Source organism: Rhodococcus sp. NPDC006774, assembly GCF_040636045.1.
Taxonomy (GTDB): domain Bacteria; phylum Actinomycetota; class Actinomycetes; order Mycobacteriales; family Mycobacteriaceae; genus Rhodococcoides.
Map to the genome: position 1 here is coordinate 1 of NZ_JBEYIW010000020.1, position 56,535 is coordinate 56,535.

Sequence of the window (56,535 nt, forward strand, 5' to 3'; positions counted from 1 at the left end):
CTGATCCTCGGTAAGTGAACTCCGTACACGCATACACACGCTCCCCAGTAGTCGGAACTGAATTCCTCAGTCCAACTTCTGGGGAGCGGTGCACACACGTCTCGGCGGTGCAATGGACCATTCACGCGTTCAGGGGTCCGGCAGGCGAACGGGTAACTAGTCCTTGACCTTCGCCATGGCGAGGACGTCCAGGCGCTTGTCCAGTTCGGCCTCGCTGAGTTTGTCGCCGATCAGTCCACGGTCGATGACCGTCTGACGGATCGTCTTCTTCTCCTTGAGTGCCTGCTTGGCGACGGCGGCAGCTTCCTCGTAGCCGATCGCGGAATTCAACGGCGTCACGATCGACGGCGAGGACTCGGCGAGGGTCTTGAGGTGCTCGACGTTGGCTTCGAGGCCGACGACGCACTTGTCGGCGAACAGTACCGAGACGTTGGCGAGCAGCTTGAACGATTCGAGCACGTTGCGCGCCATCATCGGGATGTAGACGTTGAGCTCGAATGCGCCCGATGCGCCGCCGAATGCGACTGCGGCGTCGTTGCCGATGACCTGGGCCGCGACCTGCGTAGCAGCCTCGGGCAGAACAGGATTGACCTTGCCGGGCATGATGGAGCTGCCGGGCTGCAGGTCAGGAAGGGCGATCTCGCCGAGTCCGGTGAGCGGTCCCGATCCCATCCAGCGAATGTCGTTGGCAATCTTGGTCAGCGAGACCGCGATGGTGCGCAGTGCGCCCGATGCCTCGACGAGTCCGTCGCGGGCAGCCTGCGCCTCGAACGAATCCTTGGCTGCGGTGAGTGCGTCGATGCCGGTCGACTTGACCAGTTCTGCAACGACTTTCGGGCCGAAGCCGTCGGGTGCGTTGAGGCCGGTGCCGACGGCGGTGCCGCCGATGGGCAGTTCACCGAGGCGCGGCAGGGTGGCCTCGACGCGCTCGATGCCGGCCTCGATCTGACGGGCGTAGCCGCCGAATTCCTGACCGAGGGTGACCGGAACGGCATCCATCAGGTGGGTGCGGCCGGACTTCACGACGTGCTTCCACTCGGTGGCCTTGACGACAAGTGCCTCGTGCAGGTGACGCAGCGCGGGCACGAGCGACGTGACGGCTGCCTCGGTGGCGGCGACATGAGTAGCCGTCGGGAACGTGTCGTTGGAGGACTGCGACATGTTGACGTGATCGTTGGGGTGCACCTCGACGCCGTTCGCTCTCGCGATCGACGCGATGACCTCGTTGGCGTTCATGTTCGAGCTGGTGCCCGAGCCGGTCTGGAAGACGTCGATCGGGAACTGGTCGTCGTGCTTGCCGTCGGCGATCTCGGTGGCTGCGGCGACGATCGCGTCGGCCAGTGCGCCGTCGAGCAGACCGAGATCCTTGTTGACCTGTGCGCAGGCCGCCTTGAGCAGGCCCATCGCGCGGATCTGGGTGCGCTCGAGCGGGCGGCCCGAGATGGGGAAGTTCTCCACTGCACGCTGCGTCTGGGCACGCCAGAGCGCATCGATGGGAACGCGAACCTCTCCCATGGTGTCGTGCTCGATCCGGAACTGCTGTTCGTTCTCTGTCATTGACCTCTTGCCTCGGTAGGGGAGCGGAAACTTCGTCGAGCGGACGGTCAGAAGGACGGGATGGCGCCGGAGGTGTCGCCGTCGAAGTCGATGGTCGAGTACTCCTTGAGCTTGTTGAGCTGGTGGTACGCGTCGATCATGCGAACGGTGCCGGACTTCGAGCGCATCACGATGGACTGCGTGTGTGCGCCTCCGCCCGAGTAGCGGACGCCCTGGAGCAGGTCTCCGTCGGTGACGCCGGTCGCGGTGAAGAAGACGTTCTCGCCCGAGACCAGGTCTTCGGTGGACAGGACGCGATCGAGATCGTGCCCGGCGTCGATGGCCTTCTGGCGTTCGTCGTCGTCGGTCGGAGCCAGCATGCCCTGGTGCGCGCCACCCATGCAGCGCATGGCGGCCGCCGCGATGATGCCCTCGGGAGTTCCGCCGGTACCCATCAGGATGTCGATGGGTGAGGTGGGCCGAGCGGCGGCGATGGCACCGGCGACGTCGCCGTCGGAGATCAGTCGAATGCGAGCGCCGGTATCGCGCACCTGCTGGATCAGCTCGGCGTGCCGGGGCCGGTCGAGGATGCACACCGTGACGTCGGAGGTCGATCCCTTCTTGATCTTGGCGACGCGGGCGATGTTCTCCGCGACCGGTGCGGTGATGTCGATGACGTCTGCGAAGTCGGGTCCGACGGCGATCTTCCTCATGTAGAAGACGGCGGACGGGTCGAACATCGCGCCGCGCTCGGCGACGGCGAGAACCGAGATGGCGTTGGGCATGCCCTTGGCCATCAGCGTGGTGCCGTCGACGGGATCGACGGCGAAGTCGACCTCGGGGCCGTTGCCGTTGCCGACCTGCTCGCCGTTGTAGAGCATCGGCGCTTCGTCCTTCTCGCCCTCGCCGATGACGACGACGCCACGCATCGAGACCGAGCTGACCAACTGACGCATGGCGTCGACCGCAGCACCGTCGCCACCTTCCTTGTCGCCGCGACCGACCCAGCGACCCGAGGCGAGCGCACCGGCCTCGGTGACGCGTACGAGTTCGAGTGCGAGGTTGCGATCTGGCGCCATGGCGCGAGTGGACTCGGTGCTGGCCGTCATCGGTTTGTAGCCTCCTGGTTGGTGGGGTGTTACCCAGGCGCGATTATCTCACTTCTGTGATGCCCGCGGTGGGGTCGGGTCGGGTGTGAGGCACGCGCCGACCGAGCACTGCCGCGCACAGGGGATACTGGTGAGGTGGCAAACAGCAAACCTCGGATTCTCAACAACAGCCGCGACATGGTCTGGTCGCTCATTCCGCTGGTCATCGCATGTTTGCTGATTGCGGGTATCGCCAGTCAGTGCTCACTGAGCCCCGGCGGGCCCAAGCAGGGGCCCATTCCGAACTTCGACATCGACACCGCGTTGCAGTACGACGCATCGCAGATCGGCTTTCCGGTGCGCAACCCGGTCGTTCCCGAGGACTGGACGCCGAATTCGGGCAGTAGCGCAACGATCTCGGGCGACAACGGCGGACCGGTGTCGACTGTCGGATACATCACCGGATCGGGTGCGTATCTCCAACTGACCCAGACCAGCGCCGTCGAGGACGTGTTGGTTCCCTTCGTGGCAGGCGACGAGACGGTGTACGCGTCGGGTGCGCAGAACGTGTCGGGCCGAGATTGGGTGGTCTACGGCGAAGAGGGTTCGCGGACCTACTGGGTCTCGGACTTCGGCGACGTGCGAATCCTGCTGGGCGGTACCGCCACCACAGAGGAATTCACCACGCTCGCACAGGCACTCGAGGTCACCGAACCGCTCGCGCCCTAGCTGTCCTTCTCGGTGCTCGCGAGCGCGGTCTCGATACGTTTGCGGGCACCGGCGAGTTGCTCCTCGCAGCGAGTGGCCAGCTGCTCTCCCCGCTCCCACAGGGCCAGGGAGGCGTCGAGATCGAGTCCGCCCTGCTCGAGGATCTTCACCACGCCCACGAGTTCGTCGCGGGCCTCTTCGTAGCCCAATTCCGATACCGGCTTGTCGTTCTCGCTCATCCGTACTCCTTCTGTCATCTGACCCGTCCCATGACTGCGGCGGTGACGGCACCGTCGGCCACCCGCACTCTGATCTGTGTACCCGGTGGCGCGTCCTCGACCGAACGCAGTACCTCGGGATCCGAACCCGCAACCACCCGCTGTACGACGGCATAGCCCCGAGCCAGTGTGGCAGCCGGTCCCAACGTCGACAGCCGCGCCCGAAGATGTTCGACGAGTGTGTCCTGGGTGGTGAGTTCGCGTTGCACGTCGCGTCGGGCGGCGTCGAGGAGGCGTCGAACCTCCTCGCGACGTTGCTCGAGCGAGGCCAGTGGATCTGCCAGCACCGGCCGGTGTCGGAGCATGTCCAATCCGCGCGCCTCGCGCTCGACCCAATTACGCAGCGCTGCAGCGCTTCTCGACCTCAGTTCCGAGACGAGGGCTTGTTCGGCGACGGCGTCGGGCACCACGAGTTTGGCGGCATCGGTAGGGGTTGCGGCCCGCAGATCCGCGACGTGATCGCTGAGCGGGCTGTCGGGCTCGTGGCCGATGGCACTGACGATCGGCGTGGTCGCCCGAGAGATGGCGCGACACAGAGCCTCATCCGAGAACGGCAGCAGGTCCTCGACGCTACCGCCGCCGCGGGCGAGGATGATGACGTCGACGCCGGGGTCGTCGTTCAGATCCTTCAGTGCGTCCAGAATCGCCGGCACCGACTGCGGGCCCTGGACCGGAGTGTTGCGAACCTCGAATCGGACCGCAGGCCAACGCCTCTGGGCGACGGTGAGTACGTCCTTCTCGGCCGCGCTGGCGCGAGCGGTGATCAAGCCGATGGTGCCCGGCAGGAACGGCAGCGGACGCTTGAGGCGTGGGTCGAACAAGCCCTCGGCGGCGAGCAGGGCTCTGAGCCGCTCGATGCGGGCGAGGAGTTCGCCGACCCCCACCGCACGAATATCCGTGGCGCGCAGCGAGATCGTTCCCCTACCGGTGAAGAACGACAGCTTTCCGTAGAGGATGACGCGCGCACCCTCGGTCAGCGGAACGGGTGAACGCTCGAGCAACTGCGGCGAACACGTGACCGACAGCGACATGTCGGCCGACGGATCACGCAGCGTCAGAAAGGCAGTCCTGGTGCCGGGGCGAGCATTGATCTGGGTGAGCTGCCCTTCCACCCAGATGGAGCCGAGCTTGTCGATCCAGCCGGCAACCTTCATGGCGACGGTACGCACCGGCCATGGCTGTTCGGCGGTGCTCGCGCCTGGCTGGGTGGGACCGGACTGGGGTGGGGGAGTGCTCACTTGGCCTTGGCGGTGGTGATGCGGTTGGCGAGCATCGTCTGGAAGGGCGCGCGGGAGAGCGTGTCGTTCTCGTAGTCGAGCAGGGTTTCGAGGTCCTCGATCGAGAGCGTGCGCAGTCGGGCGCGCAGCTGTGCAAGGGCAAGGGTGTCGAAGTCGATCATCTCGACGATCTCGGGCTTGTCGGCGGATCGAGCGCGCTTGGCCGAGGTGTCCTGGACCGGCTCGTCCAGCGGAGGCGTCGAGTACAGAGCGAAGCGACCGTTCGCCGCGACCGGCTCGGCCACGGGGGCGTCGGGGACATCGACGTCGTCGGTGATCACGGGGGCGAGGAAGGTGTTCTCGTCTTCGTCCTCGTCGAAGCTGGCCCAGGAGGGCTGCTCCTCGGTCGGGGTGCCGATGACCGGCAGGCTCGCGATGACCAGATCGCCCTTGATGGCCAACGCCGTCACCTGCTGCTGGAATCGCATGCTGCGCGCCAGTGCCTCGCTGACGACCGTCATCGGCAGCATCAGGGCGGAACCGGGAAGCTTGCGAGCCTCTTCCACGACGGTCACGGCGACGCCTGCAGCCACACGCGCTGCAAAGGGGACTCGAGTCATGTGCACCAGACTGCCCGAAACGGTGAACTTTGGGTAGCCGACAGGCTGTACGCCCCTCTTCAGCCGGGGCTGAGGGACGTGGAAAAGAGGCGGGCGAGCTCGGTGCACGTATCCTGGGAAGTATGTCTTCGGCTGTTCCACTGAATCTTGGTATTGCACAGTCCGCCGGTGCGGGTAAGTCCGCCTACGCCGGGGGTAAGCGAGTGCTGCTCGCGGAGCCGCGGGGCTATTGCGCGGGCGTCGATCGCGCGGTCGAGACCGTCGAGAAAGCGCTGGAACAGCACGGTGCGCCGGTGTACGTGCGCAAGGAGATCGTGCACAACCGGCATGTGGTCGAGACTCTGTCCGATCGCGGCGCGGTGTTCGTCGAGGAGACCGACGAGGTTCCCGAGGGATCGCTGCTGGTGTTCTCCGCGCACGGCGTCTCACCCGCCGTGCACACCTCCGCGGCCGAGCGAAACCTGCGCACCATCGACGCCACCTGCCCGTTGGTGACCAAGGTGCACCAGGAAGCCAAGCGCTTCGCCCGAGACGACTACGACATCCTGCTCATCGGTCACGAGGGCCACGAGGAGGTCGAGGGCACCGCAGGCGAGGCTCCCGAACACATTCAGCTGGTGGACGGCCCGGATTCGGTCGACAGCGTCACCGTCCGAGACGAGAACAAGGTCATCTGGCTGTCCCAGACCACGCTGAGCGTCGACGAGACGATGACGACGGTCGCCAAACTGCGTGAGCGCTTCCCGACGCTTCAGGACCCGCCGAGCGACGACATCTGCTACGCCACGCAGAACCGTCAGGTCGCGGTGAAGGCGATGGCCCCGGAATGCGATCTGGTGATCGTCGTCGGGTCCAAGAACTCCTCGAACTCGGTGCGGTTGGTCGAGGTCGCACTGGGCGCGGGTGCACGGGCGAGCTACCTCGTCGACTACGCCAAGGAAATCGACCTGGCCTGGCTCGACGGAGTCGAGACGATCGGCATCACCTCGGGTGCATCCGTACCGGAGATCCTGGTGCAGGGCGTCATCGAACTGTTCGCCGAGCACGGCTACGCAGACGTACAGCCGGTCACGACCGCAAACGAGACTCTGGTGTTCTCCTTGCCCCGCGAGCTGCGCCCAGCTCGCTAGCAGCGAGGTCGGCAACGAATTAAGCCCCGTACCGGGATTCCTGCGCAGGAGCAGGAATACCGATACGGGGCGTTTCTCGTGTTCGGGCTAGTCGCTGTGACGGTCGCGGTAGCGAACCTTCGGCACCGGATGCGGGGGAATGTCGTCCCGGTGCGGGGTGGGTAGCGAATGACTGCCCTGGCCGCTACCGGCGGTGGAGTCGGCGGCAGTGGAACCGCTCGCGGGGGCGCTCGTCCGAGGAGTCACGACGGGCCTGGCTCCGGTGTTGTACGGATCGGCGACCTCGCGAGGAGCGTGTACCCGGTCCGATCGCTCGCGACGAGGTTCGGTCGAGTACCGGGACTGTGCTTCTCGCGGCACCTGCCGAGACTGTGCCTGCGGATACTGCGTTCGCGAGTAGTCGGGCTTCTGGTACTCGGGCTTGTAATCGTGCCGGGGGGAGTCGGTGGCGGCGTATCGAGTCTGTGGTGCCGGTGCCGACGCAGCCGATCGCCGGGGGCTCGCGGTGGGATCCGCTGCAGTACGCGAGCCGGGGCGAGGGGTCGAACTCGCGCGAGGGTCGGTATCGGGACGCGGACGAGAATCGGTGCTTCGGCGACCGACGTACGGCCCGGGCACGATGTCGGTGGCCTCGGCCGCAGAGTCGGTGCTGCGATCGACTGCGGCTGCCCGCCTGCGGGATCGTTCGGGGCGCTCTGCCTGTGCCCGACGCTGTGCTCTGGTGGGCTTGTCGTCGCTGGGCTTCGGACTGCGTCGAACAGCAGGGGCATGCGTGTTCTGCCGTTTGAGCACGATGCGCAGTACTCCGAGTCCGACGGCGACCAGGGTGCCGAGCAACATCAGCGGAAAGCGGTTGACCAGCGGAATGGCAACGTTGAGGATGATGTCCTTGAGGCTGGTGCCGGCGTTGTCGGTGAAGTACTGGTACGACAGCGGCACGGCCACGAACAGGATCAGAGGGGCTTGCACCATCGCCGTGAACAGTCCGCGGAAGCGGACGAGCAGGACGCCGGCGATGCAGCCGAGGACGTACATGAACGCGAACGCACCGGTCAGCTCGGTACCGCGTGCGGCATCGATCAGAAATCCGAGAAAAGTCAGTCCCGCGGCGATCGCGACGGCACCCCATGCAGGAACGCCGGGCAGGGTCGCGAGTATGGATCGGTGATCCAGCGGTACCCCGGAGCGGGCACGTTGGGAGGTAGACACCCCCCGAGGTTAGCCGTTGTTCAGCCCACTGCATCGCTGACATGACCGAAGTCGTGCCGGTAGCGGGACGAATCGGACAGTTTGGGCCGCTCGTCCACTCGGGCGATGTCCACCGGCTCGGCGTCGAACAGCTCGAGCTCGTGCAGCTTTCTCGCCGTCACGCTCACCCTGGTGTCGACGGACCCGACGGTGGAATTGAACGACTCCACGGCCTTGCCGAGGTGGGCCCCGAGCTTGTCCAGGTGCGTCGAGACGACACCGATTCGCGTGTACAGCTCGCGTCCCAGTTGCTGGATGCGCGCAGCGTCCTCGGCCAGCGACTCCTGCTTCCACGTGTAGGCGACGGTCCGTAGCAACGCGACCAGGGTGGTCGGGGTGGCCAGGATCACGTTCCGACCGAAGGCGTACTCGAGCAGCCCTGTGTCCGACGTCAGAGCCGCGTCGAGAAACGGGTCGCCGGGAACGAACAGCACGACGAATTCCGGTGTCGGCTCGAATGCCTGCCAGTACGCCTTGTCGGCCAACTGGTCGATGTGGGTCCGCAGTTGCTTGGCGTGGCGTCGCAGATTCTTCTCCCGCGCGCCGAGATCCTCGTCCTGAGCGGCATCGAGGTACGCCGCGAACGGCACCTTGGCATCGACCACTATCTGCCGACCGCCGGCGAGACGGACGATCATGTCGGGTCTGATGCCGTCCTTGCTGACCTGCGTGTCGAAATCGCAGTGCTTGACCATGCCCGCCAGCTCGACGACACGTTCGAGCTGGATCTCACCCCACCGGCCGCGGATCTGCGGTGCGCGCAGTGCCGTCACCAGCTGACCGGTCTGGGTGGACAGATGCATCGACGCTCGATGCATACCGGTGACCTGCTCGGACAGTCCCGCATACGCCCGGATGCGATTGTGCTCGACCTGCCGCACGTGCTCGGAGAGAGCGTCGACGGCATCGTGCAACGGCTCGACCAGGTGCGAGACCTGCTGGCCGATCACGGTCGAATTGCGCCGCGCGGAATCCTCGTTCACCGCACTCAGTGACTGCCGAAGCATGCCCTCGTGCTCGCGCATCGCGGCCAGTTGGGCTTCGGCTCGGACCGCACGATCGCCCATCCGCGAGGCGTGCAACAACCAGCCGACGACCGCGCCGATACCGAGAGCGACGAGCAGGCCGAACGCGGTGAGAATGTTCATGGAGCAGATGATGCAGGACGGTACCGACAACTTCGGTTCGCGACGGGTGTGGACCGAGCTCACGTCCGACAGGCCGAGGCACCTCGGGGAGTTTGTCGGTGGTTCCCGATAGCGTCGAACGCATGAGAATCCTGCACACCTCGGACTGGCACATCGGTCGCACCTTTCACGGTGTCGACCTGTTGGCCGATCAGGGCGCTGTGCTGGGGTCGATCGCGGAACTGGTTGCGGCACAATCGATCGATGTGGTGGTGGTGCCGGGCGACATCTACGACCGCGCTGTCCCCAGTGCCGATGCCGTCCTGGTCTGCAACCGCGGACTGGAGGCGATCAGAGCGGCCGGTGCGGTGATCGTCGCGACGTCGGGAAACCACGATTCACCCGCGCGGCTGGGCGCAGGCGCTGCTTTCGCCTCGGCAGGAGGGCTGCATCTGATGACGCGGGTGGGCGACGTCGCCACTCCGGTCGTCATCGAGGACGAGCACGGCTCCGTTGCGTTCTACGGCATTCCGTACCTCGAGCCCGAAACCACTCGCCTCGAACTCGACGTTCCCACTGCGCGTACCCATGCCGAGGTGCTCGGTGCCGCGATGGATCGGGTACGCGGCGACCTCGAGACGAGAAGCGAAGCAGGGCAACATGTTCGCTCGGTCGTGCTCGCCCACGCTTTCATCGTCGGCGGTGAGGCGACCGGATCGGAGCGATCGATTTCCTCCGGCGGCATCGAAACTGCACCGGCGTCGGCGTTCGACGGTGTCGACTACGTGGCGCTCGGACATCTGCATTCGCCCCAGATCCTCACCGACCGGGTGCGGTACTCCGGTTCCCCCCTGCCGTATTCGTTCGGTGAGCGGTCGCATCGCAAGGCGGTATGGATTCTCGATCTCGACGCGGACGGGCTCGGCAGTGTCGAGCGCGTCGATCTGCCGGTGGTACGCGGACTCGCCCGCATCGAAGGCACGGTAGAGGAATTGACAACGGACACAGCGTATTGCGAGTTCGAGGATCATTACGTCTCCGCCGTGCTCACCGACGAGGTACGTCCGGTGGACGCAATGCGCGCGCTGCAGCAGCGTTTCCCGCACGCGATCCATCTGGAATGGCGTCGCCCCGAGGGATCCGGCGAGCTGCGCTACCGCGACCGTGTGCGCGGCCGTAGCGATCTCGACATCGCCACCTCGTTCGTGACGGACATGCGCAGCGTGCCGACGGCAGCGGAGTCCGCGCTCCTGGCTCGCGCTCTGGCCACCGTGCAACGCGAGACCGAGGCCACCCGCGGGACGGCCACCACAGCCGACCGCGGTGCTGCATGAGGCTGCATTCGCTCGAGATCACCGCCTTCGGCCCCTTCGCGGGCACCGAGACGGTGGACTTCGACGCACTGGGGGCCGACGGGCTCTTCCTGTTGCACGGTCAGACCGGAGCAGGCAAGACGACGGTGCTCGACGCCGTGGCGTTTGCGCTGTACGGAACTGTGCCCGGAGCTCGTCGGGAGGGCAAGCGCCTGCTGTCCGATCACGCAGCCAAGGGTGCGGTGCCACAGGTCACGTTGGAGGCGACACTCGGTGGGCGACGCATCAGAATAGTGCGCAGTCCGGAGTTCCTGCGGCCCAAGCTCCGCAGCACGGGCACCACCAAGCAACACGCCAAGGCCAGTCTCACCTGGCTCGACGGCCGAGGACAGAACCTCACCCGGCTCAGCGAGATCGGCGACGCCGTCAACGCGCTGCTCGGGATGAGTGCCGATCAGTTTTTCCAGGTGGTGCTGTTGCCGCAGGGTGAGTTCGCGCGATTCCTCCGAGCCGACAGCGACGAACGCGGCAATCTGCTCGAAAGGCTCTTCGACACAGGCCGATTCGGTGATGTCGAAGAGTGGTTCGCACAGCGCCGTCGGGAGCTCGCCGCCGAGCTCGCCGACGCCCACCACGCCATCGACATCATGCTCGGCCGGGTGTCGCAGGCGTCGGGAGTGCCCGAGCCCGAGGGCGAGGACAGCGAGCAGCCGGACCCGCTCGAATGGGCGGCCGACGTCCTCGACGATGCCCGGCAGAATCGGACCCTCGCACAAGGTCGGGCGGTACTGATCGACGCGGCAGCTCGGCGTGCGTCGGCAGCTCTGGCGAAGGCCACCACCGTTCTCGATCTGCAGCGACGACGTACTCTCGCCGAGGGTCAGCTCGCGCAGTACCGGGAAGGCGAGACGGCACGAGCAGCACGCCGAAGCGAGCTCGCCGATTCCGCGGCCGCAGGGCCGATCGCGGCCACTGCCGCAGACCTCCGCCTCGCACGCCTGGCCACCGACGCCGCAACCTCCGCACTCGCGGCGGCGGAACATGCGCTACCGACGACGGCGGAGGGACAACGCTTCCACGCCGCGCTGCACTGGCCACCCGCGCCGGCGGATCCGTCGGCCGAGCGCACGGTCGTTGCACAGTTCGTGCGTGACTGGACCACCGATGTCGCGCGGTTGCAATCCCTGCTCGGTCTCGCCCGTGAAGCCGACCGACTCGACGGCACCCTCGCCGATTATCGTGCGCAGCAGCGCACTACCGCAGCGGCGATCGAACGCACCGTGCAATTGCAGGCCTCGATGCCCGAGCAGATCGCCGCGGTCGAATCACGGATGGCACGAGCCGCCTCGGCTGCGGCAGAGTTGCCCGGCCTCGAGGAGCGCTGCAGTCGCGCCCGCGTGGCAGCCGAGTCTGCACTCGAACTGGTACGCAAGCGAGCGACTCTGGCCGAGGACGAACGTGCCCGAGACACCGCTGGAGCAGCCCACAACACGGCCCGGTCGCACCTGCTCGACCTCCGTGAGCGACGCATCGACGGGATGGCTGCCGAGTTGGCGGCGCGTCTGGAAGCGGGCGAGCCCTGTGTCGTGTGCGGATCGGAGGTGCACCCGCATCCCGCTGCACCGTCGACGTCGACGGTGACCAGGGCACAGGAAGACAAGGCCGCCGCTGCAGAACGCAAGGCCGCCGCTGCGCTCGATCACGCGGTCGCGGTTGTCGCTCGAGCGCAACGGGACGTGGATCTGCTGCACGACCGCACCGGTGGGGCCTCCGCTGCGGAGTTGACCCAGATGCTCGATGCCGCGACCGCCGCACTGCAGGACGCCCGCGCGCGTGCCGCCGATGTCGAACCGGCAACCGCGGAACTCGATCGCCTGCGGAGCGAGTCGGACGCACTGACGGTCACGCTCCACGACCTGGTCGCCTCGCGTGGTGCCGTGGACGAGCGCATCTCGGCCACCGAGGAATCGCTGGCGAAGATGCGTGCGTCGGTGGCCGAGGAAGTGAACGAGGGCGCGTCGCTGGCAGACCGAATCTCGGAGCGGGAGGCCCTGATCGACGGTGCCCGGCGAATTCAGGAGGCGCGCATCGCCTGGCTCGACGCCACTGCGCGGGCCGATGCACTGGCAGCCGAACTGGACCGACGGGTGGAGGCGTCGAGCTTCGAGTCCGTCGATGCTGCGGCCGGGGCAGTGTTGGCCGCCGACCGCGTCGAGCAGATCGAGACCGAGCTGCGCACCGCCGAGGAGGCGCGTGCGCATGCGGAGCACGTGTTGCGCGAGCCCGCCATCGTCGACGTGGCCGGTCGGCCGCCGGTGGATCTGGGTCCGTTGGAGCAGGCGTGCGCCGAGCTGGAGGACGCGGTCCGGGCGGCCGCCGCGGGGGTGGCGGAATGTCGAAGGCGCGCAGACGATCTGGAACGGCTGATCGCCGAACTGTTCACCGCTGCCCAGGCCATCGCGCCACAACGTGCCGAATTCGACGAGCTCGCCAACCTCGCGGACGTGGTGGCAGGGCGGGGGCAGAATGCTCGCAAGATGTCGTTGCGCTCGTACGTCCTCGCGTCGCGCCTCGAGGATGTCGCCGAGTCCGCCTCCGCGCGGCTGCGTCGAATGTCCTCGGGGCGCTACGAATTCGTGCACTCCGACGAGGCCGGCGTCCGCGGCAAGCGGGGCGGTCTTGGACTGGACATTCGGGACGACTACACCGGCGTCGTGCGCTCGGCCAAGACCCTGTCGGGCGGTGAGGCGTTCCTCGCGTCGCTCTCGCTCGCGTTGGGCCTCGCCGATGTCGTCGCCGCCGAATCCGGCGGTGTCGTCCTCGACACCATGTTCATCGACGAAGGATTCGGCACGCTCGACGCCGACACCCTCGAATCGGTGATGGCGGTTCTCGACGAACTACGTGCAGGCGGACGCGTCGTCGGCGTCGTCAGTCACGTCGACGAGATGCGCCAACGCATTCCCAGCCGCCTCCACGTCAAGCGGGAGCGCACCGGTTCGACGCTTCAGGTCGTTGCGTCCTGACCTGACGCCGGCTTGTCCGACTTCGACTCGTCCTCGTCGTCGAGGCCGGCCTGTTCGTCGGTCAGTCCCTCGGGCGGCGGGATTTCGTCTTCGAGTTCGTCCTGATCCGGTTCGTTCGAGCGCGCGTCGATCTGCTCGGACAGGTACCTGATCAGCACGGCGGCAACCGCGGCAGCCGGGACGGCGAGGAACGCGCCGATGATGCCGAACAGCGAGCTGCCGGCCGTCACGGCGAGCAGCACGATCGCCGGATGCAGGTTCATGCTGCGACTCTGCAGAATGGGCTGCAGCACATTGCCTTCCAACTGCTGCACCGCGACGATGATGGCGAGCACGATCAGCGCCGTGGTGAGCCCGTTCGCGACCAGGGCCACGAGGACGGCGAGTGCGCCCGCGACGAACGCACCGACGATCGGAATGAAGCCACCGATGAACGTCAGGGTCGCCAGCACCAGGGCCAGCGGAACGCCGAGAATGACCAGTCCGAGACCGATGAAGAATGCATCGATGAAACTGACGATGGCCTGAGTTCGGATGAATCCGCCGAGGGTCCCCCACATCCGCGAGAGCACCTCGCCCAGATGGGTTCCGGCGCGGCCGCCGGAGAACCCGTGCAGCCACGGCAGGAACTTCGGTCCGTCCTTGACGAAGAAGAACGTCAGCACCAACACCAGCGCCAGGGTGACCAGCAGCGAGCCTGCGGCGGATACGCCGGTGAACACGCCGGTGGCGATGACCTCGCCGCTGTCCTGTAGACGCGACACGATCGCCGACACGGCCGAGTCGATCTGGTCGTCGCCGATGTTCAGCGGCGGCCCCTTCAACCAGTCCTGCACCTGCGCGATACCGCCCGATGCCTGGTCGACCAACTCCGGTGCCTGCTCGGCGACCGACGGAACGATCAAGGTGATGATGCCGCCGATGACGACGAAGAACACCACGAGCGATACCGACGCGGCCAGGGCGGGCGGAGATCCCAGACGCATCATCAGCTTCGCCGGCGGCCACAGCACCGTCGCGACGATCACGGCGAGCAGGACCGGCAGCAGGATCACCCAGAGGTGCCCGATCAGCCAGCCCAACACCCACGCCCCGGCTGCGATCGAGATGAGGATCAGTGACCACTTGGCCAGCCACAGGCCGCCGACCCCGATGAGGTCACCACGATCACTGCCGGACGTCTTGGACTTCGACGTACTACCGGGCACTGCCGATTCGGTCACTGTGGCTTCCTCACATTCGGCGGATGGCGGATCGTGAAGAACCATAACGTCTCGGCCTGCCCAGCTGTGTGCCACCGCCGTCCAAGGCGAGGCCGGTCAGGCCGCCTCGTGTGCCAACAGCCATTCCTTGACGGGCAGTCCCCAGCGGAAACCGCCGAGAGCCCCGCCGATTCGAACCACCCGGTGGCACGGCACGAACAGCGCGGCAGCGTTGCGAGCGCATGCCGACGCAGCACCACGGATTGCTGCCGGTCTGCCGGACAGTTCTGCGAACTGGGAGTAGGTCACCGGCGCACCGGGTTCGACGGTGCGCAGGACGCCCCAGGCATGCATGAGGAATTCGCCGGATCGTTGCGCGACGGCAACGGAGTCGATGACGGTCAGCTCACCGCGGTGATAGTTCTCGACGGCGCGCGTCACATCGCCGAGATCGGCCGCGGTGCGCACGCTGTCGGGTCGCATCGTCGGGTGGATCAGGACGCGGAGTTCTTCGACGTCGGCGGTCCAGCCGGACGCGAGCACGCGCTGATCGGCGTCGACGATGGTGCTGAACGGCCCGATCGGGGTGTCTTGGGTGGCGGCGGTGGCTGTCATGGCTGTCTTCTTTCCAGTGCGGTGACCCACAGGTGCATCGAGACGTACGAACGCCACGGAGCCCAGCGGGCGGAATCGTTCAACGAGATGCCGAGTGCCTGAGCACCTTGGCGGACGACGAGATCGGTATCGAGCAGAACATCGGGATCACCGAGCAGTCGCATCACGACGTACCGGGCGGTCCAGGGTCCGATTCCTTTGAGTGCGAGCAGTTCTCGCTCCAGTTCAGGCCCTTCTCGCGCGGGATGCAGCACGACGGTTCCCGACGCGATGGCGTCGGCGACGCGGATGACGGTCTGCACACGGGCGGCCGGTCCGGTGAGTACCTCGTGGCCCCGTTCGGCGATGACGGCCGGTTCGGGAAACAATCTGGTGACGGTGTCGTTGCCGAGATCGACCGGTGCACCGAGAGCGTCGACGAGCCGGGCGGTATGGGTGGCCGCAGCCTTCAGCGAGATCTGCTGCCCGATCACGGTGCGCAGCAACATCTCTGCGCCGTCGACCACTCCGAGGGCGCGGATGCCCGGGTGGGCGTCGACGCTCGGTGCCAACTGCGGGTCCGAGCGCAGTGCGTCGTCGACGGCGAGTGGGTCGGCATCGAGATCGAGCAGGTGGCGGATTCGGGCGACGGCAGGGGCCAGGTCTCGCATGTCCTGCAATGTCACTGCCGCGCTGACGAATCCGTCCATCACCCGTAGAGCGACGAGCCCGGCTGCGTGCGGCAGTCGCAGGGAACGTACGTATTCTCCGTCCTCGGCGAAGAACTCGATGCCCTCGACCACGTGGCCTCGAAGGAACCACTCGATCCAGCCGCGGTCCAGCGGTGGTCGGTACGGCAATCGCAGAGTGACGGTTCCGCCCGCGGTCGGCACGGCGGTGCGGTGTGCTTCTCGACGCAATGTCGACGGGTCGACTGCGAAGACTTCCTTGATGGTGTCGTTGAATTGCCGGACGCTGGAGAAGCCGGCCGCAAAGGCGATGTCGGCCATCGACATGTCGGTGGTCTGAATCAGCGTGCGGGCGGTGTGAGCGCGGTGCGCGCGGGCCAGGGCGAGCGGTCCTGCACCGACCTCGGCCGTGAGCACGCGGGTCAGCTGCCGGGTCGAGTAGCCGAGGGTGCTGGCGAGGCCGTCGACGCCACCGCGTTCGACGGCTCCGTCAGAGATCAGCCGCATGGCGCGAGAACTGAGGTCCGAGTGGATGTTCCAGCGTGGGGAACCGGGGGTGGCGTCGGGCTGGCAGCGGCGGCAGGCGCGGTAGCCGGATTGTTGGGCCGCCGCTGCGGTGGCCAGAAACGAGACGTTGCCCGGCTTGGGGGTGCGGGCCGGGCAGGAGGGTCGGCAGTAGATGCCGGTGGTGGAGACGGCGGTGAAGAACTGGCCGTCGAACCGTGCGTCACGCGAGGAGACCGCGCGATAACACCGATCGAAGTCCAGTTCTTGCACCTGCCGTTCACTGCTCATGCACCTACTGTGTCAGCGCGGACGCGTCGGTGCTAGCGGAAATCGGACATCACCGTGTCAGCAGCACCGAGCCCCCGGGTTTCGGTCCGCCTCCGCGTGCCGGTCCTTCCAGTACTGCCGCACGGTCGGTGGTTCCTGGCCCGGGTGGTGGCGGGCCAGATGGGCGACGTAGCGGTCGTAATCGTGGTCGCCCATCACCGAGGTGATCCACCACCACAGGCCCCGCATCTAGTGCGCCGATCCGGGGCGACGGACGGTGCCCGCGTCGATCAGCTCGTCCCATTCGGCCTGAATCTTCTTCTCGGCCGGGGTGAGGACAAAACCGGTGGGGCCGAATATCTTCGACGGCACCTCGGGCTCCTCGTTGTCGGGCAAGGTGTCTCCTCGAACTGCCTTGATGCACACCCACACTCCGGCGAACACGACGACCAGGACGAGCACCGCGAAGATGATCGACAGCGTGCCCTGAATGAAGGTGTTGCGGATGACGGCGTCGATGGCCTCGGGGGTCTTGGCGCTGCCGAATTCGGTGAGCCCCTGCGCCTTGGCGTCGCGGAACTGCGAGTGCTGAGTCCAGTAGCCGATGGCCGGGACGGAGGAGAAGATCTTCTGGTACGACGCCGTCATGGTGACGATGAGGTCCCACGCCAGCGGAACCCCGGGAATCCAGGCCCACTTGTAGAGGCCACGCTTGACGACGATGACCATCACCACCGTCAACGCGATGGCGGCGAGAAGCTGGTTGGCGATACCGAACAGCGGGAACAGGGTGTTGATGCCGCCCAGCGGGTCGGTGACGCCCATGAGAAGGATTGCGCCCCAGGCTGCGACCACGATCAGCGAGCAGATCCAGGCGCCGGGACGCCACGACGGATCCTTGAACTTCTTGGCCGAGGCTCCGGGCAGGTTGCCGATGCTGTCGGAGAGCATGAAGCGCGCGACGCGGGTACCGGCATCGACCGTGGTGAGGATGAACAGTGCCTCGAACATGATCGCGAAGTGGTACCAGAACGACTTGAGCGATTCGCCGCCGAACACCTGGTGCAGTACCTCGGACATGCCGAACGCGAGTGTCGGTGCGCCGCCGGTGCGGGAGATGATCGACTCCTCACCCACATCGGTTGCGGCCTGGCTCAGTTCGGCGGGGGTGATGTCGCCGCCGCTCAGTCCCAGTCCGTTGACGTAGGTCGCTGCGGTCTCGGGAGTGCCGCCGGTCAGGGTGGCCGGAGCATTCAGTGCGAAGTAGATGTGCTGATCGAGGACACATGCGGTGATCAGAGCCATGATGGCGACGAACGACTCGGTGAGCATGCCGCCATAGCCGATCATGCGCATCTGCTTTTCCTTCTCGAGCAACTTCGGCGTGGTGCCGGAGGAGATCAGAGCGTGGAAGCCGGACAGTGCACCGCAGGCGATGGTGATGAACAGGAACGGGAACAGCGATCCCGCGAACGCCGGTCCGTTGCCCTCGGTGGCGAAGCTCGTCATTGCGGGCATCTGGATCTCGGGACGCGCGATGAGGATGCCGACGGCCAGCAAGGCGATGGTGCCGACCTTCATGAACGTCGACAGGTAGTCGCGCGGGGCGAGCAGCAACCACACCGGCAGGATGCAGGCGAGCAGGCCGTAGCCGATCAGCAGCCAGGCGACGGTCACCTTGGAGAGGGTGAACCAGTCGGTGCCCCAGTCGGTCTCGGCAACCCAACCGCCGGCGACGATGGCGAGCAGCAGCAGGACGACGCCGATGAGTGAGACTTCGGTGACGTTGCCCGGCCGCAGGAAGCGCAGGTAGACGCCCATGAACAGTGCGATCGGAATGGTCAGTGCGATGGAGAAGACGCCCCACGGGCTTTCGGCGAGCGCGTTGACGACGACCAGTGCGAGCACCGCGATGAGGATGATCATGATGACGAACACTGCAATCAGCGCGGCGGTACCGCCGACGACTCCGAGTTCGTCGCGGGCCATCTGGCCGAGGCTGCGGCCGTGGCGACGCGTCGAGATCCACAGCACCAGGAAATCCTGTACGGCACCGGCGAACACGACGCCGATGATGATCCACATGGTGCCGGGCAGGTAGCCCATCTGCGCGGCGAGGACGGGGCCGACGAGCGGGCCTGCTCCGGCGATCGCGGCGAAGTGGTGGCCGAACAGCACCCGACGGTCCGTCGGCATGTAGTCCTTGCCGTTCTCCAGAATCTCGGCGGGGGTGGCGCGGTCGTCGCGTGGGAAGACGATCTTGCGTTCGATCAGCCTGGCGTAGAAGCGAAAGGCGAAGATGTAGGTACACACCGCGGCGATGACGAACCAGACGGCGTTGGGATTCTCTCCGCGGACGATCGCGATGATCGTCCACGCAACACCGCCGAGAAGGCCGATGGCGACGAGCATGAGGCGCTTGATCGGGGTCATCGGATGTGACTCGACGACGCCGACGGGCGGCAGATCGGGATCTGTCTTCAGCAATTCGACGTGTGGTTCGTCGGCCGCTTTCAGTGACATGTGTGGGGTCTCCAGGCTCGCAGGTGTGACTGCGATCACCCTATGTCCGGCGCGGGCGCACGTCCTCGAATCGACGCATCGCCGTGCGCCCGGCGGTCGCTGGAGTGCGACGAGCGGCAATCGCGGCGACGATGCCCGCGGTCAGCCGCGTGCCGAATCAGAGGTCGAGAGCTGAGGCGGCCATGGCTCCGTCGATCTGGGCGGTGACCGCGGCCCGCAGGTCGAAAGCCGCGGAATGATCCGCCCATCGCGGCAACAGGCCGGCAACGGTGGGTGCAACCGTCGCGACGGCAATGGGGTCGATCGTGACGAACCACGAGGTTTCGTCGTCGGGGCGTGCGTCGAGCTCGGCCTGCCACATCAGTTCGGAGGTCGCGAGGTACCACGTCGACCGCCAGAGCGAGAGTGCCTGCAGCTCGGTCATGCCGGTTTCGAGCGCAGCTGCAAGAAAGCGATCGGCCAGCGCGAGAGCCGGTGTGCCAACGGTTGTTCCGGTCCGGAGGATGGGCACGATCCACGCGATGGACGAGAGTTGCCGGTACATGTCCATGACGATGTCGACCATGCGTTCGCGCGGCGACCCCGTGGGTCTGGCCCATTCGATCTCGGTCGCGATGTCGGTGAGCACCAATGACAGGAGCTCGGATTTGTTGGCCACGTGGTAGTAGAGCGTCATCGGCTTGGATCCGAGTTCGACGGCGAGACGTCGCATGCTCAACCCTGCGACACCGTCGCGTTCGAGCATCCTGCGTGCTGCCGAGACGATGGCTGCCCGGTCGACAGTGCTGTTCGACGGCATCGGGTCTCCTGCATTCGTAGCTCTTGTAGTGAAGGGTCGAGCCTACTACCGTCTCGTACGCGTACGAAAAGTCGTACGCGTACGACATCGGAAAGGCGCGGTAATGACCGACCCTGAAGTGGCTGCGGGCACCGTGATTCGGGTGGGCGCTCTGTCGACCACCATTTTCGTGGTGCAGTTCCTGGTTGCGCTCGACGTGTCGCTGGTGAACATTGCGCTTCCCGACATTGCCGACGACCTGGGGTTCGGTGATTCGGCGTTGCAGTGGGTGGTCAGCGCCTACCTGCTCACGTTCGCCGGATTCATGCTGTTGGGCGGTCGCCTCGGTGACCTCGTCGGCCGACGACGTGTCGTTCTTGTGGGCTCGACGCTGTTCGCGGCAGCGAGCGTCCTGGGCGGCCTCGCGTGGAACGCACCGCTGTTGTTGATTGCCCGCGCGGTGCAGGGACTTGCAGGCGCTTTGCTCGCCCCTGCTGCTCTGGCCTTGGTGACCGAGGTACCGGAGGGGCGGCAACGTCGTCGCGCGTTGGGGCTGTGGAGCGCTGCGGGAGCCGGAGGCGGGGCGGTCGGCGTCGTGCTCAGCGGGCTGCTCACTCACGCATTCGGTTGGCGTGCAGTGATGTTCGTCAATGTGCCGATTGTGATCGTCGGCCTTGTCGCCGCGTACCGGCTTCCGAGCCACAGGCTCACGCTCACCGATCGACGCCTCGATTTCGCTGGTGCGTGCCTGGCGACGTTGGGGGTGGGGTCGCTGGTGTACGCCGCCTCGGCAGCAGCAGATTCCGGGTGGACCGCGGCGTCGGTTGTCGCCGGATTCGTCTGCGCTACCGTCTTTCTGTTCCTGTTCGTCTTCACCGAATCGCGTGTGGCGCACCCGTTGATGCCGCTGCGTTTGTTTCGGGTTCGCAGTGTCGTGGGAGCGAACGTCTTCGGATTCATGCTCTGCGCAGGACAACTCGCCGCGTTCTACTTCGTGTCGTTGTACATACAGAAGGTCTGGGGCGTTGCGTCCGACGTCGCCGGGTTCATGTTCCTGCCGTTCTGCTTCTTCGTGGTGATCGGAATCGCCCTGGCGATCAAGGTGGCGGCCGCGATCGGACCGCGTTTCACTCTCGCGGTGTTCGGTGTCGTCGGGGCGATGGGACTCGCAGGCTTCGCACTGATGCCGACCCAGGTCGCCTTCTGGACCGGAGTCGTGTTGCCGTCGGCTCTGGGGGGCATCGGCATCGGCGGTTCGATGGTGGTCCAGGGCGCGGCTGCCATTGCGGGAGTGGAGCCCGGCGACGCGGGAATCGCGTCGGGCGTACTCAACGCGGCGCGGCAACTGGGCGGCACTCTCGGATTGGCCGTGTTGGTCACGATCGCGGCCACGGCCACGGCCACGGCGTCGTCGACCGCGTCGTCCGAGGCTCTGATGGCCGGAGCCGGTTACAGCCTGGGGTTGGCCGTGGCGGCAGGTCTGTTGATTCTCGGTTCGGTGCTTGCCGTGCTCATCGTGCCGTCGCATGCTTCGACACGAGCCGAGAATCGGTCCAGGTGATCGTCAGCCGCCCAGTGCGTCGTCGACGGCCCGGGCGCTGAGCACCTGATCCAACACCAGCGCTGCGCTGCCGATGACACCCGACAGGTCGCCGTGGGTGGTGGCCTGGATGGTCAGTGCTTTGGTGGCCAGTGCGGTGGCGTTGCCGTAGACGGTCTCGCGCAGTCCTGCGACGAAGATGTCGTAGGCGTTCGCCATGTCGCCGCCGATGATGAGTACCTCGGGGTTGAGCAGGTTGACGGCCCCGGCCAGGGTTTCGCCGATGTGGCGTCCGCTGTCGCGGATGAGTCTGCGCGCTTCGGGGTCGCCGCTGACCGCGAGGTCGACGACGCCGCGCACGTGGCCGACTTCGCGGCCCTGCTCGTTCAGTGCGCGCACCAGAGCCCAGCCACCCGCGATGGCCTCGAGGCAGCCGCTGTCTCCGCACCGGCACGCGACCCCTGCGGCGGCTGCGGTCTTGGTGTGGCCGAATTCGCCTGCAGCGCCCAATGATCCGCGCTGCAGTGCGCCGCCGGCGACGATCCCGGCACCGAGACCCGTCGAGGCCTTGACCAACAGGGCGTTCTGGAAGCGATCTCGATTGTCGCGGCGTTCGGCAAGCACCATCGCGTTGGCGTCGTTGTCGAGAAACACCGGAGCCGACGTGGTGTCCGCGAAGAACGGTGCCAGTGGCACCCCGTCCCAGCCGTGCATGATCGGCGAGTCCAGGCTGCAACCTCTGGCGGTGTCGGCGGTGCCGGGGATGGACAGCCCGACCCCGAGGATGCGATGTCCGGTTCGGTGCGACTCCTCGAGAAGTGCCTGCAGCCGCTTGGTGATCTGCGGCATCAGCTCGTCCGGTCCGACGCCGATCTCCTGGTCGACGGTGTCGCTCGCGAGCAATTCACCGCCGAGGGTGAAGACGCCCAGTTGAGAGCGGCTGCGTCCGATCGCGGCGGCGAGCACGATACCGGCGTCGATGTCGAAGGACAGTCTCGCCGGGGGCCTACCGCCGGTCGACTGAGTGTCCTCGGTTTCGATGACCAAGCCGAGCTCGGTGAGCGCGGCGACGCGGGAGGCAACGGCCGATCGGGAGAGGCCGGTGATCCGTCCGAGTTCCGCGCGGGTTTCGGCGTCTCTGTCGCGCACGAGAGCGAAGATCTCACCTGCCGTCGCAGGTGGAGCGCTCAGGCGCGGCATGGACATAGACGCCATTCAACCAACTGGCAACTTTTACGGCAACAGCCTAAGGAGTGTCACTTATGACTTCGAAAAGCATAAGTTCAGTTGCTGATGGACCTAACCGGCTTTAGGCTGGGTCGTGAGAGACCGAACATCGGAGATACTCATGGACACACTTCATCCGGTCCTGCGTCAGGTCACCGACCGCATCGCAGACCGCAGCCAGTCCGACCGCACCACATATCTCGCTCGAATCGCTGCTGCCGGGGATCAGGGCCCGGCCCGTGGCCGACTCGCCTGCGCCAACATCGCCCACGGCTTCGCGGCCTCCGGTAAGGCCGACAAGCAGGCGCTGCGCGGCATGGTCAAACCCAACATCGCGATCGTCTCCGCCTACAACGACATGCTTTCGGCGCACAAGCCGTTCGAGACGTACCCGGCCGTGCTGAAGAAATCGGTCATCGATGCGGGCGGTATTGCGCAGTTCGCCGGTGGCGTCCCCGCCATGTGCGACGGCATCACCCAGGGCCGCGACGGCATGCAGCTCTCGCTCTTCAGTCGGGACATCATCGCGATGTCGACGGCAATTGCGTTGTCCCACGACATGTTCGACGCCACCTTGATGCTCGGGGTGTGCGACAAGATCGTCCCCGGAATGCTCATCGGCGCACTGAGTTTCGGTCATCTGCCTGCGGTGTTCGTGCCCGCCGGGCCGATGACGTCCGGACTTCCCAACGGGGAGAAGGCAAAAGCGCGCCAGCTCTACGCCGAGGGCAAGGTGGGTCGCGAGGCTCTGCTGGACGCCGAGGCCGCGTCGTATCACGGCAGTGGCACCTGTACGTTCTTCGGAACGGCCAATTCCAATCAGTTGCTCATGGAGGTCATGGGCTTGCACCTGCCGGGCTCGTCGTTCGTCAACCCAGGAACCGCGATGCGCGACGCATTGACCCGCGAGGCCGCCCACGTCGTCACCGGTCTGACGGCGCTCGGGGACAACTACACGCCGGTAGGGGAGGTCGTCGACGTCAAGTCGATCGTCAACGGCTGCGTCGCGTTGCTCGCTACCGGTGGTTCGACCAATCACACGATGCACCTCGTCGCCATCGCCAAAGCCGCGGGTATCACGTTGACCTGGCAGGACCTGTCCGATCTGTCGGCCGTCGTGCCGCTGATGGCAAGGATCTACCCGAACGGCAAGGCCGACGTGAATCACTTCCACGCGGCCGGTGGACTCGGGTTCGTCATCGGGTCTCTGCTCGACGCCGGGTTGATGCACGAGGATGTGAAAACCGTTGCCGGGCAGGGTCTGCGGCGCTACACGCAAGAGCCGAAGCTCGACGGCGACGGGGTGATGTGGCAGGACGGTACCCGGATGAGCCACGACGACACCGTGTTACGTGGCGCGAACGAGCCGTTCAGTGCCGACGGCGGACTGAAGATGCTGACCGGTCCGATCGGAAAGTGCGTCATCAAGACGTCTGCACTGGCACCCGAACACCGCGTGGTCACCGGACCGGCGCGAGTCTTCGACGATCAAGCCGACTTCCTCGAGGCATTCGACGCAGGGCTTCTCGACGGCGACTTCGTTGCCGTGCTGCGTTATCAGGGCCCGAAGGCCAACGGTATGCCCGAGTTGCACAAGCTGACCCCGGCTCTCGGAATCCTGCAGGACAAGGGGCGGTCCGTCGCGCTGATCACCGACGGCCGGATGTCCGGTGCCTCCGGCAAAGTCGCGGCTGCAATTCACCTCACGCCCGAGGCCGCGAGCGGTGGACCGATCGCGAAAATTCTCGACGGTGACATGATCACCCTCGACTCTCTCGACGGCACATTGTCGATCGACGTACCGCTGGCCGAGTTCGAGGCCCGACCGGTCACCGGTCGAGTGTTGGACGCCGACGAGTGGTCGAGCACCGGTCGTGATCTGTTCTCGGGCATGCGTGCCCTCGTCGGCCCTGCCGACGAGGGCGCGATGTTCGTCATGCGCTGAGTCCCTGTAACTCCAGAAGAAGGTAAGAACGTGACTGCATCTCTGCTCGACCGCGTACCCGTCATCCCCGTCGTCGTCATCGAGAACCTCGATCATGCCGTTCCGATCGCTCGCGCCCTGGTGGCGGGCGGAGTGCCAGTGATCGAGCTGACGTTGCGAACTCCGGTGGCGCTCGACGCCATCGAGCGCATCGCCGCCGAGGTCCCCGACATCCTCGTCGGTGCCGGCACCATCATCACTCCCGGCCAGGCCAAGCAGGCCGCCGACGCGGGCGCTCAGTTCCTGGTGTCGCCGGGCTGCACGCCTTCCCTGACGAAGGCCATGCGAGATACCGGACTACCCCACTTGCCTGGTGCCGCAACGGTGTCCGAGGTGCTCACCCTCCTCGAAGCCGGTTACACCGAGCTCAAGTTCTTCCCCGCCGAAGCATCCGGGGGTGCGAATTTCTTGAAGTCGATCCACTCGCCGATCCCGGCCGCACGCTTCTGCCCGACGGGTGGCATCTCGACCTCCAATGCATCGAGCTACCTGGCGCTGCCGAATGTCGGATGCGTCGGCGGATCGTGGCTCACTCCGGCCACGGCTGTAGCAGAACAAGATTGGGATGCCATCGTCGCTCTCGCGGCAGCTACGGCCGAACTGGTCTGAGATTCCCGTCTCCGGTGATGGAACCCAATGGGTCGGTGCAGCGTCCAACCAGCTGTCCGTCATCGAACAATCGGGGGAAATGATCATGTCGAATCCGTACGAGCAGTCGGAGTTCCAGCAGACCCAGCAGCCTTATCCGGCAGCGCAGCCCTATGTGCAGGCACCGACTCTGCCGTCGTCCAATGCGGGATGGGCCGTGGTCGCCATCATCTTCTTCTGGCCGTTGGCCATCCCGGCGTTCAATCACGCACTGAAGGTGCACCCGCTGTGGATGATGGGTGACGCTCAGGGCGCGCTCTATTCGTCGAATCGTGCCGGGTTCTTCGGGAAACTGTCGCTGGGGATATTCGTCGTCCTCATAGTTCTGTACTTCGCCTTCATTGCACTGGTCGTCGCCAACTCGTACTAGGTCCCGACCCTTGACCTCCACATAACTCGAGGTTCTAGCGTCGCGGGCATGGACACACTCGGTCTCGGCAGACTCGGCATTTCCATCGACGTATCGCCGTCGTATCTCGACGACGTACGCACGTTGGAGTCGTATGGCTTCACAGCGCTGTGGCCTCCGGGCGGGCAGATCGATCGGCTCGGCAGGCTGGCCGATCTGGTTCGCGCGACCGAGACAGCGACCATCGTTCCGGGGATCGTGCCGGTCGATGTGTTCTCCCCTGCGCAGACCGGGGAACTGTTCGACGAGCTCTCGCCCAGCGGTCGATTCGTCCTCGGCCTCGGTGGGCCGCAAACCGCGCGGCCGTTGGCGGGGCTGCATCGCTACCTCGACGAGCTGGCTGTGCCGTCGGATCGGATTCTGCTCGCGGCGCTCGGGCCGAAGAAGCTGGAGATGGCGAGAGACCGCGCTGCCGGCGCGATCGGGCTGCTTGTCACGCCCGAGTGGACGGCGCAGGCGCGGCACTCTCTGGGGACGGCCGAGCTGGTGGTCGATCAGTTCGTCGTCGTGGAGTCCGATCCGGATCGTGCCCGTGCGGCGGCCCGTGAGCCGCTGAGCTTTCTCGCCGCAGTCCCTGGTTATCGGCAGAACTTCTTGCATATGGGATTCACGGAGGCTGACGTCGACCAGCTCAGCGACCGATTGGTCGACGGCCTGGTGGTGTGGGGGAGTGTCGGCGACATCGCCGATCGGGTGGCGGAGCACCACGAGGCGGGGGCGGATCACGTCGTTCTTGCGCCGCTCGGCGCGTCGAGCATCGCTGCTGGCCGGGCACTGTCCGAGCTGGTGGTGTCGTCAAAGTAGACTCCATAGACCGTGAGCCTCACCCTCGGAATCGTCGGACTGCCCAACGTCGGCAAGTCCACCCTCTTCAATGCACTGACCAACAACGATGTGCTGGCCGCGAACTATCCGTTCGCCACCATCGAGCCCAACGTCGGTGTGGTCGCGCTGCCGGATCCCCGGCTCGGGAAGCTGGCCGAGGTGTTCGGTTCGGAGAAGCTCGTGCCTGCGCTGGTGTCGTTCGTCGACATCGCCGGCATCGTCAAGGGTGCGTCCGAGGGCGCAGGTCTGGGCAACAAGTTCCTCGCCAACATTCGTGAAGCCGACGCCATCTGCCAGGTCGTTCGTGTCTTCGCCGACGACGATGTGGTGCACGTCGACGGTCGCGTCGACCCGACCGCCGATATCGAGGTCATCGAAACCGAACTCGCGATCGCCGATCTGCAGACCCTCGAGAAGGCCATCCCGCGCCTCGAGAAAGAGGTGCGGATCAAGAAGGATCGCAAGCCTGCACTCGACGCGGCGCTGGCAGCGCAGGCTGTGCTGAACGACGGCAAGACGCTGTTCTCGGCCAAGGCGAAGCTGGACTTCGAGCTGCTCGGTGAATTCCAGCTGCTCACCACCAAGCCGTTCCTCTACGTCTTCAACGCCGACGAGTCGGTGCTCACCGACGATGCGAAGATCGGCGAACTCGCGCGCCTCGTCGCTCCCGCCGACGCGGTGTTCCTCGACGCGAAGATCGAGTCCGAGCTGCTCGAACTCGACAAGGAATCGGCAGCGGAACTGCTCGAATCCGTCGGACAGACCGAGCCCGGTCTCGACGCGTTGGCTCGCGCCGGCTTCCACACTCTGGGCCTGCAGACCTACCTCACCGCAGGCCCGAAAGAGGCTCGCGCGTGGACCATTCATCGGGGTGACACCGCGCCCCAGGCAGCGGGCGTCATTCACACCGACTTCGAGCGCGGCTTCATCAAGGCCGAAATCGTTTCCTTCGACGACCTCGTCGCCGCAGGTTCCATGGCCTCGGCCAAGGCTGCAGGCAAGGTGCGCATCGAGGGCAAGGACTACGTCATGTCCGACGGCGATGTGGTGGAGTTCCGCTTCAACGTGTAGCTCGAACAGCCGTTCTGGCTGTCACTCGCAACGCAAATCGGGTGTCGTCCACCAAATCTACGACGCCCGAGTTGTGGTGCGAGTGATCGCAATTGCTCATCGGCGGGACGTCTGTCGGTGATCATCGCGGCATGTTCTGCGAGTGGGCGTCGTCGTCTGCGCCGCCCAACGATGTTGACTACGCTCCGAATCAGAGGATGGGAGAACGTAGATGGGTCTGCAGGAACTCGAGGCGTTGGTGCATCGAACGGCCACTGCTGGCGAACCTTTCGAGCGTGGAGCCGATGAGGCGGAGCAGGCATACTTGTCTTCGCTTGCGGCCCGGCCGAGTACCAAGCTGATCTGTGAGGTCGGGTTCAATGCCGGCTTCTCGAGTTGGGCGTTCCTCGACGCATCGCCTGATACGACCGTCGTGTCCTTCGACCTGGCCGCCTATGCCTACAGTGACGCCGCGAAAGCCCATATCGACGAACACTTTCCGGGCCGACACACCCTGATTCAGGGTGACTCGCACGCCACCATCGCGGCCTATGCGCAGGAACACCCGGACATGCGGTTCGACGTCATCTTCATCGACGGAGACCACTCGGTGGAGGGTGCTCGCGCAGACCTCGACGATCTACGTGCGCTCGCTACCGCAGAATCGGTCGTGATCATGGACGACATCACCCCGTGGCTCTGGTTCGGCGAAGGCCCCACCCAGGCGTGGCAGGAAGCGATCGACACTGGTCGGATTCTGCACACGCAGTACTTCCGCGACGGAGAACCTGTCGACGCGGTGACACCTCCGGCCGCTCGCGCCTGGGCCGAGGGCCGCTACCCCTTCTGAAGCTCCGTGCGGTTCCAACCAGCGTTCATCTACGACTGTCGGACACGGCCTGCCGAACCAACTCGGCGGCCTCGTCGGTGGTCGATGCGAAGCGGACGTTGTCGAAGCGGTGCAGGTAGGCGTCGTAGATACCGGATACCTTCTTGTTCGCGTTGTCCATCGCCACGACCCGCTTGCCCATCATTGCGGCCAGCACGGCAGCGTGCAGTCGATCGGTGAGCACAACGGGCGCAAGGTTCAGGATACGTTGGGCCACACGAAGGTTGAGCTTCGCTGTCTGCTCGTACGAGCGAAGAAGAGCGGGGTAGAGCAGCCGATTCGCCCTGGGGAAATGTTGCGCGATCAGAGTCGGCAGCATCACCGCCGTCGAGATCGCCAGATCTGTTCCGCGCAGGCCCCAATCGTATTGCACGGACGAAGCGTCGATCTTCACCGATTCGTGGCCGAGGCTTTCCGAATCGGCGCGCAGGAGCTTCACGACGTCCACTGCAGAGCCTTCGGCGCTTCGAGCGACGTCGGCACCGAACGCCATGTCCGGACAGTATTCGACGCGGTTGCTCGGGAAATGTGCGAGCGCCATTTTGTACGAACGCCTTTCACGCAGCATGAGGGTCAGATCCGGGTGCTCCGCGTACAGCGCCGCGGTCCTCATAAGGGCGTCGGTGTCGGCAAAGTCGATGCTCTGGGGAAGGCAGACGATCTTGTTCCGAGGAAACCGCGCAACGATCGACTCACGAAATTTCTGGTCGATCGGCCAGCGGTCACCGAAATTCCCCCCGCCTTGCAGAAACAGGGTCCCGTCACCGATTCGTTCTTCGAGAAGAGCATCGTTGTGGGTGAACGGATCCGACACGTAGTCGACGTGTACGTTCAACCGCTTCAAGTACTCGACTTCACCGGCGTAGATGAGGGAGTCACCGGCATTGTAATGATTCGGAAAGTCCAAGTGAGCCACACGATCTCCCGGTGACGCGTGAGTCCGCAGGACGGCGAGAGTCTCCTCGCGGATCGCATCGATGGTCTCGCGTGTCATCGGAGGCTCGGTCGTTGTCGTCGGCCGAGCGTCGTCACTCGAATCCGCAGTGCGCCGTAGTGGATCCCGATGTAGTGAGCCCACAAACCGACGGGCATCGGTCTCAGTATCTTCGGTAACCACGGATTACGAACTGTCGCAAGATAAAGGATCGACACCGCATGTACGGGGATCCTGACGAACGACGACGGATGCGGGCAGCCCGATGCACGGTGCTTCGTCGACAGTAGGTACGACGTGTGTCCGTAGGCGCGGCCTTGCACGAACGATCGGCGGACAGTGGTTCTGATGCGGTAAGCGACCAACGCATCGGCGGCATGTCCGAGCGTCAATCCCGCTTGCTGAATCCTCCACGAATAGTCGACGTCCTCGGCCCCGCCGACGAGGTCTTCGTCGAAGTCTCCGACCTTCTCGAAAACCTCCCGCCACATCGCGAAGTTGCTGCCCGGTGCGTACGGCAGGTAGGCAGTGGGGAACAGAGCGCCGGGCGGCGGGACATTTCGCCATGCCGCCACGTCCCCCGAATTGAGGGATTCGATCTCGAGCGCGCCGCCCACCGCGTCGACACTGTCGAGTGCGCGCACCATTGCAGTCAGCCAGGTCGGATGAGCGACGTCGTCGTGGTCGACGACGGCAACGATGTCACCGCGTGAGGCTTTCACTCCGACGTTTCTGGCGTACGAGACTCCACGCTTGGCGGAGGCGTCGACCCTACGAATCGACAGAGGCAGAGAGAGTTCTTCGAGGTGTGCGCGCAGGCCGTCGGTCGAGCCGTTGTCGCTGACAATGAGCTCGACATCGCCCGTGTAGTCCTGTCCGGCGATGGCTTCGAGCTGCTCATCCAGATCGGGCAAACCGTTGTACACGGGGAGGACGATGGAAACCAGACTGATCGGCACGGTCTGACCCTACCGCGAATTCGGGCGCCGTTCGGTCACGTGCCCCGCTGCCCAGGCAGATATCGGCTACGTCTTCCCACGCAGTTCTTTCTCGAGCGGTGTCGGGAAGGATGGGACCACCGGGGTGCCTTCGAGCAGAACAGTGAGTCGTTCTGCCTCGGCTGCAACGGCTTTCGACACCGTCGATCCGACGCCCTCCAGGAACTCGGTCACCACCTCTCCGGAACCGGTCACCGCCCAACCGCCGACGATGCGACCCCCGGACCAGATGGTCGGGCCGATGTTGCCGAAGGTGTCGAACAGCGGTGCCTTGTGTTCGCCGAGATACCAGGCGCGGTGCTTCCATCCCATCGGCGTGGGATCGAGCGCAGGTAGCAGCATGACGCTCGTGCCGGAAGGCTTCCCGAAAACAGTGCTGGACAACATGATTCCATCGCCCTCGGTCAGTTCGACGGCCACGGTGTCCAGGCCCGAGACCGCCCCACGAGTCTGCGTCTTGTTCCAGCCCGTCCACCACTGCAGATCGTCGAGGGTCGCAGGTCCGAATACCTCGAGCCACCGTCGAGCAAGGTCCGTTCTGGCCTCGGTCTCGTCGAGTTCGGGAATCCCGTCCGGCCACCAGTGATCGATCGGTGCCCACGCGTGCCGTCGGGATGTCCACGCGCCCCGCGGTTCCACGCGCACCAATTTTCCCTCGGCGGCCATCATCACCAGCACCTCGGAGGTGACGTACCGCTTGACGTCGTACACCTTGTCGGTGGTCGGTAGCAGCGCTGTCTTGAGGCCTGCAACTGCAGAGGACAGTTCTGCACCGGTGGCAGTTCCCATCGATCGCAACGCCGAGTCGGTCTCGGCTTCGGTTGCGGAGAGCCAAGATTCGACGTCATCGATCACCGGCTCGGTGGGCAAAGTGGAGACCTGTTTGATCAGGCGCGCCCGCATGGTGCGCGCAACCCCGAGGCTCGCCGCAGCGTGAATCATCGGAACGTCGTCGTGAGCGACGACGAACATCGTGCGCCGCATCGCCATCAACCGCACCAGGCTTCGGCGCTCGTACATCGCATCACGAACATCCGAGAGTCCCAGTGTTCGAGCGCGGGCGAGCACCGACAGATACACCGTCGCCGGATCGGTGGCATGCAACGCGAGGAGTGACGACACCACCGCTTCGGTGGTCGATGCACGGGCGAAGTGCTGCGCGACGAGCCGGTGTCGGCGCTGAGCGTCGGTGATCTTCACGCGATCAGTGTGACGGCATTTGTGGCGCAGGGCCGACAAATCCGGTGAGAAGTGCGTCGGCGATGTCGCTCATCCCGTGCGCGCGGGCATCGGCGGCTGCACCGACGTGGTCGTACTCGACCAGCTCGAACGAGACTGTCCAGCTGCCACGGCCGTGATCGTCGAGTACCGCGTAGCGCGCATGCGGAGAGCCGGATTCCATGACGTGCGGGTGGGGCTGATCGTCGTCGTACGCGGGCGCGCCGACGCTCCCCGGATTGACCACGAGTGTGCCGCTGGGGAGAGTCCATCGTCGCTGCAGGTGGGTATGGCCGCAGGCTATGACAGCTCTGTCGGTGAAACCTGCTGCTCTGTCGAGAATTTCGGCTTCGGTTGCCTCGCGAGAGCCGTCGAGGTCCACCGAGTGCAGAAAATACTGCTGATCATCGGTGGGCGTTCCGTGCACTGCGAGGATTCCGCAATCCAGCTCGAGTGAGAACGGCAGCGAGGCCAGCCACTGTCGATGCTCGTCGTCGAGTCGATCATGGGCGTGCCGATCCCAACTGCCCATGGAATCGGGAGCCTGCTCGAGCAGATAGCGGTCGTGGTTGCCTGCGATCGTTGGCATGTCCAAGGCCATGAGTCGATCCGCAGTTCGACGCGGATGCAGGCCGCCGGAGAGCAGATCGCCGAGATTGATCACCGAGTCGACGTGATGGCGTTCGATGTCCTCGAGCACGGCGTCGAGCGCCGCGATGTTGCCGTGAATGTCGGCTATGAGAGCTACTCGCACGACCACAGAATCGCAGCGCGGGCAGTCGACTGCAACACGGCGGCCCATGGCAAGTGCTGGAGACTTCACCCTCAGGCTTCCGTCTTCGGTGGGTGGTTTCTCCATAGACCTTCGCTCGGGTCGTCCATAACGTGGTGGCTGACCGAGCCGTGGCTGGCCATAGGCGTCGTGGTTGCGGTTCTTGTGCTGGTCAACGGACTGCCTAGCCTGCTGGTGACCGTGCTGCACAACGGCAATCTGCGCACTCGAACATAGGGTCTTAGCGCTGTCAGGCTGTGAATACCTTGCCCGGGTTGAGGATTCCGTGCGGGTCGAGCGCCTTCTTCACCGCGCGGTGCATGTCCAACACCACCGGATCGAGTTCTTGCTCTAGGCCGTCCATCTTGAGCAGCCCGACTCCGTGTTCGCCGGTGACGGTGCCACCGAGTTCCAGTGCAGCGTCGATGATCTCGGCGAAGGCGGCCTGGGCCCGCTCGCGAGCGGGAAGGTCGTCGTGTGGAGTGATGAGCAACGGATGCAGGTTTCCGTCGCCTGCGTGGGCGATGTTGGCGATCGTCGTCTCGTAACGCAGGCCGATCTGCTCGATGCGCGAGAGCATTTCGGGCACATGCTTCTTCGGCACGCAGACGTCCTCGGTCAACACCGGCCCTAGCCGCTCCATCGCCGGGTACGCCAACCGCCGGGCTGCGAACAGCGCGTCGGCCTCCTCCTGATCGGTCGAGACCGCAGACCACGTGGCCCCGGCCTCGTCGAAGCACGAGAGCATCTTCTCGGCTTCCTGGTCTCCGATGAGTCCGGGGTCGTCGATCCGCCCGAGCAGCACCACATTCGCCTCGACCGACAGTCCCATGTTCTTCCAGGCGTCGACGGCGATGAGGCACTGCTTGTCGATCAGCTCCAACGCGGAGGGCGTCAATCCTGCGGCGGCCACCGCGGCGACGGCACGCCCGGCGTCGACGATCGAATCGAAGTAGCCGGCAACGGTCCGCTGCGGATCCTGGAGCGGGCGCAGCTTGAGTGTCACCTCGGTGATGATGCCCAGAGTGCCCTCCGATCCGACCATCAGACCTGCAAGATCGTATCCGGCAACGCCTTTGGCGGTCTTACGTCCGAGCCTCACCAGCTCTCCGGTTCCGGTGACCACCTGCATGCCCATGACGTAATCGCGGGTGACGCCGTACTTCACGCAGCACAGTCCACCGGCGTTGGTGGCGACGTTGCCACCGATGGTCGACCACGGTGCGCTGGCCGGATCCGGTGGGTACCAGAGACCCTGTTCGGCGACCGCTGCCCGCAAGTGGTCGTTGACCACCCCTGGTTCTACGACGGCGTAGCGCTCGAGCGGGTCGATCTCCTTGATCGCGTCCATGCCGTCGAGAGCGAGGACGACGCATCCCTCGGTGGCGTTCGCGCCGCCGGACAGTCCGGTGCCCGCCCCGCGAGTGACGACGGGTGCGCCGTGAGCGAGGCATGCACGGACGACACTCTGCACTTCCTCGGCGGTGCGGGGGCGCACGACGGCAACAGGCATCGCAAACGGTGCCCATTCCGCCTCGTCGTGCTGGTACGACGTGATGACGTCGGGATCGGCAACGACGCGGTCCGCGGGGAGAGAGTCCGACAACTGTTCGACGAGCGACATGACTCGACTCTAGCTGTGACCTGCATCTCGGCCAATGTAGGTTTTCTCTATGTCGCCTGCGAAGTCATGGATGGAACTGCTGCTCGACGACGCGTCCGTCGACGAGTTGGAAGCCCATCGCCGGGACCTTCCCGGTGCCGAGGCGCATGCGGCTCTACGGCTGCGCACCCTGCTCGATCAACGCAAACAGCGCAGCACCGAGCTGTCGGCGCTCAACGACATCGCGGTGCGTCTGACGACGGTGCGAGACAACCGGATTCTGTTGCAGGAAGTGGTGGACCAGGCGCGCAGACTGCTCGGCGTGGATCTGGCCTACATGGGTTCGGTCTATGGGGACGAGTTCGTCATCGAGGTGACCAGTGGTGCACTGACACCGAAGCTCGTGGGCATCAGGCTCGCGCAGGACGAGGGTCTCGTCGGCCTCATCGTGCGCGGAGCCTCGCCGTCGTGGACCCCCGACTACCAGAGCGAACCGGCGTTTCGGCATATCACCGGGGCAGACAGCGCGGCGCGGTCGGAGAACATGCGCGGCTTGCTGGGCGTACCGCTGCGGGTGGGCGACCGGGTGATCGGCGCATTGTTCGCGTGCAAGCGGCAGGAGCGCGACTTTGCAGACAGCGAGATCGCTCTGCTGTCGGCACTGGCCGCACACGCGGCCATCGCCATCGAGAACGTGCGGGCGATCGACAAGCTCGAAAAACTCAACGCCGAATTATCCCTTCGCACTGCTGAATTGGAGCAGACCCTGCAGTGGGACCGCACGTTGACTCAGGTCGTCCTCCGCGGAGGCGGCGTGCGGAGTCTGGTTCGGGAGGTGGCGACGGCCACCGGACGCCCCGCGCACTTCCTGGCCGACGGCGCGTCGGTACCGGCTGCGTTGGAAGGCCGGTCCGCCCAGGTCGAAGCCATGGTCGAACGGTGCAGAGCAGGCGCGGACACTGCCGTCGACGGCGACATGACAGCTCGTCGGGTGGTGGCAGCCGGCAACTTTCTGGGGGTGTTGATCTCCGTCGGACGCGACGATAGTCAGACCCACCTACTTCTCGATCGAGCTGTACCGGCCATCGCACTGTCGCTCGCAGAGGAGCGTGCGGCAGCGGAATCCGCACGCCGGGCACAGGACGCATTCTTGCTCGACCTACTCCTCCATCCAACCTCGTCACCGGATGACGAACGCAGGCAGTTCCACCGTGCCGGACTGGCGCCGGACGTGACGTACTGCGTCGCGGTTGCGCAGGGAGACGCGTCGAGACCTGAGTTGGAGTCCATCGCACTGCCGCCGGGTTCTGTTGTGGCAGAGCAAGGATCGAGGGTTCTGCTGGTGGTTCCTGCTCGAGAGTCGGCTGCTGTACGCCGTATGCTCGTCACCCGTGCGACCGTGGGAATCTCCGAGCCCGCACGAGGTGCCGACGCTCTGGCGACGGCGTTCCGAGAAGCGCAACAGACAGTGGACGTGCTGACGACTCTCGGCAGGGATGGCGACGTGTCCTCGGCGCGCGGCCTGGGGATCTATCGAATCCTGCTGAGCCACATGGCCCGTGAGCACTTGGACGAACTCACCGAGGACAAGCTCGGGCCGCTGCTCGCCGAGCAGAACAAGCGCGGGGTGCCGCTGATGGAGACGTTGTCGACGTATCTGGCTCACGGCCGCCATCATTCGGCTACCGCGTCGAGCTTGGGGGTGCACGTCAACACGCTCTACCAACGGCTCGAAGCCATCGACCGGCTTATCGGTACGCAGTGGCGTGACCCGGACGATGCTCTCGATCTCCAGGTGCTCATGCGCCTGCGACGATCGGCCGACCTGCTGGGTCTGTGATCCGAGCGAATCGGTGCTCGTCGGATAGCGTCGGGGGATGGCAGTCGACTTCTCGTGGTCTCGATTTCTGTGGATAGTCTTCGTTTTCGTCGGTGTGCCGTCGACACTCTGGGCTCTCTTGCTGTGGGCCCGGTTCAGGAAGCGCAGGGAGAGAGCGGGGACCGGCCCGCTGGGCTTGTGGGCCACCGGATCGATAGCTGTCGCATCGGGTTTCGCCGCGTGTGCAGGCTGGTTGAGCTGGTCTGCCGATCAACGGGGCGAGTTCCGTGGGCCTGGGCTCCCTGCCCCGAACGCGTTCCCGTCATGGCAGGTGGCCGCGTGCGGTGCGACGGTGGTGTTGTTGTTCCTGCTGGCCGCGCATCTGTCACGTTGGCCGAAGACCGGCGGGCACGTCGCTGCGTTGGGCACGACGGCGGGGTTCTCGACGGCGTTCTGCATCGAAGCGAGCACCGATGCCACCGGGCAGTCGGGTGTGGGTGTCATTCTGTGCATGATCGGCTGGGGAACCAGCTTGTTCCTGCTGGTGCTCGTTCGGAACGCGGTCGGTGGGCTGAAGCGGCCGACAGCCGAGCGGTGAATCGAGTCAGAGCTCGACGCCTGTTGCTTCGACCACGCTCGCCCACAGTGCATCTCGCACGCGAGGTGAATCTCCACGCCACGACGGGTAGTGCGTCGGACGCGGGGCCCGGTCGTGCCAGAACGTACCGGTACTGGTCAATGCCTGGTCGGATGCGACGAGCCAGACGATGGTGTCGGCCCCGTCGTGCGCGCTACGCAGAATGGGCTTCATCACCGAACCGAACAGTGGCATCGACCCGGTGACGCCAGGAGTGGCCGCCCAGCCGGGGTGCATGCTGTGCACCACCGGATCGTCTTCGAGCGAAAAGCGTTCGGCCAGTTGCTCGGTCACGACCACCTGCATACGTTTGGTCCTGGCGTATGCCGTCATACCGGAGTATCTGCCGTTCTCGAACTCGAAGTCGGCCGACTGCAACGGCACCGGGTACATGCCGCCGCTCGAGACGAACACGACCCGCGATCCGGCGTCGAACAATTCTCTCAGCCCCACCGTCAGCGCGACCGGTCCGAGAACATGGGTGGCGAAAGCGGATTCGTGCCCCTGCGCCGACAGCTGCCGCTCGTCCGGCATCACCCCGGCGCAATGCACGAGCGCGTGCACCGACGCGAGTTCGGACGCCAGCGCCGCGGCCAAGGCGGCCACCGAGTCGAGGTTGCTGATATCGCACTCACGCACCACCAGGGAGGCGTCGGGAACCTCGGCTCGGATGGCGGCGGCCGCGGACTCCAGCCGATCGGCAGACCTGCCGACCAGGTGCACCCGTGCCCCGAGCCGCGCAAGTTCCTTCGCAGTGGCAGCTCCCAGACCGGACGACGCACCGGTCACCACCATGTCGATGGGGGAGGGGAACGGCGTCGGATCCGCGGCCCAGAATCGTCGCCGCACTGTGGCGCCGATGCGGGAGTATCCGGGAACGACTGCTCGGTCGAGGATCGTGTCCAGCGTGCGGGTCAGCAATGACATGCCGCTCTGATACCCCGCGGTAACCGGATGTATGCGCGTCCGCACGCCGGGGTCGATGCCAGAATGAGTGCATGGTTCACCCCGCCGTCTCCGACGTCACCCGCGAGATCCTCGCCGAACTTCCCGCACACCGACGCGAGACGTTCGAGTTGCGTCTCGAGCAGTGGTTTCCCGATCTGCACGACGCGGTCACGGCCGTCTACCCCGATCCCGACGCCGTGGCGGCGACCCTGGTGGAGATCGCTGCGCGCGCCTACGCCGCCCGCCCGGAGGATCTGCACCGGCTCGATCAGCGCCGTTTGCTCGAACCGGACTGGTTTCAGCAGCCGGACATGTTCGGCTACGCCTGTTACGTCGACCGGTACGGACAGACGCTGCGCGGGGTGGGCGAACGGCTCGACCATCTGACCGATCTGGGTGTCACCTACCTGCACCTGATGCCGCTGCTGCAACCGCGGCCCGGCGACAACGACGGCGGATACGCGGTGATGGACTACCGAGCGGTGCGCGACGATCTCGGTACCAACGAGGACCTGCGGGCGCTCGCGGAGACACTACGTGGACGCGGCATCAGTCTTGTGGTCGACCTGGTACTCAATCACGTTGCTCGCGAACACGAATGGGCCGAGAAGGCGCGCTCGGGTGATCCGAAGTACCGAGACTACTTCCTGATCTATCCCGATCGCACCACCCCGGACTCGTACGAGCGCACTCTCCCCGAGGTGTTTCCCGACTTCGCGCCCGGCAGCTTCACGTTCGACGACACACTCGGCGAGTGGGTGTGGACGACGTTCAACGAATGGCAGTGGGATCTGAACTGGGCCAATCCCGCTGTGCTGCAGGAGTTCGCGAGCATCGTGCTGCACCTGGCCAATCTCGGGGTCGAAGTGCTTCGCCTCGATGCGATCGCATTTCTGTGGAAACGGCTCGGTACCAACTGCCAGAACCAACCCGAGGTGCATGCGGTCACCCAGGCCCTGCGCGCCACCGCTCGACTCGCTGCTCCGGCCACGTTGTTCAAGGCCGAGGCGATCGTCGGACCCCGCGATCTGCTGCCGTACCTGGGTCAGGGGCGGCATACCGGACGGGTCTCGGACATCGCGTACCACAACTCGCTGATGGTGCAGGTGTGGTCGATGTTGGCAACGGGCAGTACAGCTTTGGCGCGTCACGCGTTGGCATCGTTGCCCCCGACACCGCCGAGCGGCACCTGGGTGACATACGTTCGCTGCCACGACGACATCGGCTGGGCCATCGACGACGGCGACGCGGCGTCTCTCGGACTCTCGGGCGCAGGGCATCGCCACTTCTTGGCCGACTGGTATTCCGGGGAATTCGACGGCTCGTGGGCCGAAGGCCTGGTGTTCCAGTACAACCCGGACACCGGCGACCGCCGGATCAGCGGAACCGCGGCAGCACTGACCGGTCTCGGCCCGTCCCGCTTGGATCCCGACGGCGGATTCGGGCGAATCTTCCTGGCGCACGCCATCATTGCCGGATGGGGCGGAATTCCGGTGGTGTGGAGCGGCGACGAGCTCGGCTCCCCGGGAGATCCGAACTGGGCCCAGGAACCAGCTCATGCCGAGGACAACCGGTGGGTGCACCGGCCGCGGGTGACCGACGCCGATCGCGCCGGCCGATTCCAGCAGGGGAGCGACGCGCAACGAGTGTTCGACGGTATCGCGCGGATTGCGAAGGTACGCGCCGGACTGCCGATGTTGCACGCCGAGGCGCCGGTGGACGTGCAGAGCGAGTCGGACGACGGTCTGCTCGTGGTGCGCAGGCGGCATCCCAGCGGCACTCTCGTCGCGCTCTACAACGTCACGGCCGAACACCGGTCGTTCCCGCACGCGCAGCTGATCGAACTCGGAATTCCGGCCCCGGTCGAGGTTCTCTCGCAGCACGATCTGCAGGTCGACGACACCGGCTCGGTGTGGTTGCCGCCGTACGCGGCGTGGTGGATCGTCGACAACCCGCTGCGCTAGAAGAGGCGATGCCGTGACCGGGCTGTTACCCTCCCCGAGACGGTCGGCCGGATACGAACAAGGGGACAATCTCGATGCTGCATGCTCGGATACGAAGTCTGGTGCTCGCTGTGGTGGCGGTGTTGGTCGCCACGATGGCAACGGTGCTGATGGGGACCGGTGTGGCGAAGGCCGACTCCGAGCTCGTCTACGTCTACTCGCCGTCGATGGACAAGAACATCCCGGTCAAGGTGCTCAAAGCTGCAGGCGGCGGCCCCGCACCCACTTTGTACCTGCTCGACGGCCTGCGTGCGCCCGAGAACGACAACGGCTGGCTCATCGAGACCGACGTCGAGAGCTTCTTCGCCGACAAGCACGTCAACGTGGCCATCCCGTTCGGCGGCGGCGGCACGTTCTACTCCGACTGGCAGCGCGACGACCCCAAGCTCGGACGGGTGAAGTGGGAAACGTTCCTCACTCAGGAGCTGCCGCCGTTCATGGCCGATCGGTTCGGCAGCGACAACGTCAACAACGCGGTGGCCGGACTGTCGATGAGCGGAACCTCGGCTCTGAACCTGGCCGCCCACCACCCCGACTTCTACAAGGCCGTCGCATCGTTCAGCGGTTACCCGACGGCCAGTAGCCCCGGGTTCGCGCAGGGCATCGCGGTCGCCGTCGGCGAGATGGGCGGCAACGCTCGCAACATGTGGGGTACCTGGCCGTCCGCGGACTGGATCCGCAACGATCCGTCCCTCAACGTCGGTGCGTTGCGCAACACGGCAGTCTTCGTCTCCTCGGGGAGCGGCTCACCGGCCACGGACCCTGTGTTCAATCCGGCCAGCAGCAGCTTCGACCCCGTCAAGTTCGCACAGATGGTGCCGCTCGAGACTGCAGCGGGAATGAGCAGTCGGGCATTCGTCCCCCTCCTCCAGGCGGTGGGCGGGCGTCCCAACGTCAAGATCACCGGCACCGGTGTGCACTGGTGGAACCACTGGGAGCAGCACCTGCACGAGGCGTGGTTCGAGACAATCGCTCCTGCTGTCGGCGGCTGACAGCTACTCTGTCCGCCATGACGCCACCGCGGATCACCGTCGACTACACGGTGCTCGACTGCCCGGATCCCGCCGCACTCGGCCGGTTCTACAGCACCATCCTCGGATGGGAGCCCGTCCGCGACGACGGGGACTGGGTGGTGGTGCACGGCCCGGGCGAACTGCGGCTCGCCTTTCAGAAGGCGCCGGACTTCACCCCCATCGACTGGCCGAGCGAGGGCATCAAGATCCACCTCGACCTGGTGGTGGACGACATGGAACAGGCCAGGGACTTCGTCGTCGACGCCGGGGCCGAACTCATCGACCACGCGCAGCCCTCGTTCTGGGTGTATCGCGATCCCGCGGGGCACATCTTCTGCCTGTGCAAAAGAGAATGAAGGAACCGTCATGGTCAGCGAAGCCCACCCGGTACTCGTCGAGCGATCGGCCCTCGTCCGGGCGGACGCCGCTACCGTGCACGCGCTGATCGACAACTTTCACCATTGGCAGCAGTGGTCGCCCTACGAGGGACTCGACCCTGGTTTGCAGCGCACCTACACCGGTCCCGACGCCGGAGTGGGTGCGTCGTACACGTGGTCGGGTAACCGCAAGGCCGGCGCGGGGACGATGACCATCACCGAATCGATTCCCGAACGAATCGTGCTCGACCTCGCGTTCACCAAGCCGCTGAAGAACCGGAACGTCACGGCGTTCCTGCTCGAGCCCGTCGCCGACGGAACCCGGGTGACCTGGCGCATGTCGGGAAAGCAGAACAAGCTGTTCGCTCTGATCGGAAAAGTGTTCTCGATGGACAAGCTCGTCGGGCCGGATTTCGAGAAGGGGCTCAGGCAGCTCGCGGCTGTGGCCGAGAAGGTCTGAGCATCTCCTCGCGTCGATCCGCTTGCTCGCCCAACCACCGGGCGAGAACCTGACATCCGGTCGAGTCGTCCTCGTACGGTTCGCGCGCGTATGCGATGTGCCTGCCGCCGCCGGGATTGGCCCATTCGAATCGGTGCCAGCGCAACGACTGCGGTAGATACCCGGCCACTTCGGCGGCCGCGGTGCGAAGGCGTCGAACATCCTTCGCCCACTGCGAGGGCCGAAGGCGGGTTCGGGTCGCGTTCTGAAAGCTATTGCTTCGCAGTAAATTCCACAGTTCACGCAACCAGATCTTCGGGGTCCGAAACGACATCCATCGGGTGAGGTCCGCGATGTCACGGATCAGGCTGTCGTCGCTGGCGTTGCAGATCATGTCGGACTTCAGACCGATCCACTCGACCGGAATCGACTCGGGCAGAGCCGGACCCGCACCGGCGACGCCACGTCCGGTGCATCCGTCGACGGCACCGACCGGCTGCTGAGGATCCGATACCAGACCAGCGGCAACGATGCGGCTGCCGTCGATCGTTCCGTCGTGCACCAGACCGAGCACCTCGCGGACGACGGTCGCACCCTGGGAGTACCCGATCAGGGCGATCGGTCCGCTGGTGCCCTCGACGGCGCGGCGCAGGCGTCTGACGCCGATGTCTGCGCTGTGTCGAAAGCACAGCCCGCCGAATGCGACCGGACCGTACGACGCCGGATAGCCGACCCACCGGCCGACGAAGCGGTCGTCGAGCTCGCCCACGACGCAGGCCAGCAGGCCGGTCACCCGCGTCCGGTGGTCGGACGGATGTGATTCTCCGGTACCTCCGACGGCGAGTACGGTGACCTTCTCCTGGCTCATGGCTGTCAGTCTGGTGGGCGAACCTGAGCCGGACGCCCGACAAATACTGAGAACTGTCTGGCAGTTCGGTCCGGGTCAGGCCAGAGCAGTGCGTACGTCGTCGAGGGCGTCGCGGAGGAGTGCCTCGTACAGATCCGGGTCGGGTACGGCCGCGCTGTTGGACGTGATGCCGACGGTGACGGTATCGCCGATGCCGTGAACTCCGTGGGTCAGGCTCATGGCAGGGGACAAAGCCGGGAAACCTGCGGTGAATCGGACGGAGCCGCCGCCGAACGTGAGGTCTGCGGCACCGCGCGAGACGCTGGACACGACGGTGTTCCCGGTGACCGCCGGAGGGGCAGCGGTCGGATCGAACTGCGCGACGCCCCATTCGGCGAGAAAAGCCGGCACGTGGGCTTCGACGTCGTCCTGTGATGCGCGGGCTGCCTGCGACAGCGGATGATCCGCGCGAGCTCGGCGCGCGGCCAGATCGGCGGCGACGAGTCGGCTGCGAGTACGGATGTCCGGTTCGGCGGGAAACAGTCCGACGCCGACGTTTCCGAAATTGTTTCGCGCGTCGGCTCGTGCATCCCTGGCGACGGTGACCTCGGCGGCCAGATCCGCCGGATCTTCGAGAAGGCGTTGGAGCGCAACAGACAGTGCGGTCAGCACGAACGTGGTGACGGTGGTACCGCCGGACTGCAGGTCGGCCTTGCGGAGCACGATGGTCCGCACGGACGTCCGTCCGGTGGGGGCGACGTCGAGCGCGGTCAGAGGGCGCGAATGTGTGGGCGGGGGAATATCACCCGAGTCGGTGCCTCGTTCGAGGCTCAGCGCGTCGCGTCGGGCACGGACGCCGCCGCGAACCATCTGTGCCAGTTGCAGCGGAAGAGCCGCAGCGGCAACCATCGAGGAAGCCAGCTCTGATACCGGAGGGAGTTGTTCCGGGGCCGAAGCCGGTGGGAGTGGATGCGTGCCGAACAGGTCACGGGCAGTGCGAGCGGCCAATGTCCCGTCGGCCGCCGCGTGCGAAAGCTGTAGCACGGCAACGAGGGCCGTGCCACCGGGAGCGTCGGCGATGTTCGGATACAGGTGTAGGTGCCACACCGAAACTCGGGGGTCGACCTGACGCTCGAACGAGGCTGCGATCGCATCGAGGCACTCCGACCAGGTGATCGTCGTCCGGTGGACGGAGATCGTGTCGGACTGCGGACCCGCCTCGGTCCAGCGCGGGTAGTCGAGGCCGCATGCCACGTCCATGATGCGTCGACGCAGGACCTCCACGCGGCTGCTGCGCTCGTACAGTCGTGCCACCTCGGCGTCGACGTCCGTGGATCCGCTGTCGAAGCAGTACAGCAGAAACTGGTCGCTCGGAATCTTCGACGCCATCCAGTACGCGCGAGCATCGGCCGGATGCAGGCGCGTCGATCCGGGGCGTCGGTGGTCGGCTCGAGCGCGGGGCACGCGTCGAGCCTATGCGTCGCACTACGAATCGAGATTTTCCATACTGACCGGTCCTGTTCTGTGAAGTGTCACCAGGACGGGCCGAGGACTTCTTCGATTGCCTGGAGGTCTACCGGCGGCATCGGCGCTAGCCTGATCCAATGCATCGACCAGCACTGTGGCCGCAACGCTGCGGCACCTCATGGCGGGTGTCGTGACGCCCAGAGTTGCGTCGGGCTATCGGGCGGGATTGCGTTCCTCGACCAACGCCGCTGCATCGGCCGACTTCGTCACCGACATCTCCTACACCGAGTACGGCTCCGCGGCCTGCACCCTCGGGGTCGCCGCGGACAACACCGTCTTCGTCGCGCCCGCGTACACCGTCGACGGTGTCGGTGTACTGCGCTCCTCGGACTTCGGAAAGTCATGGCGTGCATCGGTTCCCGAGGGTGTGCAACAGAGTCGCAATCGTCCGTATCTGTACTTCGACGACGTCGACGAGCGGCTGTTCCTGCACGCCGGCCGTTTCGACGCGGTGCCGCCCCATCCGCTGAGAACGGGCTTCACCCTCGGAGTCAGTGACGATCGGGGCGAAACCTGGCGCACGCGAAAAGTGGCATCGAAAGCCAGGGCGGACGCCAAAGTATTTGCTGGACCGAGTATTTCACGGGAGGGAAGGGTTACGTACCTCTCTGCGCCGACGCCGTTCGCAGTGCGGGTGCGGCCACTGATCAACGTCACCCGTCAGGTCATCTGGCGGTCCTTCGACGGCGGTGTGAAGTGGGAGGTGGCCGGTGGTTTCGACATCGACTCGAAGAACATCCCCGGGTTACCGAGCCGGGAGTACGTTGCCTTCGGTAAGGGCGTCGTCGGTCCGGACGGCACGGTCTACATCGGTGGCCGCTACGGTCGACGGTTCGCGGTGGCGGTCAGTCGCGACGAGGGCCTGACGTGGGACGTTCGGATGGTTCCGGGGTCGGCGTTGGCGAAGTACCACAACGCCTTGCATTTTCTGCTGCTCGGTTCGCGTTACCTGCTGCCGGAGTCGATGGCCGTCGACGACGACGGAAACGTGTACGCGGTGTGGCCGGACCGCGACGGATTGCTGCATGCCGCCTGGTCCTCGGACGGTGCGGTCAGCTGGTCGAGGCCGGTGGTGGTATCGGCACCAGGAGTGCGCGACGCTCGCTTCGGTGCGATCACCGCCACCGGGTCCGGGCGGGTGGGTATCGCGTACTACGGACGTGAGAAGGGTCGTGCGTTCCACGGCTTCATCGCGCAGTGCCGCGACTTCCGTACCGGCGGCCCGGTGTTCGTCGGTGGAAAGTACAACGAACCCGATGCGCCGTTGTTTCCGTACGGGTTCTGCAGTGTCGTACCGGGTTTCGGGTTGGGGCGCTCGCTCAACGAGATCGTTCGCGTGCATTTCGCCCCCAACGGTGACCTCGTGACCGGTGCCGCGATGCAGATGCGGGGAAGAAACAGGCAACGCCCCTGGGCGGCGCGATCGGAACACACCGAGATGCAGGCGGTCCTGGGACGGCTGGGCCGAGTCGTCAGAGCGTAAAGGCCGAAAGGCCCTGCAGCAGTGCGCTGCAGGGCCTTTCGTGGTCTTGCGTAACCCCTAGGCGACGTTGATCATGCCGACGGTGGGGAAGAAGAAGCAGCTCTTGTCCGAACCGTCGAGGGCCTTGTGGTTCACGGTGCCGAACACCGCGGCGAGAACGGTTCCCGATCCGGTTTCGACGGGTACCGCGCGGGCACCGGCGGCAGGCAGCGAGTCGATCGCGCCGATGACGAACGGCCGAACGATGTCCTTCGCGGCGTCGGGCACGCCGGAATTGGTGAGGATCGAATCGGCGAGAGTGGTTGCCAAGCCGCCGAAGTCGGCGAATCCGCCCTGCAGGGTGTTGACGTTGAACCAGGCGACCTGCATCCCGGTCTTGTTCTCGGAATCGTTCACGATTCCGGCCGGGACGAATGCGAACATCGTTTCGCCCTTGTCGACTGCATTGAGCTCGGGAATCTGGATGGACGGCAGGAACGGCAACGTGGGGATGGCCGGCGCGGTCAGCTGCGGCCAGGGTCCTGCCGCTCCGCCCGCGACACCGGGAACGATGCCGAGGGGCGAGCTCGCCGTTGCAGAGCAGTTGATCGCTGCGGTGGGGTAGAAGAACGGCGTGATGCCGAAGTCGGTGAGGGCTTTGTTGGCTGCGTTCAGTGCGGCGAACGGATCGACGTTCGCATCCTCGGCGACCGGGGTGCGTGAGTCGGCGATCGCGGTCGCGGCGTCGAGCGAGGCACCGCCCTGTCCCTGCAGTGCGGCGATCGCCTGCGCCAGCGGATCGGCCGGTGCCGGATCCGCTGCCGCGGTGGCAGGAACAGCGAGCAATGCCGCGCAGGAGAGCGCGAGCGCGCCCGCCAAGCGGCCGAGGCGACGAGACATGTGTGACTCCTGTGACTGATGTGGCTTATGTTGCGGTTGCGCTGATACCACCACACATCATCTCGACGTCACAAGCTCAGCCGGAATCCGTTGTTCAATCGAGACGGTGCCTTCGAGCCAGTTCGCGGAGAACTCAGCCCACGTCGATCCCGAAGTCGCGCACGATTCCCTCCAGGCCCGATGCATAGCCCTGGCCGATGGCGCGGAATTTCCATTCGGCCCCGCGCCGGTACAGCTCGCCGAACACCATGGCCGTTTCGGTGGAGGCGTCTTCACTGAGGTCGAAGCGGGCGAGTTCGCGCCCGTCGGACTTGTCCACCACGCGGATGAAGGCGTTGACGACCTGACCGAAGTTCTGGCCCAGGGCGTCGGCGTTGTGAATGGACACCGGGAAGACGATGGAGTCGACGTCCGGGGTCAGGGCCACCAGGTCGACATCGATGCTCTCGTCGTCGCCCTCGCCCTCGCCGGTCCGGTTGTCGCCGGTGTGCTCGATGGCACCGTCGGGGGAGCGCAGGTTGTTGTAGAAGACGAAATAGCTGTCGCTCAGTGCCTTCTTCGTGGTGCGAAGTCCGATGGCGCTGGCGTCGAGATCGAAGTCACCGCCGGTGGTGGCGCGGACATCCCAGCCCAGTCCCACGCTGACGGCGGTCAGATTCGGTGCTTCTTTGGTCAGCGAGACATTTCCACCCTTGGCAAGCGTTACGCCCATGTCCATCCACTCCTCAGCGCGTTCGTCCGTGCATCGTCCTCTCCACCATATTCATGTTCGTGATGTCGATGCTCGAGGTGCTCGTGTGAAGCCGGAGGAAAACGTGATGGGTGTGAGCAGTGTGGCTGGCGGTACCGATGGGATTGTGGTGGGATACGACAAACGATGAAAGCTAGCAGTGGTTGTGCGATTTCTCGGGTAGGCGCGCCGCGGCGATCGAACGACAATGGAGATTTCTGTGCAGGTTTCGCGACGTGAACTGTTCAAGTACGCCGCCGCGGGGTCCGCGGCTGCCGTCGGATTGGTTGCGCTGGGCACGGCGACCGCGCACGCCGACGCCGGACTCGGCACACTCGTCGACTATTCGGGTGGGGTGCCGTCTGCCTCGGCGATCAAGCAGGCCGGTCACCTCGGGGCTGTCCGATACGTCTCCGATCGGCGGCCGGACGCGAACTGGATGATCGGCAAGCCGATGCGTAAGTCCGAGGCGGACTCGCTGACCTCCGCCGGGCTGGAGGTGGTCTCGAACTACCAGTTCGGCAAGGGCGCGACGTCGGATTGGCGTGGTGGGTACGCAGCGGGCGTGAAGCATGCCACGCGTGGCCTCGAACTCCACACGGCTGCAGGCGGTCCGGCTGACCGTCCGATCTACGCGTCCATCGACGACAACCCCACCGCAGTGGAGTTCGCAACCTTGATCGCGCCGTACATCCTGGGCTGGCAGTCGGTGATCGGAGCCGAGAACACGGGGATCTACGCCAATTCACCGACCATCGAATTGGCCTCGGTCGCCGGACTCGGCCAGTGGTATTGGCAGCACAATTGGGGAACACCCAAGGGTTTCGTTCATCCCGACGCGCACATTCATCAGATCCGAATCGACAAGGATTTCGTGGGCGGAGTCAAAGTCGACATCAACAACATTCTCAAAGCCGATTACGGGCAGTGGTCGAAATCTGCCACCAACATTCTCTGAAATACCATCGATGTAATTCATTCGGACAATCTCTGAATGCAGTGCGACATTCGGTGTCCGCCGCTCGCGCACATTCTTTCCGAATTGCCCTGTACCAACAGTTCGCCCCCGGCTTCTCATGGAAGCCGGGGGCGAACTGCGTCGGTGGTGCAGCTACGAGCTACGGAACGTAGACCGTACCGATGGTGGGCAGGAAGGTGCAGCTGCGCGGCGCTGCCGCCGGGTCTTCCTTCGACTGCGTGGTGATCGAACCGGAGACGACCGACAGGACGCGTCCGGGGCCGGTGTCGGCGATCGCGGACAGCGTCGCCGGACCGTCGGCGTTGATCATGGCCGCGCCGGTCAGATCCTGGGTACCCGAGCGACGGTTGTCGATGTTGAGCCAGGTCACCGTCAGAGGGGCTGCCTGCTCTGCGGCGATCGGTGCGGTGCCGAGGGCGGTGAAGACGAAGCCGGCCTGGCCTGCACCCGGTCCGGGAGGCGGCAGAGTGGCGGGGCCGGGTACGGCCAGAGCGGTTCCGACGGAATCTGCGGTGTCGGAGATGCACCCCATGCCGAGCGTCGGGTACAGGAACTGGGCGATGACGGGTCCGTCGGCCGGCAGGTCCGGTCCGCCGCCGCCGGAGCCGTCCAGGAACGTGATGACGCGCTCGAGCAGGGCCTTGACCTGGTCCGGCAGCTGCGCCGTCTCGAGCAGTGCGCGGGCCTGACCCAGCAGGTCGGCGGCCGGAGCGGCTCCCACATCGGCGGGTCCGGCTGCGGCACCGAGAATGGCCGGTGCGAACGAGGCGAGTGCTTCCACCTCGGCAAGGTTGGGCATGGGCTCACCGGGAGCGGGAAGGAACTGAGCGATCAGAGCAGCGGGATCGGCCGGTGCTGCGGGCAGATCTGCCGGTGCCATCGGCACCAATGGCTGTGCGGATGCGCTGGTCGGCACGACTAGTGCGGCGGCTGCGGTTACGGCCAAGGCTGTAACTACGCGACGCGTTCCGCGGGTACGAAGCACGGTGATATTCCCCATTCTGATCATGACGCGGGCCCACGGCGACAGCCGGTGCTCGAGGGGTCACTCTATGTAGCGCAATCCCCGATGTACAGCTGTTGTCGATCGAGCCCTCCCCCGTCGCATCTATGCCAGGGCAGTCTATTGGTCACACGCTGCGAATTCTCCGCAGACGCACACGATAACCTGTTACTGAAGTTATCAGTGTGAAAGGTGATGCAAATGTTACTCGGCTGCATCCGTGATTGGGGTGCGTGAGCGGAGCCCTATAAGCTCGACGATCGATACACGGCATCGATACCGAACGGAACCGCACGCACAGTGAACCGACTTGTTCGGCTGGCCCCCGTTCTGCTCGCGGTCTCGGTGATCAGCCGATTCGTCTGGGCCTTCGCGACGCCCAACGGAATGAACCTCGTGGACCTCCACGTCTACGTCGACGGCTCCGCGGCACTGCTCGGCGGCAATCTGTACGACTACACGTATTCGGTACAGACCCCGGACTTCCCGCTCCCGTTCACGTACCCGCCGTTCGCCGCGCTCGTGTTCTTCCCGCTGCACTACCTGCCGTTCACCCTCGTCGGCGTCCTGTGGCAGGCCGCGACCATGATCGCGCTGTTCGCCGTGGTGAGGCTGACGCTGTCGATGGTTCTCGGCGGCGAGCGCGCCGCCGAACCGCGCTGGGTGCGCATCGCACTGTTGTGGACCGCGCTGGGGTTGTGGTCCGAACCCGTGCGCACGACGCTGGACTACGGCCAGGTCAACGTGTTCCTGGTGCTGCTGGCGATTCTCGCGGTACGCATCAGCAGGTGGTGGGTGGCAGGTGGATTGGTCGGCTTCGCTGCCGGAATCAAGCTGACCCCGGCCATCACCGGTCTGTACTTCCTGGCCACGCGCAGATGGAAGGCCGCGGCGTTCTCGGCAGTGGCCTTCGCGCTCACCGTTGCGGTCAGCTACGCGGCGCTCGGACACCAGGCGGCCACCTACTTCACCACGCTGCTCGGCGATGCCGACCGTATCGGCCCCGTCGGCTCGGTCTGGAATCAGTCCCTGCGCGGAGCGCTCAGCCGAATCGCGGGGGAGGACGTCGGGCAGGGCCCGCTGTGGATCGTCGCCGCCGTCGTCGCGACCGGACTCACGATCGCGGCTTGGCGTGCGATCGGACGCGAAGACCACCTGGGCACGCTGGTGATCGTGCAACTCTTCGGCCTGCTGATCTCGCCGATCTCCTGGTCGCATCACTGGATCTGGGTGATTCCGATGGTGATCTGGCTCGTGCACGGGCCGCTGCGCGATGTCGCCGGGGCGAAGATCGTCGCGGGCTACTGGTTGGTGACGGTGACCGTGGGGGTGCCGTGGCTGCTCAGCTTCTTCCAGGAATCGATCTGGACCATCCCCCGGCCCGCACTCGAGGCGTGGGCCGGTGCTGTCGACGTCGTCGGAGCGGCTCTGTTCCTGGGCTGGGTCGTCTACGCCGGACGCGTCACGAAGGCCCGACCAGTGAGTCGATCCGACGTGCCAGATCCACATCCTTCTGCGTGAGACCGCCGGCAGAGTGCGTGGACAGCGTGAACGTCAGCGTCCGCCACCTGATATCGATGTCGGGGTGATGGTCCGCCTCCTCCGCGGCGTCGGCCACGCGGTTCACCACCTCGATCGCGGCGGGAAACGATGCGAGCTCGACGGTGCGAGTCAGCGATTTTCCGAACACGGTCCATTCGGCGAGCCGGGCGTCCTCGATGTCACGGTCGGTCAGCAGTTCGGTCATAGAAAGATGGTGGCATGTCCGGTACACCCACCGCTGTGGTTGTCGCAGCCGCGTTGACGCACGACGGCAGGCTGCTGCTCGCGCAACGAACCCGTCCGCCCGAGTTGGCGGGCCTCTGGGAACTGCCCGGCGGCAAGGTCGAGCCGGGGGAGTCGGAGGACGCGGCTCTGGTGCGCGAGCTGCGTGAGGAACTGGGCGTCGAGTGCTCGATCGGAGCGGCGCTCACCGGCGACGTCGACCTGCACGGCGGGCTGGTGCTGCGCGCCTACCGCGCTTCACTCATCTCGGGAATGCCTGCAGCGCTGGAACATTCGGCCCTGCGGTGGGTGGATGCGGCGACGCTGCCGACGATGGATCTGGTCGACGCGGATCGGCTCTGGCTACCCGAACTTCAGCAGATTCTGCTCACTTCGCCCGGGCGGTCTTGAGGCCCTTCTTCAGGTCCTTCTTGGTTGCGCCTGCCGATTCGAGCTTCTTCATTCGCATGATGACCACGGGGCATGTGATGCACCGAACCTTCTTGCGACAGCATTTTTTCTTGGGCTTCATCCCCGAGACATCTACTGCCTTTATCTTGCCCATGAGCACCAAGACTAATGGGTGGCGCAGGTCACAAGCCTGAGGGTGGCGCGGGGTACCGTCGGACTACGGGTAAACTCGATCAGTCGCGAGAACCTCGCGGTGCAGCGCGCTTCTCTAGCGACATAAGCCCGCTAGCGAACAAGAGCCCGCATTCGACTCCAGGAGAATTTTTCGCGTGAGCGCCCCAAGCAGTGCAGACAACATCGACAGCACCACCACTTTTCGCAACGTAGCCATCGTTGCACACGTCGACCATGGCAAGACCACCCTGGTCGACGCCATGCTCCGGCAGTCAGGCGCGTTCGAGGAACGTGCCGAAGCGATCGACCGCGTCATGGACTCGGGTGACCTCGAAAAAGAAAAAGGCATCACGATCCTGGCCAAGAACACGGCCGTTCACAAGCGCAATGCCGACGGCACCATCACCGTCATCAACGTGATCGACACCCCCGGCCACGCCGACTTCGGCGGAGAGGTCGAGCGCGGCCTGTCCATGGTCGACGGCGTCGTCCTTCTCGTCGACGCATCCGAGGGCCCGCTTCCGCAGACCCGCTTCGTCCTGCGCAAGGCGCTCGCCGCCTCGCTCCCGGTGATCCTGGTCGTGAACAAGACCGACCGTCCCGACGCGCGTATCGAAGAAGTCGTCTCGGAGAGCCACGATCTGCTCCTCGACCTCGCGTCCGACCTCGACGACGAAGCGTCCGAGGCAGCCGAGCTCGCCCTCGACCTTCCTGTTCTCTACGCCTCCGGCCGTGAGGGCAAGGCGTCGCGTGTTCAGCCCGAGAACGGCAACGCGCCCGACGCCGAGAACCTCGACGAGCTGTTCGAGGTGCTGCTCAACTACGTCCCCGCTCCCAAGGGCAACGTCGACGCACCGCTGCAGGCACACGTCACCAACCTCGACGCGTCGGCCTTCCTCGGCCGCCTCGCCCTGGTGCGTATCCACAACGGCCAGCTCTCCAAGGGCCAGACCGTGAGCTGGATGCGCGAGGTCGACGGCGAGCCCGTCGTCCAGAAGGCCAAGATCACCGAGCTGCTCAACACCATCGGCGTCGAGCGCGTCCCCGGTGAGCGCGGCGTCGCAGGCGACATCGTCGCCGTCGCGGGATTCCCCGACATCATGATCGGCGACACCCTCGCCGATCTGGAGGACCCGGTCGCGCTGCCGCGCATCACCGTCGACCAGCCGGCCATCTCGGTCACCATCGGCACCAACACGAGCCCGCTCGTCGGACGCGTCAGCGGCCACAAGCTCACCTCGCGCATGGTCAAGAGCCGTCTGGACCAGGAGCTCATCGGTAACGTCTCGCTCAAGGTCCTCGACATCGGTCGCCCCGATGCCTGGGAGGTCCAGGGTCGTGGCGAGCTGGCGCTGGCCATCCTCGTCGAGCAGATGCGTCGCGAAGGCTTCGAGCTCACCGTCGGCAAGCCTCAGGTGGTCACCCAGCAGGTCGACGGCAAGCTGCACGAGCCCTTCGAAGAGCTCATGGTCGACACACCGGAGGAGTACCTCGGCGCGGTCACTCAGTTGCTCGCCGCTCGCAAGGGCAAGATGGTGCAGATGACGAACCACGGCGCAGGCTGGGTTCGCATGGAATTCATCGTTCCCTCGCGTGGCCTGATCGGTTTCCGCACCGAGTTCCTCACGGACACGCGCGGCACCGGTATCGCCAACGCCGTCTTCCACGGTTACGCACCGTGGGCCGGTGAGATCCGCGCCCGCCACACCGGTTCGCTCGTCTCGGACCGCCACGGCACCGTCACCCCGTTCGCGATGATCCAGCTGGCCGATCGCGGCACGTTCTTCGTCGAGCCGGGCGCGGACACCTACGAGGGCATGGTCGTGGGCATCAACCCGCGTCAGGAAGACCTCGACATCAACGTCACCCGCGAGAAGAAGCTGACCAACATGCGTCAGTCCTCCGCAGACGTCATGGAGACCCTGGCCAAGCCCAAGAAGCTGGATCTGGAAATGGCCATGGAGTTCTGTGCAGGCGACGAGTGCGTCGAGGTGACCCCCGAGGTCGTCCGCGTCCGCAAGGTGCACCTCGACTCCAACGAGCGCGCCCGTGAGCGTTCGCGTAGCAAGACTCGCGACAAGGCTGCTCTGTAAGACTCACTTCGTGCGGCAGAAGCGACGTGCCACCCTCGCGGTGCGCGTCGCTTCTGTCGCAGAAGGTAGCCGACTACGAAGGAGATCCTCGTTGCGCAAGGTGCTGATGCCGACGGTTCTGGTTCCTGCCATCGCTCTGGTACTCACCGCGTGCACTGCGGATCCGCCGCCCCCGATCGAGAGTGTCGAGACTCCGGTCAGCACGACGATGGTTCCGGCCGAGACCGGTGATCCGGTCGTCGTGGCCATCGACGACGTCGGTATCGGGTTCAACCCACATCTTCAGGCAGATCAGTCGCCTGCCACTGCAGCGGTGAGTTCGCTGGTGCTGCCCAGCCCGTTTCGCCCGGTCAGGAACCCCGATACCGGGGTGACCACCTGGGAGCCGGACCTGTCCTTGCTGGTCTCGGCCGAGGTGACGTCGCAGTCGCCGTTCACCATCCGCTATCAGCTGCGCAACGAGGCCCAGTGGTCCGACAGCGCACCGATCGCCGCCGAGGACTTCCGCTACCTGTGGCAGCAGATGATCACGCAGCCCGGTGTCGTCGATCCGGCGGGGTACGCCCTGATCAGCGACGTCGCGTCCTCTGGCGGTGGCAAGACTGTCGACGTGACGCTCTCGTCGCAGTATCCGGCCTGGCAGCGACTGTTCGCCGATCTGGTGCCCTCGCACCTGCTCAAGGACTCACCCGGCGGCTTCCAAGGGGGACTGACGGACAACGTGCCGGTCTCCGGCTCCCGGTTCAACATCAAGACCGTCGACCGGGGGCGGGACGAGATTCTGCTCGAACGCAACGACCGATTCTGGGACCGACCCGCATCACCCGACCAGATCCTCATCCGCCGCGGGGGAACCTCCGCTCAGCTGGCCGACTCACTGCGGTCCAGTGACGCGCAGATCGCCCAGGTTCGCGGGGGCTCGGCTCTGCGAGCTCAGCTCTCCGCAATTCCCGGAGTGCGAACCGACACCATCAGGCAGTCACGTGTGCTGTCGATGACGGTCAACGGTCGAGCTCCCAACATGTCCGATTCTGCTGTGCGGCAAGGGATATTCGGTCTTCTCGACCCGAATCTGCTGGCCACGGTCGGAGCAGGCGGCGGCGCGACGGATCTTCGGGCGGCGGCGCAGCTGTCCTCGCCGTCGGATCCCGGCTATTCCGCGACCGCTCCTGCCCCCATCGGCAGAACGGCCGCCCTCGATCTGCTCGACCGGGCCGGGTTCGTGCCGACACCCGACGCAGTGGTGACATCCACACCGAACCCGAGCGCAACGACCACCGCCGCTCCGACGACGAGCTCCGACCCGACGAGCACGGGCGCTCCGGCTCCGAGTGTCACCCGCCTCGCGGACGCGACCGGTACCGCGTTGCGGTTCGTGATCGGTGCCGTCGAGAACGACGACATCGCGCTCGCGGTCGCCGGGACCGCCGCCGACGAACTCATCGGCGCGGGCATCGACGCCACCGTCACGCCACTGCCCGCCGACGAGCTGTATTCGACGGCGTTGACCGACGGAACGGTCGACGCGGTGGTCGGGTGGACCAGCGCCGGAGTCGACCCTGCGACGGCCCTCGCCTCACGGTTCGGCTGCGTCGACGAACCGGCCGACGGCAGTGGCAACGGCGTCGAGGTGCCGCGCAACCTGTCCGGACTGTGCGTTCCGGAACTGCAACCGACGATCGACAGGGCACTGGTGAGCGGACTCGAGCCGTCCGTGGCCATCGACGACGTCGAGCCCAAGCTGTGGTCGCTGGCGTCGACGTTGCCCATCATGCAGGACTCGTCCGTGGTGGCTGCCGTTCCCGGCATCACCGGCGTCTCGCTGACCGGCCCGGTGGAGGTCGGGATCTTCTCCGACGCAACGCAGTGGATGCGGACACCCCGATGACCGAGCCCGTCGACACGAACGACAACAACACAGCGAGCAGCGGAGCCATGACGAACAAGTCGACGAGCGAGCCTTCCATCACGGAGCCTTCCATGACGGAGCCGCAGCGGATGCTCCTGGTGCATGCGCATCCGGACGACGAGACCATCACCACCGGCGGCACCATTGCTCACTACGTTCGAGCCGGGGCGGACGTCACGGTCCTCACCTGCTCACTCGGTGAGGAAGGGGAAGTGATCGGCGAGACGTGGGCCGATCTGGTCGTCGACCGTGCCGATCAGCTCGGCGGCTATCGAATTCTGGAATTGCATCGCGCTCTCGCGGCGCTGGGGTGCAACCCGCCTCGGTTCCTCGGTGGAGCCGGTCGTTGGCGAGATTCGGGAATGGCCGGTACGTCTGCTGCCCGCAAGCCGCGTGCGTTCGTCAACGCCGATCGCGACGAGGCTCTCGGAGCGCTCGTGGCGGTGATACGTGAGCTCCGACCGCAGGTGGTCGTCGGATACGACCCCGAGGGCGGCTACGGCCATCCCGATCATCAGCAGGTGCACTCGTTGGTGACCGAGGCCGTCGAGGTCTGCGGGACGGATTCCCACCCCGGGGCCGGGTCGCCCTGGGAGGTGTCGAAGTTCTACTGGACCGTCACCGGCCACGATCAGTTGCAGGCGGGACTCGCAGCCATCGAGGAGATTCCCGCGCACTGGAGAATGCCCGAGGCCGGCGAGCTACCCAGCGTTCCCGAGAACACGATCACCACCGGCATCGACATCCGCGGTGTGCTCGACGCCAAGCGCGACGCACTGCGCGCGCACGCCACTCAGGTCACCGTTGCGCCGTCGGGTAGTGAGTACGCACTGTCCAACGACATCGCCCAACCGATACTGCTTGACGAGCAGTACGTGCTCGTTCGCGGCGAACTCTGCCCCGATGAGACGGGCAGGGAGAACGACCTGTTTGCCGGCGTACTAGGCTGTGCTTCGCATCACTGAACGAACCACAGTATGAATCTCATCACAGCAGGGGCGGAACATACATGTACAACTACGTAGTGCAGGACGCAATCGTGGCGTTCGTCGATTCTCTCAAGCCGCAGTTCGGCGCACAGGCAGATCTGTACCAGTACGTTCTGGGCCAGATCGCCATGGGTGCGAGCAACTTGCTCACCTCGCTGGGATACCCGCCGGTTTCCTGAGGGCCGATGCCCGGTTTCTTGGATGCGATGCACTGAAACAACCCGGGCCAAGGCAGTATTGGGCGCATGATCTCGAAGGCCGCATCCAATACTGTCGCCCTGGTGTCCTGGGCGACCGTCGCAGTACTGGTGTTCGACGGCTTCCTGTCCGGGATTCTGTCGGTCTTCTTCCTTCCGACCTATCTCGGGTCGGTGCAATTCCCCATCAGCGCAGTGCTGGGAGGAATCGCCAACGTCGCCTTGGTCCTGGCCGCACGCAAAGTAGCGGAACGGCCGATCTGGGTGGCGTCACCGCTCTTCGGATGGCTGTTCGCAATCGTGCTGTGCATGCTCGGCGGTCCGGGCAACGACGTTCTTCTCCTCGCCGATTGGCGCACGATGCTG

General features: G+C 65.5%; 53 protein-coding genes (1 of these 53 only partly in view). 26 read left to right on the forward strand and 27 right to left on the reverse strand.

The features are described from left to right. Nucleotides 1–156 precede the first annotated feature (156 nt). On the reverse strand, nt 157–1,557 hold the full coding sequence (locus ABZ677_RS22605) for a class II fumarate hydratase (RefSeq protein ID WP_358373432.1): 1,401 nt from the start codon (nt 1,555–1,557) through the stop codon (nt 157–159). A gap of 47 nt (nt 1,558–1,604) precedes the next feature. Next, the gene (gene glpX, locus ABZ677_RS22610; protein WP_243595998.1) at nt 1,605–2,645 is read right to left on the reverse strand and encodes a class II fructose-bisphosphatase; all 1,041 of its coding nucleotides are present in this window, start codon (nt 2,643–2,645) and stop codon (nt 1,605–1,607) included. 135 nt (nt 2,646–2,780) lie between these two features. On the opposite strand from glpX, the gene ABZ677_RS22615 reads away from it, so the two are divergent. After that, the gene (locus tag ABZ677_RS22615) at nt 2,781–3,353 is read left to right on the forward strand and encodes a DUF4245 domain-containing protein (protein ID WP_243595997.1); all 573 of its coding nucleotides are present in this window, start codon (nt 2,781–2,783) and stop codon (nt 3,351–3,353) included. Here ABZ677_RS22615 and ABZ677_RS22620 read toward each other — a convergent pair. Genes ABZ677_RS22620 through ABZ677_RS22630 form a run of 3 tightly spaced genes read right to left on the reverse strand, consistent with a single transcriptional unit; the run spans nt 3,350 to nt 5,447 of the window. Then, nucleotides 3,350–3,571: an exodeoxyribonuclease VII small subunit gene (locus ABZ677_RS22620; RefSeq protein WP_037191413.1), complete on the reverse strand. Its 222-nt coding sequence runs from the start codon at nt 3,569–3,571 to the stop codon at nt 3,350–3,352. The genes ABZ677_RS22615 and ABZ677_RS22620 overlap by 4 nt on opposite strands. 14 nt (nt 3,572–3,585) lie before the next feature. Then, nucleotides 3,586–4,848 (reverse strand): exodeoxyribonuclease VII large subunit, encoded by a 1,263-nt coding sequence (gene xseA, locus ABZ677_RS22625; RefSeq protein WP_358373436.1) that lies wholly within the window; start codon nt 4,846–4,848, stop codon nt 3,586–3,588. Beyond that, nucleotides 4,845–5,447 (reverse strand): lipid droplet-associated protein, encoded by a 603-nt coding sequence (locus ABZ677_RS22630; protein ID WP_037191417.1) that lies wholly within the window; start codon nt 5,445–5,447, stop codon nt 4,845–4,847. The genes xseA and ABZ677_RS22630 overlap by 4 nt, the downstream gene beginning before the upstream one ends. 122 nt (nt 5,448–5,569) lie before the next feature. Between ABZ677_RS22630 and ABZ677_RS22635 the strand changes: the two genes are divergently transcribed. Next, nucleotides 5,570–6,577 (forward strand): 4-hydroxy-3-methylbut-2-enyl diphosphate reductase, encoded by a 1,008-nt coding sequence (locus ABZ677_RS22635; protein ID WP_037191419.1) that lies wholly within the window; start codon nt 5,570–5,572, stop codon nt 6,575–6,577. Nucleotides 6,578–6,664: 87 nt separating this feature from the next. Here ABZ677_RS22635 and ABZ677_RS22640 read toward each other — a convergent pair whose 3' ends face one another. Together ABZ677_RS22640 and ABZ677_RS22645 are read right to left on the reverse strand one after the other, a co-directional pair. Further along, a complete protein-coding gene (locus ABZ677_RS22640) occupies nt 6,665–7,786 on the reverse strand; it encodes a DUF6542 domain-containing protein (RefSeq protein WP_037191420.1) in 1,122 nt (373 codons plus the stop codon). Nucleotides 7,787–7,806: 20 nt separating this feature from the next. Beyond that, the gene (locus ABZ677_RS22645) at nt 7,807–8,973 is read right to left on the reverse strand and encodes a DNA recombination protein RmuC (RefSeq protein WP_094741261.1); all 1,167 of its coding nucleotides are present in this window, start codon (nt 8,971–8,973) and stop codon (nt 7,807–7,809) included. A gap of 122 nt (nt 8,974–9,095) precedes the next feature. On the opposite strand from ABZ677_RS22645, the gene ABZ677_RS22650 reads away from it, so the two are divergent. Both ABZ677_RS22650 and ABZ677_RS22655 read left to right on the forward strand, forming a co-directional pair. Further along, nucleotides 9,096–10,286 (forward strand): exonuclease SbcCD subunit D, encoded by a 1,191-nt coding sequence (locus ABZ677_RS22650; protein ID WP_358373440.1) that lies wholly within the window; start codon nt 9,096–9,098, stop codon nt 10,284–10,286. Beyond that, a complete protein-coding gene (locus ABZ677_RS22655) occupies nt 10,283–13,291 on the forward strand; it encodes an SMC family ATPase (protein WP_358373441.1) in 3,009 nt (1,002 codons plus the stop codon). Before ABZ677_RS22650 ends, ABZ677_RS22655 begins: the two co-directional genes overlap by 4 nt. Here ABZ677_RS22655 and ABZ677_RS22660 read toward each other — a convergent pair. The 6 genes from ABZ677_RS22660 to ABZ677_RS22685 all read right to left on the reverse strand — a co-directional run bounded on the left by ABZ677_RS22660 (nt 13,273) and on the right by ABZ677_RS22685 (nt 19,872). Then, nucleotides 13,273–14,514: an AI-2E family transporter gene (locus ABZ677_RS22660; RefSeq protein WP_358373444.1), complete on the reverse strand. Its 1,242-nt coding sequence runs from the start codon at nt 14,512–14,514 to the stop codon at nt 13,273–13,275. The two genes, ABZ677_RS22655 and ABZ677_RS22660, sit on opposite strands and share 19 nt — an antisense overlap. Nucleotides 14,515–14,610: 96 nt before the next feature. Next, on the reverse strand, nt 14,611–15,108 hold the full coding sequence (locus ABZ677_RS22665; RefSeq protein WP_094633909.1) for a methylated-DNA--[protein]-cysteine S-methyltransferase: 498 nt from the start codon (nt 15,106–15,108) through the stop codon (nt 14,611–14,613). Then, entirely contained in the window at nt 15,105–16,571 is a 1,467-nt protein-coding gene (locus tag ABZ677_RS22670; RefSeq protein WP_037191429.1) for an AlkA N-terminal domain-containing protein, read from the reverse strand. The genes ABZ677_RS22665 and ABZ677_RS22670 overlap by 4 nt, the downstream gene beginning before the upstream one ends. A gap of 57 nt (nt 16,572–16,628) precedes the next feature. Then, the gene (locus ABZ677_RS22675; RefSeq protein ID WP_072692145.1) at nt 16,629–16,799 is read right to left on the reverse strand and encodes a YbdD/YjiX family protein; all 171 of its coding nucleotides are present in this window, start codon (nt 16,797–16,799) and stop codon (nt 16,629–16,631) included. Next, nucleotides 16,800–19,073 (reverse strand): carbon starvation CstA family protein, encoded by a 2,274-nt coding sequence (locus ABZ677_RS22680; RefSeq protein ID WP_358373448.1) that lies wholly within the window; start codon nt 19,071–19,073, stop codon nt 16,800–16,802. A gap of 157 nt (nt 19,074–19,230) precedes the next feature. Continuing rightward, a complete protein-coding gene (locus tag ABZ677_RS22685) occupies nt 19,231–19,872 on the reverse strand; it encodes a TetR family transcriptional regulator (protein ID WP_358373451.1) in 642 nt (213 codons plus the stop codon). Nucleotides 19,873–19,975: 103 nt separating this feature from the next. Here ABZ677_RS22685 and ABZ677_RS22690 point away from each other — a divergent pair, with 103 nt between their 5' ends. Further along, complete coding sequence (locus tag ABZ677_RS22690; protein ID WP_358373454.1) at nt 19,976–21,412, forward strand: MFS transporter; 1,437 nt, start codon at nt 19,976–19,978, stop codon at nt 21,410–21,412. A 3-nt stretch (nt 21,413–21,415) separates the two neighbouring features. Here the strand turns inward: ABZ677_RS22690 and ABZ677_RS22695 are convergent, their stop codons facing one another. Next, nucleotides 21,416–22,597, reverse strand: coding sequence for an ROK family protein (locus ABZ677_RS22695; RefSeq protein WP_358373457.1), 1,182 nt, complete (start codon nt 22,595–22,597; stop codon nt 21,416–21,418). 142 nt (nt 22,598–22,739) lie between these two features. On the opposite strand from ABZ677_RS22695, the gene edd reads away from it, so the two are divergent. From edd to ABZ677_RS22725, 6 genes are all read left to right on the forward strand, one after another. Further along, nucleotides 22,740–24,563, forward strand: coding sequence for a phosphogluconate dehydratase (gene edd, locus ABZ677_RS22700; RefSeq protein WP_358373460.1), 1,824 nt, complete (start codon nt 22,740–22,742; stop codon nt 24,561–24,563). Nucleotides 24,564–24,593: 30 nt separating this feature from the next. After that, complete coding sequence (gene eda, locus ABZ677_RS22705) at nt 24,594–25,211, forward strand: bifunctional 4-hydroxy-2-oxoglutarate aldolase/2-dehydro-3-deoxy-phosphogluconate aldolase (RefSeq protein WP_358373463.1); 618 nt, start codon at nt 24,594–24,596, stop codon at nt 25,209–25,211. 79 nt (nt 25,212–25,290) lie between these two features. Beyond that, nucleotides 25,291–25,620 carry a CD225/dispanin family protein gene (locus ABZ677_RS22710; protein ID WP_094741270.1) on the forward strand — a complete coding sequence of 110 codons (330 nt, stop codon included), beginning with the start codon at nt 25,291–25,293 and terminating at the stop codon, nt 25,618–25,620. 48 nt (nt 25,621–25,668) lie between these two features. After that, on the forward strand, nt 25,669–26,463 hold the full coding sequence (locus tag ABZ677_RS22715; RefSeq protein ID WP_358373467.1) for a TIGR03620 family F420-dependent LLM class oxidoreductase: 795 nt from the start codon (nt 25,669–25,671) through the stop codon (nt 26,461–26,463). Between the two features lie 12 nt (nt 26,464–26,475). After that, complete coding sequence (gene ychF, locus ABZ677_RS22720; RefSeq protein ID WP_037191439.1) at nt 26,476–27,555, forward strand: redox-regulated ATPase YchF; 1,080 nt, start codon at nt 26,476–26,478, stop codon at nt 27,553–27,555. Between the two features lie 211 nt (nt 27,556–27,766). Further along, entirely contained in the window at nt 27,767–28,384 is a 618-nt protein-coding gene (locus tag ABZ677_RS22725; protein ID WP_037191440.1) for a class I SAM-dependent methyltransferase, read from the forward strand. Nucleotides 28,385–28,409: 25 nt separating this feature from the next. Here the strand turns inward: ABZ677_RS22725 and ABZ677_RS22730 are convergent, their stop codons facing one another. The 5 genes from ABZ677_RS22730 to ABZ677_RS22750 form a co-directional block, all read right to left on the reverse strand. Beyond that, the gene (locus ABZ677_RS22730) at nt 28,410–29,417 is read right to left on the reverse strand and encodes a polysaccharide pyruvyl transferase family protein (protein ID WP_358373470.1); all 1,008 of its coding nucleotides are present in this window, start codon (nt 29,415–29,417) and stop codon (nt 28,410–28,412) included. Beyond that, a complete protein-coding gene (locus ABZ677_RS22735; protein WP_358373472.1) occupies nt 29,414–30,316 on the reverse strand; it encodes a glycosyltransferase in 903 nt (300 codons plus the stop codon). Before ABZ677_RS22735 ends, ABZ677_RS22730 begins: the two co-directional genes overlap by 4 nt. Before the next feature lie 66 nt (nt 30,317–30,382). Then, complete coding sequence (locus tag ABZ677_RS22740) at nt 30,383–31,555, reverse strand: winged helix DNA-binding domain-containing protein (protein WP_358373475.1); 1,173 nt, start codon at nt 31,553–31,555, stop codon at nt 30,383–30,385. A 4-nt stretch (nt 31,556–31,559) separates the two neighbouring features. Beyond that, nucleotides 31,560–32,327, reverse strand: coding sequence for a metallophosphoesterase family protein (locus ABZ677_RS22745; RefSeq protein ID WP_358373478.1), 768 nt, complete (start codon nt 32,325–32,327; stop codon nt 31,560–31,562). A 268-nt stretch (nt 32,328–32,595) separates the two neighbouring features. Continuing rightward, nucleotides 32,596–33,969: an FAD-linked oxidase C-terminal domain-containing protein gene (locus ABZ677_RS22750; RefSeq protein WP_358373481.1), complete on the reverse strand. Its 1,374-nt coding sequence runs from the start codon at nt 33,967–33,969 to the stop codon at nt 32,596–32,598. A gap of 49 nt (nt 33,970–34,018) precedes the next feature. Here ABZ677_RS22750 and ABZ677_RS22755 point away from each other — a divergent pair, with 49 nt between their 5' ends. Continuing rightward, the gene (locus tag ABZ677_RS22755; RefSeq protein ID WP_358373484.1) at nt 34,019–35,788 is read left to right on the forward strand and encodes a GAF domain-containing protein; all 1,770 of its coding nucleotides are present in this window, start codon (nt 34,019–34,021) and stop codon (nt 35,786–35,788) included. A gap of 37 nt (nt 35,789–35,825) precedes the next feature. Continuing rightward, complete coding sequence (locus ABZ677_RS22760) at nt 35,826–36,365, forward strand: hypothetical protein (RefSeq protein ID WP_358373487.1); 540 nt, start codon at nt 35,826–35,828, stop codon at nt 36,363–36,365. 6 nt (nt 36,366–36,371) lie between these two features. Here ABZ677_RS22760 and ABZ677_RS22765 read toward each other — a convergent pair whose 3' ends face one another. Further along, nucleotides 36,372–37,331, reverse strand: coding sequence for an SDR family NAD(P)-dependent oxidoreductase (locus ABZ677_RS22765; protein ID WP_358373489.1), 960 nt, complete (start codon nt 37,329–37,331; stop codon nt 36,372–36,374). A gap of 71 nt (nt 37,332–37,402) precedes the next feature. Between ABZ677_RS22765 and ABZ677_RS22770 the strand changes: the two genes are divergently transcribed. From ABZ677_RS22770 to ABZ677_RS22785, 4 genes are all read left to right on the forward strand, one after another. Further along, a complete protein-coding gene (locus ABZ677_RS22770) occupies nt 37,403–39,316 on the forward strand; it encodes an alpha-amylase family protein (protein WP_358373492.1) in 1,914 nt (637 codons plus the stop codon). 74 nt (nt 39,317–39,390) lie between these two features. Beyond that, entirely contained in the window at nt 39,391–40,347 is a 957-nt protein-coding gene (locus tag ABZ677_RS22775; protein ID WP_037191458.1) for an alpha/beta hydrolase family protein, read from the forward strand. Between the two features lie 17 nt (nt 40,348–40,364). After that, complete coding sequence (locus tag ABZ677_RS22780) at nt 40,365–40,724, forward strand: VOC family protein (protein ID WP_037191459.1); 360 nt, start codon at nt 40,365–40,367, stop codon at nt 40,722–40,724. Between the two features lie 10 nt (nt 40,725–40,734). Continuing rightward, entirely contained in the window at nt 40,735–41,205 is a 471-nt protein-coding gene (locus ABZ677_RS22785; protein WP_358373496.1) for an SRPBCC family protein, read from the forward strand. Here ABZ677_RS22785 and ABZ677_RS22790 read toward each other — a convergent pair. Continuing rightward, nucleotides 41,171–42,052 (reverse strand): PE-PPE domain-containing protein, encoded by an 882-nt coding sequence (locus ABZ677_RS22790; RefSeq protein ID WP_358373499.1) that lies wholly within the window; start codon nt 42,050–42,052, stop codon nt 41,171–41,173. The genes ABZ677_RS22785 and ABZ677_RS22790 overlap by 35 nt on opposite strands. Before the next feature lie 75 nt (nt 42,053–42,127). Continuing rightward, a complete protein-coding gene (locus ABZ677_RS22795) occupies nt 42,128–43,495 on the reverse strand; it encodes a WS/DGAT domain-containing protein (protein WP_358373501.1) in 1,368 nt (455 codons plus the stop codon). A gap of 193 nt (nt 43,496–43,688) precedes the next feature. Here ABZ677_RS22795 and ABZ677_RS22800 point away from each other — a divergent pair, with 193 nt between their 5' ends. Further along, nucleotides 43,689–45,041 (forward strand): sialidase family protein, encoded by a 1,353-nt coding sequence (locus ABZ677_RS22800; RefSeq protein WP_358373504.1) that lies wholly within the window; start codon nt 43,689–43,691, stop codon nt 45,039–45,041. Nucleotides 45,042–45,098: 57 nt separating this feature from the next. Here ABZ677_RS22800 and ABZ677_RS22805 read toward each other — a convergent pair whose 3' ends face one another. Next, nucleotides 45,099–45,920: a hypothetical protein gene (locus ABZ677_RS22805; RefSeq protein WP_358373506.1), complete on the reverse strand. Its 822-nt coding sequence runs from the start codon at nt 45,918–45,920 to the stop codon at nt 45,099–45,101. A 133-nt stretch (nt 45,921–46,053) separates the two neighbouring features. Beyond that, a complete protein-coding gene (locus tag ABZ677_RS22810; RefSeq protein WP_037191665.1) occupies nt 46,054–46,632 on the reverse strand; it encodes a TerD family protein in 579 nt (192 codons plus the stop codon). 226 nt (nt 46,633–46,858) lie between these two features. On the opposite strand from ABZ677_RS22810, the gene ABZ677_RS22815 reads away from it, so the two are divergent. After that, entirely contained in the window at nt 46,859–47,608 is a 750-nt protein-coding gene (locus tag ABZ677_RS22815) for a DUF1906 domain-containing protein (protein WP_037191465.1), read from the forward strand. A gap of 160 nt (nt 47,609–47,768) precedes the next feature. Here the strand turns inward: ABZ677_RS22815 and ABZ677_RS22820 are convergent, their stop codons facing one another. After that, complete coding sequence (locus tag ABZ677_RS22820; protein ID WP_358373509.1) at nt 47,769–48,629, reverse strand: hypothetical protein; 861 nt, start codon at nt 48,627–48,629, stop codon at nt 47,769–47,771. A gap of 303 nt (nt 48,630–48,932) precedes the next feature. Here ABZ677_RS22820 and ABZ677_RS22825 point away from each other — a divergent pair, with 303 nt between their 5' ends. Then, nucleotides 48,933–50,153 carry a mannosyltransferase gene (locus tag ABZ677_RS22825; protein ID WP_358373512.1) on the forward strand — a complete coding sequence of 407 codons (1,221 nt, stop codon included), beginning with the start codon at nt 48,933–48,935 and terminating at the stop codon, nt 50,151–50,153. Here the strand turns inward: ABZ677_RS22825 and ABZ677_RS22830 are convergent. Beyond that, nucleotides 50,095–50,379, reverse strand: coding sequence for a 4a-hydroxytetrahydrobiopterin dehydratase (locus ABZ677_RS22830; RefSeq protein WP_358373515.1), 285 nt, complete (start codon nt 50,377–50,379; stop codon nt 50,095–50,097). The two genes, ABZ677_RS22825 and ABZ677_RS22830, sit on opposite strands and share 59 nt — an antisense overlap. A gap of 14 nt (nt 50,380–50,393) precedes the next feature. Here ABZ677_RS22830 and ABZ677_RS22835 point away from each other — a divergent pair, with 14 nt between their 5' ends. Further along, nucleotides 50,394–50,807 (forward strand): (deoxy)nucleoside triphosphate pyrophosphohydrolase, encoded by a 414-nt coding sequence (locus tag ABZ677_RS22835; RefSeq protein ID WP_358373518.1) that lies wholly within the window; start codon nt 50,394–50,396, stop codon nt 50,805–50,807. Here the strand turns inward: ABZ677_RS22835 and ABZ677_RS22840 are convergent. Continuing rightward, nucleotides 50,785–50,961 carry a hypothetical protein gene (locus ABZ677_RS22840; RefSeq protein WP_094633883.1) on the reverse strand — a complete coding sequence of 59 codons (177 nt, stop codon included), beginning with the start codon at nt 50,959–50,961 and terminating at the stop codon, nt 50,785–50,787. The two genes, ABZ677_RS22835 and ABZ677_RS22840, sit on opposite strands and share 23 nt — an antisense overlap. A gap of 175 nt (nt 50,962–51,136) precedes the next feature. Here ABZ677_RS22840 and typA point away from each other — a divergent pair, with 175 nt between their 5' ends. The 5 genes from typA to ABZ677_RS22865 all read left to right on the forward strand — a co-directional run. After that, entirely contained in the window at nt 51,137–53,074 is a 1,938-nt protein-coding gene (gene typA / locus ABZ677_RS22845; protein WP_037191470.1) for a translational GTPase TypA, read from the forward strand. A 106-nt stretch (nt 53,075–53,180) separates the two neighbouring features. Further along, complete coding sequence (locus tag ABZ677_RS22850) at nt 53,181–54,962, forward strand: ABC transporter family substrate-binding protein (RefSeq protein WP_358373580.1); 1,782 nt, start codon at nt 53,181–53,183, stop codon at nt 54,960–54,962. 92 nt (nt 54,963–55,054) lie between these two features. Further along, complete coding sequence (mshB, locus tag ABZ677_RS22855) at nt 55,055–55,948, forward strand: N-acetyl-1-D-myo-inositol-2-amino-2-deoxy-alpha-D-glucopyranoside deacetylase (protein ID WP_358373522.1); 894 nt, start codon at nt 55,055–55,057, stop codon at nt 55,946–55,948. A gap of 44 nt (nt 55,949–55,992) precedes the next feature. Then, complete coding sequence (locus ABZ677_RS22860) at nt 55,993–56,151, forward strand: hypothetical protein (protein ID WP_176460714.1); 159 nt, start codon at nt 55,993–55,995, stop codon at nt 56,149–56,151. A 66-nt stretch (nt 56,152–56,217) separates the two neighbouring features. Further along, nucleotides 56,218–56,535 carry the 5' portion of a hypothetical protein gene (locus tag ABZ677_RS22865; RefSeq protein ID WP_037191473.1) on the forward strand. The gene runs 135 nt beyond the window's last position, so only the first 318 of its 453 coding nucleotides appear in the window; its start codon is at nt 56,218–56,220; its stop codon lies off the right edge, out of view.

Excerpts from the sequence above, each read along its gene's own strand:
- ABZ677_RS22605 (WP_358373432.1), bottom strand. The coding sequence starts at position 1,557 with ATGACAGAGAACGAACAGCAGTTCCGGATCGAGCACGACACCATGGGA.
- glpX (WP_243595998.1), bottom strand. The coding sequence starts at position 2,645 with ATGACGGCCAGCACCGAGTCCACTCGCGCCATGGCGCCAGATCGCAAC.
- ABZ677_RS22620 (WP_037191413.1), bottom strand. The coding sequence starts at position 3,571 with ATGAGCGAGAACGACAAGCCGGTATCGGAATTGGGCTACGAAGAGGCC.
- ABZ677_RS22630 (WP_037191417.1), bottom strand. The coding sequence starts at position 5,447 with ATGACTCGAGTCCCCTTTGCAGCGCGTGTGGCTGCAGGCGTCGCCGTG.
- ABZ677_RS22635 (WP_037191419.1), top strand. The coding sequence starts at position 5,570 with ATGTCTTCGGCTGTTCCACTGAATCTTGGTATTGCACAGTCCGCCGGT.
- ABZ677_RS22645 (WP_094741261.1), bottom strand. The coding sequence starts at position 8,973 with ATGAACATTCTCACCGCGTTCGGCCTGCTCGTCGCTCTCGGTATCGGC.
- ABZ677_RS22650 (WP_358373440.1), top strand. The coding sequence starts at position 9,096 with ATGAGAATCCTGCACACCTCGGACTGGCACATCGGTCGCACCTTTCAC.
- ABZ677_RS22655 (WP_358373441.1), top strand. The coding sequence starts at position 10,283 with ATGAGGCTGCATTCGCTCGAGATCACCGCCTTCGGCCCCTTCGCGGGC.
- ABZ677_RS22665 (WP_094633909.1), bottom strand. The coding sequence starts at position 15,108 with ATGACAGCCACCGCCGCCACCCAAGACACCCCGATCGGGCCGTTCAGC.
- ABZ677_RS22670 (WP_037191429.1), bottom strand. The coding sequence starts at position 16,571 with ATGAGCAGTGAACGGCAGGTGCAAGAACTGGACTTCGATCGGTGTTAT.
- ABZ677_RS22675 (WP_072692145.1), bottom strand. The coding sequence starts at position 16,799 with ATGCGGGGCCTGTGGTGGTGGATCACCTCGGTGATGGGCGACCACGAT.
- ABZ677_RS22680 (WP_358373448.1), bottom strand. The coding sequence starts at position 19,073 with ATGTCACTGAAAGCGGCCGACGAACCACACGTCGAATTGCTGAAGACA.
- ABZ677_RS22685 (WP_358373451.1), bottom strand. The coding sequence starts at position 19,872 with ATGCCGTCGAACAGCACTGTCGACCGGGCAGCCATCGTCTCGGCAGCA.
- ABZ677_RS22690 (WP_358373454.1), top strand. The coding sequence starts at position 19,976 with ATGACCGACCCTGAAGTGGCTGCGGGCACCGTGATTCGGGTGGGCGCT.
- ABZ677_RS22695 (WP_358373457.1), bottom strand. The coding sequence starts at position 22,597 with ATGTCCATGCCGCGCCTGAGCGCTCCACCTGCGACGGCAGGTGAGATC.
- edd (WP_358373460.1), top strand. The coding sequence starts at position 22,740 with ATGGACACACTTCATCCGGTCCTGCGTCAGGTCACCGACCGCATCGCA.
- ABZ677_RS22710 (WP_094741270.1), top strand. The coding sequence starts at position 25,291 with ATGATCATGTCGAATCCGTACGAGCAGTCGGAGTTCCAGCAGACCCAG.
- ABZ677_RS22715 (WP_358373467.1), top strand. The coding sequence starts at position 25,669 with ATGGACACACTCGGTCTCGGCAGACTCGGCATTTCCATCGACGTATCG.
- ABZ677_RS22725 (WP_037191440.1), top strand. The coding sequence starts at position 27,767 with ATGGGTCTGCAGGAACTCGAGGCGTTGGTGCATCGAACGGCCACTGCT.
- ABZ677_RS22730 (WP_358373470.1), bottom strand. The coding sequence starts at position 29,417 with ATGACACGCGAGACCATCGATGCGATCCGCGAGGAGACTCTCGCCGTC.
- ABZ677_RS22750 (WP_358373481.1), bottom strand. The coding sequence starts at position 33,969 with ATGTCGCTCGTCGAACAGTTGTCGGACTCTCTCCCCGCGGACCGCGTC.
- ABZ677_RS22755 (WP_358373484.1), top strand. The coding sequence starts at position 34,019 with ATGTCGCCTGCGAAGTCATGGATGGAACTGCTGCTCGACGACGCGTCC.
- ABZ677_RS22760 (WP_358373487.1), top strand. The coding sequence starts at position 35,826 with ATGGCAGTCGACTTCTCGTGGTCTCGATTTCTGTGGATAGTCTTCGTT.
- ABZ677_RS22765 (WP_358373489.1), bottom strand. The coding sequence starts at position 37,331 with ATGTCATTGCTGACCCGCACGCTGGACACGATCCTCGACCGAGCAGTC.
- ABZ677_RS22770 (WP_358373492.1), top strand. The coding sequence starts at position 37,403 with ATGGTTCACCCCGCCGTCTCCGACGTCACCCGCGAGATCCTCGCCGAA.
- ABZ677_RS22775 (WP_037191458.1), top strand. The coding sequence starts at position 39,391 with ATGCTGCATGCTCGGATACGAAGTCTGGTGCTCGCTGTGGTGGCGGTG.
- ABZ677_RS22780 (WP_037191459.1), top strand. The coding sequence starts at position 40,365 with ATGACGCCACCGCGGATCACCGTCGACTACACGGTGCTCGACTGCCCG.
- ABZ677_RS22785 (WP_358373496.1), top strand. The coding sequence starts at position 40,735 with ATGGTCAGCGAAGCCCACCCGGTACTCGTCGAGCGATCGGCCCTCGTC.
- ABZ677_RS22790 (WP_358373499.1), bottom strand. The coding sequence starts at position 42,052 with ATGAGCCAGGAGAAGGTCACCGTACTCGCCGTCGGAGGTACCGGAGAA.
- ABZ677_RS22805 (WP_358373506.1), bottom strand. The coding sequence starts at position 45,920 with ATGTCTCGTCGCCTCGGCCGCTTGGCGGGCGCGCTCGCGCTCTCCTGC.
- ABZ677_RS22810 (WP_037191665.1), bottom strand. The coding sequence starts at position 46,632 with ATGGGCGTAACGCTTGCCAAGGGTGGAAATGTCTCGCTGACCAAAGAA.
- ABZ677_RS22815 (WP_037191465.1), top strand. The coding sequence starts at position 46,859 with ATGGAGATTTCTGTGCAGGTTTCGCGACGTGAACTGTTCAAGTACGCC.
- ABZ677_RS22820 (WP_358373509.1), bottom strand. The coding sequence starts at position 48,629 with ATGGGGAATATCACCGTGCTTCGTACCCGCGGAACGCGTCGCGTAGTT.
- ABZ677_RS22830 (WP_358373515.1), bottom strand. The coding sequence starts at position 50,379 with ATGACCGAACTGCTGACCGACCGTGACATCGAGGACGCCCGGCTCGCC.
- ABZ677_RS22835 (WP_358373518.1), top strand. The coding sequence starts at position 50,394 with ATGTCCGGTACACCCACCGCTGTGGTTGTCGCAGCCGCGTTGACGCAC.
- ABZ677_RS22840 (WP_094633883.1), bottom strand. The coding sequence starts at position 50,961 with ATGGGCAAGATAAAGGCAGTAGATGTCTCGGGGATGAAGCCCAAGAAA.
- ABZ677_RS22850 (WP_358373580.1), top strand. The coding sequence starts at position 53,181 with ATGCCGACGGTTCTGGTTCCTGCCATCGCTCTGGTACTCACCGCGTGC.
- mshB (WP_358373522.1), top strand. The coding sequence starts at position 55,055 with ATGACGGAGCCGCAGCGGATGCTCCTGGTGCATGCGCATCCGGACGAC.
- ABZ677_RS22860 (WP_176460714.1), top strand. The coding sequence starts at position 55,993 with ATGTACAACTACGTAGTGCAGGACGCAATCGTGGCGTTCGTCGATTCT.